Below are 57,671 nucleotides of genomic sequence, written 5' to 3'. Positions count from 1 at the left end.
ATCATTCGTTTTTACACTTGCAATAATTTTAGGCTGACCAGTTGTCACCTCTGACAAAGTTACCAATTTTCCCGGCAAGACACGCGTCTGACTATCTACAACGGTTGCTACAAAACGGAAACCTTGTTGTGCACTTGCTGCCATTACTGGTGTCTCAGCTTTAGCGTTCACAGGTAATTGAGACGTTAATACAATACCTGATAATGCCGCTACAGTTACCAAACCTAATTTGGTATTGAATGATTTATTCATTACTATTTTCCTCCAGAAAAAATATATTTCAAAAAATAATTAACCGGTTAAGTTTTTATTACGTACTATATCTTAGCAGATTAATAATTAGCGGTCAATCATAAAAATAGCTAAAAATGAAAAACATTATCCAGCTATTTATTTTTTAATAGCTAGATAATATAATAATATTAAAATAATTAAGATTCTTCTGTTTTAAAACTAGCTCTCATTCTCACTTTTTGGAAAATTTGTTTAACAAATAGGACGAGAAAACTTAATAGAGTTGTCACTATCAAAAGGTTTAAAAAGGGATTTGTTATTCCTAGTATTGGTGTCTTCATCATAAAGCCATAATTTCCCCCAGTCAAGAGGTTAATAAAAATCAAAGACATATTAATGAGAAGCGTTAGTTGTATAATCAATTTTGGATTTAATTTGTCCAAATTGGACTGTGTCATCAGATGTAGTAAACTAAGGACAAATAAAGCAAAATGTCCAATAAAGAAGAAAATATTAGTCACATGTAGAAACTGGTAAGGGTAAAAGTCTGGGTGAATCATTGCCAATACTCCACCTACTACTCCTAACAATGCGAAATAATCCTTTAATATTCTAGGCCTCGCTAAGAGAACGACAAACATGCCTATTCGACAATGGTAAAGGGGAAGACTTTCAGATAAAGGCAATTTTGCCCAGAAAAACCAAGTATAAATCGTAATTAACTGAAGTCCTAAAAGGATACTCCAAATAGTTTTATACAAAGGCTTATCTCTATTAACCAAAGTCAGCCACATCAGAAAAGGTAAGACAGATAAAATCAAACTATGGATAAGTAAAGGCATCTGCGGAATCTCTGTTCTGATATTAGAAAAGAATTCTATCATTTTAGTATTATCTTTCTATCATTTTTTTACTAGATACTTAGTATATCAAATTATTTGCTATAAGACAAAACTATTTTTCAAAGAAAAAACTCTTTGGTAAAACCAAAGAATTTTAAATTAGATATATACTACACAACTTTAGTTGTTAATTTTCTTAAATATAGAGATAACAATAATCCGAATAAGAATAAAAAACCAAAAACCATTAATGTCAATTGATAGGAATTTCCCCATGAATATGTCTTTGATAACAATAGGGGCCCAAACAGACCTGCTATTGCCCATGCTGTTAAACTATAACCATGTAAAGTAGCTAATTCCTTTGTTCCAAAAATATCACTTAGATAAGCAGGTAATAAGGAAAAACCTGCACCATAACAAGTCATTAAAATAGACATCGCTATTGCAAATACAATAGCATTGAATGACAAAAATAAACTAGAAGTCATAATAAAGTTCACAATAAATAATATTATAAAGGTCAACGGGCGTCCAATGTAGTCAGAGAGACTTGCCCATAACAGACGTCCAAAACCGTTAAATATCCCTAGTACCCCTACTAATAAGGCTGCAGATTCTGCGGAATAGCCTGCTAAATCTTGTGCCATTGGTGAAGCTGCTGATATTAAACCTAAGCCACACGAAATATTAATAAACAAGGTCAACCAAATGATGTAAAAGGTTTTTGATTTTATAGCGACGTTTGCTTTTAATCCAGTGATAATTTGTGAATTCATAGCATTCTTTTTACCATCGTGAGTCAAAATAGTTATTTTTTCCTGAGGTGGTTGTTTAATAAATTGTGAGGCAATCATCATGACAAAAAAATATACTAATCCCAAAATATAAAACGTTTTACCCACACCAATCCTAATCAGTAAGGATTGTGCAAGCGGACTTGTTACTAAAGAAGCAAAGCCAAATCCCATAATAGCGAATCCTGTTGCTAGTCCCCTCCTATCAGGAAACCATTTAATAATAGTCGATACTGGAGTAATATAACCTGAACCAAGTCCGATTCCTCCTAAAATACCGTATGCAACATACAGTAACCATAACTGCTGAGTTTCAATGGCTAAGCCTGTTAACACATTCCCTGCTCCATATAAAATAGCAGAAATCATTCCCATTATCCTAGGACCAAAACGCTCTACTAAGTGTCCCATAAAAGCTGCAGACATTCCTAGACAAAAAATAGCCAAACTAAAAGCGAATGAAACTGATGAAATATCCCAACCAGTCTCTGAGATAATTGGGTTACGAAACACACTCCAAGCATAAGTTGATCCTAGCATTAAATGTAAAACGACTCCAGAAACCGCAACTACATAACGATTTAAATTTTTCAAATAATCCTCCTAAAAACGAACTTAAGTTTTATTTTTAAAAATATAGTTCGCAATAAACAGATTATCAAAAAACTGAATATATCACCAGTTTTCTGCTTAGCATATCTATTTTCCTCAATAAAACTGAATATTATTCGTGATTAAAAAACAAAAAAGTTAGGGTAACTTGTTACCCTAACCCCTCTATTATCCTACTTCAAGAATATCAACTATTTTAGAAAGATTCATTGAGTTAGAACCTTTTAATAATATTTGATCTTTCTCCTTAAGAGTATCTTTTACTTTTGCAAGCAATTGATCAAACTGATCCACTTCTTGATTCTTTTTAAAGAAATACACTTTACCAATTGGGAACATCTGGCTTGCTAATTGAGCTAACCCCTCAATATCCTGGCCATAACAAATCAAAGTATCAATAGAGTCAGGTCTGATACTCATAATCATTTGATTATGTAAATCCACAGATTGTTCTCCCAGTTCTTTCATATCAGCTAAAAGAGCAATCTTCTTTCCACCATCATTATTGGGAATAGCTGAAAAGGTTTCTAGTATCAATCGCATAGCCGTTGGGTTAGCATTGTAAACATCTGATAAAATATCTGCTCCATTGGCTGATTTCTTCCATTCGGTGCGATTACGAGTTAGTTGAAGATTTTCTAGAGCATCCACTATATCTTCTTCTGCTACTGCTAATAATTTTCCAACATAGGCAGCGACCATCGCATTAGTTGCATTGTACTTACCAGGTACTGGTATACGTAATTGGTGCTCCAAAGCATTAGTTTTAAAAGTTAAGGAATGTTTTTCTTCTTTGAGTTCTGTCACTTGCAATTCTTGGTCATGGCCAAAACGAATAGTCATCTGGTTTGCTGGAAGATATGGATCAATAATTGGATCTCCCGGTGCAATTAATATGCCATCTGAACTCATACCATCTGTGATTTGCATTTTCCCTTCTGCAATCTTTTCTCGACTACCAAAAAATTCTAAGTGTGCTTCACCAATCAAAGTAACAACAGCAATACGTGGTTTTGCAATTTCAGATAACACATGGATATCTCCAAGATGATCCTGTCCCATCTCCAAAACAATTTTTTCAGTATCTTCTGGCATGTGTAGCACAGTATATGGTAAGCCAATCTCGTTATTGTAGTTTCCTTGTGTTTTATAAGTCTTATATGTGGTTGATAAGATTGCAGCTATCATATCTTTAGTTGTTGTCTTACCATTTGAGCCAGTTACTGCAATAACATCAACGTTCATCTTTTCAATATAATACTGTGCCAAGACTTGAAATGCTTTAAGTGCATCAGACACTAAAAGATAAGGATGACCCGCTATTTCCTTCTCTGAAATGGTTGCTATTGCTCCATTATCAAAAGCCATCTCTATAAACTCATGTCCATCTCTTGCTCCTTTTAAGGGAAGAAATAAGTCACCTTCACTGATATTACGACTATCAAATTCAATATTTCCCAGGGGAACGTCTTCAAACTCTGATACTTGATTTTTAGCGCCAACTACTTTAGCAACTTCATGCAAACTAAGCTTCATATCATTTCCTTTTCTATTATTTAGCAACAATGTTGTAGATAGTATGCTATCCCTTATAAACGAATATACTCCTAAATTATAACACACTTTCATAACATATCATAGATTTGAAAAAGCTCAACTAAGAAAGACTTAGTTGAACTTTTTTAAATTAAATGACTCTCACGTTTTTCAAACATTTCTTTAGCTAACATAACTAACTTTTCAATCAAATCACTATAAGTTAGCCCCATATTTTCCCAAAGCAGAGGATACATTGACCACTGAGTAAAACCGGGCATTGTATTCAGTTCGTTTAAGAAGATTTGTCCATCTTTCGTCAAAAAGAAATCACAGCGTGATAAACCACAAGCCCCGATTGCTTTAAAAGCTTTACTTGCATATTGACGCATTGCTTCCATAGTTGCTTCATCAACTTTAGCTGGAATATCCATAGTAATTTTATTATCAATATATTTGGCGTCATAGTCATAGAAATCGACGTCTTTAACAACTTCGCCAGGAAAAGTTGTCTTAACATCATTATTGCCTAAAATACCTACTTCAATTTCACGAGCTGTCACGCCTTGTTCAATCAAAATACGGCTATCATACTTGAGAGCTAAGTCAATTGCAGAGCGAAGTGAGGATTCATCTGTCGCTTTTGAAATACCTACTGATGACCCCATATTAGCCGGTTTTACAAAAATTGGGAAACTTAAAGTTTCTAAAGAGAGTTTAATCGCATGTTCCAAATCATCACCCTCAAAATAAGTTTGATATGCAACCTGAGGTACACCTACTGTTGCAAGGACTTGTTTTGTTGTAATTTTATCCATAGCCACGCTTGAAGATAGAATATTAGTCCCAACATAAGGCATCCTTAAAACTTCTAAAAATCCTTGGATAGAACCATCTTCCCCCATTGGTCCATGTAAAACGGGGAAAACAATTGCATTATCATCATAGATATCACTTGGACGAACCATTTTGTCTAAATCAACAGTTTGGTTTGTCATTAACTTTTCATCTGAAGATGGCATTTCATCAAATTCTTGTGTTTTAATAAATTGACCTACTTGCGTGATAAAATAAGTTTTAACAAAAAATTTATCATAATTAATAGCACGCATGACGCTTTCTGCAGACAGTACAGATACTTCACGTTCCGCAGAGCGACCACCGTAAAGCAAGATCAATGTTTCTTTTGACATATTTCTTCTCTTTTCTATCTAATCTAAGATTGACCTTTTAATAATACCATATTTTAACTTAACTTTCAAAAATCAATCCACTTAAAGTTAGTATTGTAAAAGAAAAAGTTAGGAGATTCCCAACCTTTTCTTTATAACAATTATAACTCTGTACGATTTTCGATTGCTCGAAGCAAGGTTACTTCATCTGCATATTCGATATCTGAACCAACAGCTAAACCTCTCGCTAATCGTGTCACTTTGATACCAGCTGGTTTTAAGACTCGTGAAATATACATTGATGTAGCTTCACCATCAGCAGTCGCATTGGTAGCAACAATAACTTCTGTCACCTGACCATCCATCAATCGAGTAATTAAACTTTTCAAATTAATGTCATCAGGGCTAATACCATTCATAGGTGAAATTAAGCCATGTAAGACATGATACAAACCATTATACTCTTGAATTTTTTCCATAGCTGACACATCTTTACTATCTTCAACAACCAAGATAACAGACTGGTCACGCGTCTTATCTGTACAAATTAAGCAAGGATCATCATCAGTCAAATTACCACAAACAGAACAATAGGTTAATTCCCGCTTAGCAGCTAATAAATTCTTAGCAAATTCATTAACATCTTCATCACTCATACCAATGGTGTAAAAAGCTAAACGTGTTGCTGTTTTAGTACCTATACCCGGTAATTTTGAAAAGCTGTCAATCAATTTAGCAATTGGTGTTGGGTAAAGCATTCAAATGTCCTCTCTTATTGTCCTGTGAACTGTGAAATATATTGATCAATCATATCTCGTGCAACTAATTGATGGGATTTTGTTGTATCAGTTGTAACATGCGGATACATTACCGCTACTGCTATTTTACGATTAGTATCGTAGGCAATAGCGTTTAAGTTGTAGGTAGAAACTGTTTGTCCATTTATATTTTTAGCAAATGTTTCAGCGGTACCAGTTTTACCACTAATGGTTGTCACATTCCCCCTCATTGACGTACCAGTTGCATAGCCACTTCCACTATTGACAACGTTATAAAAACCTTCTTGAATAATGGCTAACTCTTGATCTGAGATAGCTATCTTATTTAGTGTTTTAGGAGTGATTGAACGAACCAATTGAGCGAACTTATTAGAATCATTCCCTTCATAGATATCTGAAACCACGTGAGGTGCTAAACGATTCCCATTATTCGCAATAGTTGAGATATACTGACCAAGTTGCATTGGTGTATAGGCATCATACTGACCGAACGATTCCATTAGAGTTGTTCCTAAGCTGTATTTTCCAGGTACATAACCTTCTGATTCAGGTAAATCTAATCCTGTAGAAACCCCTAAACCATATTCGCCGTAAGTTTTCCTTAGTTTAGCCATTGCTTCTTGATAGCCTCGATCAGTTAAAGCATCTCCTGTATTATAGTCTTGTCCCATTAAACGAAGTGCTACTTGAACCATATAAGTATTAGATGAATACTCTAGCGCTTGTGCCGCAGATATTGGAGTCAAACCTCGTGTAAACCATGACCGTATATTAGCAATTTCTTGGTCATAAAGCACTTCATTTCCTCTAAGAACTTTATTTTCCCATCCTGATGATAGCGTCGCACCTTTCACAACAGATCCTGGCGTGAAATTCTTAGCAATAGTGCCTAGGCTGTCATCAACTAAATTCCCATGATCATTTTTCAGCCCAGCCATTGCTAACACTTTACCAGTTGAAGGTTCTATAGCAACTGCATACATCCCTTCGGAAAAACTAGCGCGCCCACTAGATAATTCACTGCCATAGTATTGTTTCAAGATACTTTCTACTTTGTTTTGGTAATTAAGATCAATCGTTAATTTAAGATTTCTTCCTGACTTACCTTCTTGCGTAATATTATCTGAAACAACTTTACCTTTTTTATTAACAACTACTTTGCGAATTTGTCTGATTCCTTGTAAGTCATCTTCATATTGTTTTTCAAGGTAAGAAGTTCCCACTCGGTCATTCAGTGAATAGCCTTTTTTCAAATATTTTTTAACTTCTTCTCTTGGTAAACCTGCCTTTTCTGTAGAAATAGTACCTAATATATCCGATAAAGAAGTTCCTTTTTTACGACGATGCCAATTACTTGTTACAGAAATTCCTAACAGTTCCTTCTTATCAGCATCCAGTTTCTTGATTTGATCATCACTTAATTCACCTGTACTTAATTTCACTGAACCAAACGTTGGTGTCGCATTCATTTGGTTAAATAAGGCAACCACTTTTAACTCATCTTCAGAATAGTTAATAGCGCTCACTGGAACTGCAGCAACTGCATTTGCATATACGGTTGATTCGGCTAGATGGTTACCAAATTTATCGTAACGTTTAGAATCTGGTAAACTTTCAACAACTTTTTTGTAGTTGGCTTTATCTGCTAAATAATAATCTCTCTTTGCTCTATCGCTTGAAGCAACTTCGGTTAAGGTAATGTAATGTGATAATTTATTCGCTAACTCTTTGATAGACTGAGATGAAATATTGTTTCCTCTAGAAAACGCCACAGTAGGACGTTCATCATTTTCAACTAAGACAACTCCCTTAGCATCAAAAATCTGACCTCTCGCTTTTGATTCTTTCACTGTATAACTCGTAAGAGCTGTCAGTTTTTTCATGTAAAATGATTGTTGCCCAATCTGCATTTGCTCTAAACGAAGAATTAGAACAGTAAATAATAAAACAATAATAAAAAATAGAAGATTTAATCGTCTAGGTATGCTAGCATTTTGCTTTTTTACAGTGAGACGATACCTTTTTTTACGATTCAACATTAACTCCTTGCTATAAAAACTCTGACTACTATTGTATCATAAAAATGGTTTTTTACAGACACTCAAAATGTTATAAATAATAAAAAATTCAAGCCAACTTGGCCTGAATTTTTTATATAAAGATTAGATTATTTACCTAAGTAATATTCTGAAACAAGGTTTAATTTTTCATCAAATTCGAAAACAAGTGGTGGGAAGTTAGGAATTTCAACGTCCATGATTTCATCATCTGACAATTGTTTGATATGTTTTACAAGAGCACGGATTGAGTTACCGTGTGCACCAACAAACACATTTTTACCATCTTTAAGAGCAGGAGCAATTTTATCTTCCCAGAAAGGAAGAGCACGCTCTAAAGTAACTTTTAGGTTTTCTGCATCTGGAATAACAGAATCATCTAGTGAAGCATAGCGACGATCAGTATGTGCTGAATGTTCATCATCTTTAGCCATATCTGGAGGCAATACATCATATGAACGACGCCAAATATGAACTTGCTCATCACCAAATTGTTCAGCTGCTTCTGCTTTATTTTTTCCTGTCAATCCACCGTAATGACGTTCGTTCAAGCGCCATGATTTTTCAACTGGTACCCAAAGTTGATCAGCTGCTTCAAGGGCAAGGTTAGTTGTTTTGATGGCACGTTTAAGAACTGATGTAAAAGCAAGGTCGAACTCAATACCTGCTGCTTGAATTAATTTCCCAGCATCAATAGCTTGTTGTGTACCTTTTTCTGAAAGATCTACGTCAGCCCATCCAGTGAAAAGGTTAGCTTTATTCCACTCAGATTCACCGTGGCGTGCGAATACTAATTTTACCATTAGAAAATTTCTCCTTTAATTTTGGCTATACCAATATTTACTTTAACTATTCTACAAAAAATAGCCATAAAAATCTAGTCTGATTACTAGTTCAATAATCAAAAATAGCTTATTATTAACTATCTATAAGAAAAGGCATATCACCTAGAGTGCTATGCCTTTAGATATCATGTGATTTATTTAACAAAATCTAATAAGGCAAGGAAGCTTTCTGCTTCAAGTGAAGCTCCACCTACAAGGGCACCGTCAACGTCTGGGCAAGCCATATATTCTGCAACGTTTTCAGGTTTAACTGAACCACCGTATTGAACGCGAACTTTGTCAGCAACTGCTTGACCGAAGTCTGCTGCAACAACGTCACGAACTGCTTTACACATGTTTTGTGCGTCGTCTTGAGTTGCTGATTTACCAGTACCAATAGCCCAGATTGGTTCGTAAGCGATAACAAGTGATGATACTTGCTCTTCTGACAAACCTGCAAGAGCTGCTGAAACTTGAGCACCTACGAATTCAACCGCTTTACCAGCTTCGTAAGTTTCAAGAGACTCACCGCAACAAATGATTGGAGTCAAACCATTAGCAAAGATAGCTTTTGCTTTTTTGTTGATATCTTGGTCAGTTTCATGGAAATAATCACGACGTTCTGAGTGACCGATAACAACGTAGTCTGTACCCATTTCAGCCAATACTTTAGGGCTGTTTTCACCAGTGAATGCACCTGAATTCTCAAAATAGCTATTTTGAGCAGCGATTTTCAATTCTGAACCTTTAGCTGCTTCAAGAACTGTTGATAAAGTAAGTGCTGGAGCAGCAATCCCTGCTTCAACAAGTTCTGATGATGGTAATTTAGAAGCTACTGCTTCGATGAATGCTTTTGCTTCTTCTGGATTTTTATTCATTTTCCAGTTACCAGCGATAAATGGTTTACGTGACATTACACATACCTCTTCTTTTTTTATTTACTAATCTATCATACCATAAATTATAGTTAATTAAAAGTTTCACGAGTCTAGTAAAACGCTTTAATTATAGATACTAAAAAAGAGTCCCTGAGGACTCTTCACAATTTGAGCTGTCTGACTCTAACTGCCGTTTGGGAACTTAATTAAGTTAAATTAAGCTTCGATTTCTGAAACGATACCTGAACCAACAGTACGTCCACCTTCACGGATTGAGAAAGTAGTACCTTGTTCTACGGCGATTGGGTGAATCAATTCAACTTCGATAGTAACGTTATCACCAGGCATAACCATTTCTGTTCCTGCTGGAAGTTCGATTGAACCTGTTACGTCAGTTGTACGGAAGTAGAATTGTGGACGGTAGTTGTTGAAGAATGGAGTATGACGTCCACCTTCTTCTTTAGAAAGGATGTAAACTTCACCTTTAAATTTAGTGTGTGGGTTGATTGAACCTGGTTTAGCAAGAACTTGACCACGTTCGATTTCATCACGTTGAACACCACGAAGAAGAACACCAACGTTGTCCCCTGCAAGACCTTCGTCAAGTTGTTTACGGAACATTTCAACACCAGTAACAACTGCTTTTTGGATATCTTCTTTAATACCAACGATTTCAACTTCGTCGTTGACACGAACAGTACCACGGTCGATACGTCCTGAAGCAACTGTACCACGTCCAGTGATTGAGAATACATCTTCGACTGGAAGAAGTAAAGGTTTGTCAGTATCACGTTCTGGTTCTGGAATGTACTCATCAACAGTGCTCATCAATTCCATGATGATGTCTTCGTATTTTTCATCGCCTTCAAGTGCTTTAAGAGCTGAACCTTGGATAACTGGAAGGTCATCACCTGGGAAGTCGTATTCTGAAAGAAGGTCACGAATTTCCATTTCAACCAATTCAAGCAATTCTTCATCATCAACAAGGTCAACTTTGTTCATGAATACGATAAGGTGTTTAACACCAACTTGACGTGAAAGAAGGATGTGCTCACGAGTTTGTGGCATTGGTCCATCAGTTGAAGCAACTACAAGGATAGCTCCGTCCATTTGAGCAGCACCAGTAATCATGTTTTTAACGTAGTCCGCGTGTCCTGGAGCGTCGATGTGGGCATAGTGACGTTTTTCAGTTTCGTACTCAACGTGTGCAGTGTTGATTGTGATTCCGCGTTCGCGCTCTTCTGGAGCAGCATCGATAGAAGCGTAATCTTTTGGTTGGTTAACTGAAGTAGGCAAGCGACGTGCCAATACAGTTGTGATAGCTGCTGTTAAAGTAGTTTTACCGTGGTCAACGTGTCCGATTGTACCAATGTTAACGTGTGGTTTACTACGATCGTATTTTTCTTTTGCCATTTTAGGAAAAGCCTCCAATAAAATATATTTTATAGATAGACGGTAGGCAATACAGTCTAACTTTACTTATCTATTTTAACAAAATCCTCTAAAAAAGCAAGTATTTTATGCTTTTTTGCTTATTTCTTTATTTCCTTAAAATTCGGGTAAGATTGATTGAGGCGTTTGTTATCTCTTATATGTATTTTTTAGTAGTTATCATATAATCATATTGTTAAATACATCCTAATTTATAGTATTAGAATATTAATAGACACTTCTTTTCTTCAAATATCTTCTCTCTATTAATTAGAGTTTAAATTTCAAAAAATACAAAAATCGAGATAAAAATCTCGTTTTTTGTTTGGATGATTATTTAAAGGCATCAAGGTTGATTATTTTTTCATTTTTTTCTTGTGGCTTATATTGCTCTTCTGCTTCTTTCATTATGAGTTCCTTTTTCTCGTTAGCATCAATATTAAGCACGAATCCGATAGCTACAGAAAGTACCAAGAGGCTGTTCCCTCCTTGGGATAAGAAAGGAAATGTCACTCCAGTTGAGGGGATTAACCCAGAAATACCACCAATGTTAACAAAAACTTGCATCAATAGCATTGCTCCAATACCAAGAGCGATCATTGAGTTGAAAGGATCTTTAGCCTTTATACCTACGTGCATAATACGTAAAATTAAGAAGAAAACCAAAGCTAAAATAAACCCTGCACCAATAACTCCTAATTCCTCAATAACAATTGAAAAGACAAAGTCTGTTGTTGCTTCTGGTAAGTACCCTAATTTTTCAATAGAATTCCCAAGTCCTCGACCAAACCAGCCACCGTTGCTCATTGCATAATATGAATTAGCCAACTGGTGTCCTGAATCTGTTAAATCTTTAAATGGGTCAAAAAAAGCATTAAATCGCTTAGCTACATAACCAAAGACAGGGACTTTAGCCATTGTCTCAACTCCAACAACTGCAATAGTTCCGATAAATAAAGTTGACCCCACGACGATTAGACCAAGTAAAGCTGAAAACCATCGATAACCAATACCACTAATACAGTACATAATAATGACCGTTAGAACAATTATCGAACCATTTCCTAAATCAGGTTGTGCAATTACCAAACCAATCATAAATAAAGAATAAAATCGCCAATCTTTTAGGTCGCTTAGTGATCTCGGAAGCCATCTCCCTTTTGTCAAAGCTTGATAATCATATATTTCTATCTTTTTTTGCCTTCGAGCAAAAGTAAACGCTAAATACCATACAATGATAACTTTTAAATATTCAGCAGGTTGAAAACTAATAGGACCAATAACAATCCAACCATGTGCTCCATTAACTTCTTGTGTGAAAAAGCGCGCTATTAGTAGCAAAAATACTTCTACCAATACTGCCATAGTCAACACTTTAGAATTTTTCAAAAAATTTAGTTTCAGTTTATAGATAAAGATAATTGCAACCAAACTGACTGCCCAAAAGACACCCTGGTTGATTACTGAACGAAAAGGGTTAGCTCCAAGCTGAATTAGAGTTGCACTAGTTGTCGAATAAATTACAATTAAGCCTAGAATAGACAATATCAAATAGGGAATGAGGATGGAATAATTCAGAAGATGCCTTTTATCAATTTTCATATTGTATTATTTCCTTTAATATATCAAAAAATTACCATTATGCATTATATCATCTTTCGAAGTAAAGTAAAAGGGAGAATAGCAATGATCCTCCCTCTATCAATATTAACCTGAATTTCGTAAACCTGTTGCAATACCATTAATAGTAATATGAATCAACTTCTCATAGTCTTCATCTAGTTGGTTACTACGAAGACGTTTAATCAATTCAATTTGAACATAATTCAAAACATTGAAATATGGCAAACGATAATCTAAACTTGCATGTAACATTGGGTTTTCTTCTAATAAATTATCATGCTGTTCAATAGCTAAAATCATATCTTTAGTTAACTGCCATTCATTAAGGATGATATTAAAAACATCTCGAACTTCTTTACTTCCAGCTAACTGAGCATACTGAAGCGCAATATTCATATTTGATTTTGATAAAACCATATCTACATTAGATAAAAGAGAATTAAAGAATGGCCATTTTTGATACATGGTTTGTAATTTTGCTAAGTTTGCCTCATCTTGTTCAATAAATTGCTTGAAGGCTGACCCAACACCATACCAACCCGGAAACATAATACGATTTTGTGACCATGAAAATACCCATGGAATTGCACGTAAACCTGAAATTTCTGTAATTGTTTTACGTGCTGCTGGCCGAGAACCAATATTTAAACTTGATACCTCTTTAATTGGACTTGCTTCAAAGAAATAGTCATAGAAATAAGGATTATCAAAAACTAAATTTCTATAAACGGCATTACTTTCAGCCACAATACCATCCATTGTCTCACGGAAATTATCAATTTCATTAAGGTTAGTAATCATACGTGTTACCATGCGGTCTATGGAAGCTGAAATAAGCATTTCAAGGTTATAATAGGCTGCATCTTGATTACCATATTTATTCTCAATGATTTCACCTTGCTCTGTTAGGCGAATTCGATCTTTGATTGAACCAAAAGGTTGTGATGTGATAGCTTCATAAGATGGACCACCACCACGACCAACAGTTCCACCACGACCGTGGAAAAATGTGATTTTAATACCGTTTTCTTCACCTATTTTTGTTAGCTCATTTTGAGCTTTATATAGAGTCCAACCAGATGATAAATAGCCACCATCTTTATTACTATCTGAATAACCTAGCATTATTTCTTGATAATTGTTGTTAGTTGTAATCCATTTTTTTACTAATCCATAATGTAGATACTGGGTCATAATATCACGTGAATTATCCAAATCTTCGATGGTTTCAAATAACGGTACAATCTGAATGCGAGCTTGATTGGCATCAATTAGTCCAACTTCTTTTAACATGATAGCTAACTCAAACATATCCGAAACGCTCTCTGTGTGAGAAATGATATGCTGTTTTATAATGTCTTCACCCAATTGATCTTTTAACTCACGTGCTGTTTGGAAAATAGCCAATTCTTTTTGAAGTAACTCGGATTTAGGAGTATGCGTAGAAGATAATGTTCTAGGATCTTCTGTTAATTCTTTTAAGAGAAGTTGACATTTTTCTTCTTCTGAAAGAGAACTGTAATCATCTACAATATTGGCAGACTTCAATAATTCTGCTACACAAGCTTCATTAATACTAGAATCTTGACGCATATCAATAGTAGCTAAATAAAATCCAAAGATATCTACTGCTTGAATAAGACAAGCTAATTCGCCATCGACAAGAGAATCTTGTCCATGTTGAACTAAAGATTGCTTCACAAGTAACAAATCTTGTTTAAACTCCTCAGCAGTAGCGTATGCTGGTAGTTCTTCTGTCTGTATGTCAGAAGCTACTTGAGCGATATGTGATTTTATATACCTTCCTACAATACCAGAAGATTCTTGGCGACTAACAAATTTCTCTTTTGGGTAAGAACCAACTTTTAAATTTAGTAGGGTTTGTACTAGTTTATCTTGGATAAAATTGAAAGCTTTACGATAAGGTTCATTTTCCCTATATACTGAATTATCTTGTGACTGGTTTGCCAACGTAACAAGTTCGGGAGAGACTTCAGTTAGACTTATTGAAAGTGACATATTACGATAAAGTTCATTTAGCTGCTCAATATAATGGTTAATAATCACTTCACTTTGTACCATAGCTGATAATCTTAGTGTCTCAGCAGTTACAAAGGGATTGCCATCTCTATCACCACCAATCCACATCCCCATAGTCAGAGGCTTAGGATTCTCTAAGTGAATACCTTTTTTAGCTGCCAGTGCCTTATATTCTGCTGTTAATTTGGTAACTGCTTTAATAAGAGAACGGTTGTAATATTCCATTACATTGGTTATCTCATTTTTGACTTTCAATTTTTTCTCGCGAATAGTGTCTGTTTGCATGATAATGCCGATGTAACGACGCAAGTCAGCATACCATTTTTCTTGATTCACGATTCCTGCTTTGACATCTCTGTATTTACGTAATAAATCATGAATCTTAGACGTTAATTCGAGCACCGTTTTACGCTGCACCTGAGTAGGATGAGCTGTTAGCACAGGCACAACATTGACGTGTTCAAGAATATCTTTAGCATTTTCATGGCCAGCTACAACATCAATAGTCGTTGATAACTTTCCTAGGTAATCTTGGTTAAGATTATTTTTATAATTAATTTCATATGCTAAATCAACGTCTTCTGAAATATTAATTAAGAGCGGCAAAATAGAGAAGTAACGAGAAACAATAACCATCTCCTCGTTGCTTAAAGCCGAAATAGTTTCCTTCAAACCAGTATAATCGTCAGTTGATGATAATGAAACTATTTTTTCAATCTTGTCAAATGATTCACTACCAATCAATTTTTGCGTTGCTTCATCCAAAAGCTGCTTCAGTAAACCGACCTCTTCGGTAATGATTTCTTTATTGCTACTACTTTCTAATTTCGGGTGGGACAAACCATCACTTCCTCTCTTAAATCTCACTACTATGATACCATTTTAAAGTAAAAAGTAAACCATTCTAGGATTTTTAGATAGAATTTTCAGATTTTTACTTATTTATGACAGTAATCAGTTTTTCTTGTTCGACTTTTTTGATATACTGAGGATAATTGAGATTAACTGATTAATTGTTAATTAACAACTATTATTAAAGGAGTATCGCATGGAACTTAAAAAACGCTCTGAATTCCCTGAAAATGAGCTTTGGGATCTGACTGCTCTCTACAAAGATCGTCAAGATTTTTTACTGGCTATTGAAAAAGCTCTTGAGGATATCAAGGTTTTCAAAAAAAATTACGAGGGAAAACTTAATTGTGTTGAGGATTTTACTAGTGCCCTTATGGAAATCGAGCATATTTATATCCAGATGAGTCACATTGATACCTATGCTTTTATGCCTCAAACTACTGACTTTAGCAACGAAGAGTTTGCACAAATTTCTCAAGCAGGATCAGACTTCGCAACTAAAGCTAATGTACTACTTTCTTTCTTTAATACTGCCCTAGCAAATGCAGATATAAAGATTTTAGATTCTTTAGAAAATAACCCTCATTTCAAAGCAACTATTCGCCAAGCTAAAATTCAAAAGCAACACTTATTAAGTCCAGAAGTCGAAAAAGCTTTGACAAACTTAAATGAAGTCCTAAATACACCATATGATATTTATACTAAAATGCGTGCTGGCGATTTTGATATGGAAGATTTTGAAGTTGACGGAAAAACCTACAAAAATAGTTTTGTAACTTATGAAAATTACTTTCAAAATCACGAAAATGCAGAGATACGTGAAAAATCCTTCCGTTCATTCTCGAAAGGTCTACGTAAGCACCAAAATGCTGCAGCTGCGGCTTATCTTGCAAAAGTCAAATCTGAAAAGTTAATTGCTGATATGCGTGGTTACGATAGTGTTTTTGATTATCTTCTTTCCGAACAAGAAGTTGACCGTTCAATGTTTGACAGACAAATTGATCTTATCATGGATGAATTTGGTCCAGTAGCTCAACGATTCCTCAAACATATCGCCGATGTTAATGGTATTGAAAAGATGACTTTTGCAGATTGGAAATTAGACATTGATAACGAACTTAATCCCGAAGTAAGTATCAATGATGCTTATGACTTAGTAATGAAATCAGTTGCTCCTTTAGGAAAAGAATATTCCCAAGAGGTTGAGCGCTATCAAAAAGAGCGTTGGGTTGATTTTGCAGCTAACGCTAATAAAGATTCTGGAGGATATGCTGCGGATCCTTACAAAGTTCATCCCTATGTACTCATGAGCTGGACGGGGCGTATGAGCGATGTCTACACACTTATTCATGAGATTGGACATTCTGGTCAATTTATCTTCTCAGATAATCACCAAAGTTTTTTCAATACTCACATGTCCACTTACTATGTTGAAGCTCCATCTACTTTTAACGAACTTTTACTTAGTGACTACTTAGAAAACCAATTTGATACAGCACGTCAAAAACGCTTTGCTCTTGCACATCGCTTAACTGATACTTACTTCCACAATTTCATTACTCACTTACTTGAAGCTGCTTTCCAACGTAAAGTTTACACTCTAATTGAGGAGGGAGAAACTTTTGGAGCAGAACAATTAAATGCTATTATGAAGGAAGTATTAACACAATTCTGGGGAGATGCTATTGAAATAGATGACGATGCTGCTTTGACATGGATGAGACAAGCTCATTACTACATGGGGCTCTATAGCTATACTTACTCTGCTGGTTTAGTAATCTCGACAGCCGGCTATCTCAATCTCAAAAATAATCCAAACGGAGCAAAAGAGTGGTTAGCATTCTTGAAATCTGGTGGGAGCTGTACCCCTTTAGAAACAGCCCTATTAATCGGTGCTGATATTTCTACTGATAAGCCTCTACGCGATACTATTAATTTCTTATCTAACACTGTAGATCAAATTATTAATTATAGTAATCTTATTAAACAAGGCTAAACTACAGTCTTTCAAAAACATAAAAACAAGTTGGAGATATCTCCAACTTGTTTTTATCTTATTTTTTGTAAACTTCCTGATAAAATTCAATTTTGTCGTTCTTTTTAACTTTAATTTGGTTTGCTGCCTTAGGAGCTAATTTATTATTGACCTTGAACATCCAATAAAGCCCTTTGGTTTCATCTTGGCTGATGCCATCAATTGAAGTAATGAAACCATCTTTTTCTTTAACTTTATAGTTAGCTTTAAGCACATCCAAAACAGTGTCACCTTTATGGTAAACAACCTTTTCACTTAACACGTTCGTATCTTCTTTAACAACCAATTCAACCTTACCAACTTCTAACGTTGAGCTAGTTGTTGTCTTATTCGATGTAGATGGTTGCCCGCAAGCTACTAAAGTCGTAGCGAATACTGTTAGCAAGAATAATTTAATGTATTTTTTCATTCCTAAATCTCCTTAAAATCGGTAACAAAAGAGGATAAAATAAACAAGTTGATAAAGCGTGTGCCATATTAAAACTAAGTCCTGCTAATACATAAGTCCACCAAGGCATATGATATAACCAAGCAAAACAGGTATCAATAATGACGCCATAAACAACCCCTAACCCTCCTGCAAAGAAAGTTTGAAGTACTACCTCCGTTATTTTACCAAAACATACAGCTTTTGTCAGCGGATATATCAGAAATTTCCACAAGCATAAAATTAAAGTGAAGGAAATGATTTGCAAAAAGACCCATGGCCCAAAGCCCATTAAAAAAGAAGAAACTAGCATTGTTACAGTTACAGTAGCTACACCTTCTTTTAAATCGAATAAGACAACTGTAATCAAAAAAATGGCAGTAATTGGCTGAATGTTAGGCAGAGGCGCAAAAGCATATCTCAACACAACACACAAAGCAGATAATATAGCTACTCTAGTCAATTTAGTTAAAGTTGAATTCTTTATCATGTCTTTAATTATACCTCAAAACTATGACTACCGCTTAAAAGTCTTTTTTATTACAATTTCATTTCTAATGTTACATAAACGACCTCTTTTTTTAAAAGAACGTAAATAAGCCTGTAAACTTTGATTTTTTAAACCTTTTAAGTTACAATATCAATAATGAGAAGAAGAATTAAACCTATTGTTGTTGCGGTTTTTTTCAGTTTATTTGGACTTTTATTAATTATTGGTCATTTACATTCGACAAATACTTTGAAAAAAGAATTAGTTGAAGCTAAAAAGACAATTCCATCCGTAAAAGCTTCAAAAGTACCGCAAAAATCAACATCATCGAAAGATAAAGAGTTTGTTCTTAAACCGATTATCGATGTCTCTGGTTGGCAACTTCCTAAGGAGATTGATTACGATACGCTTTCAAAAAATATTTCAGGTGTTGTTATTCGTATCTTTGGTGGATCAAAGATATCTAAGACTAATAACGCTGCTTATACAACTGGAGTCGATAAATCGTTTAAGACCCATATCAAAGAATTTCAAAAGCGAAATATCCCAGTAGCTGTCTACAGTTATGCACTTGGTTCAAGTGTTAAAGAAATGAAAGAAGAGGCTCAGATATTTTATAAGAATGCAGCTCCTTACAAACCAACTTTTTATTGGATTGACGTAGAAGAGGAGACAATGTCTAACATGAATAAAGGTGTCCAAGCATTCCGAAAAGAGTTAAAAAGACTTGGTGCTAAAAATGTTGGTATCTACATCGGTACTTACTTTATGACTGAGCAAGGTATCTCTGTAAAAGGATTTGACGCTGTTTGGATTCCAACTTATGGTAGCGATTCTGGATACTATGAAGCAGCTCCACAAACTGAACTTAAATACGATTTACACCAATACACCTCTCAAGGTTATCTACCAGGATTCAATCAACCGCTTGATTTAAATCAAATTGCAGTTAATAAAGACAAGAAGAAAACTTATGAGAAACTTTTTGGAAAAGTAAAAGATTAAAAGCTACTGTTAACAGTAGCTTTTTTGATAAACTATTTATTATTTAATTCTTCAATAGAAAGGATTTTTTGAGTTGGTTTTTTCCTAAGCGAAGTAACGATTGCTTCTGCCACTATCACAACCTTAGTTGGAAAGACTTTTTGTACAACAATACCTAAGAAAGGCAAATGACTAAATAATTTTATACACTTGGCTTGGAAAATCGAGAGAGGTCGCTCTTCACCATACATCAAACCTGGTCTTACAAAAAGATAATCCAGACCGCTTGCTTTGATTATCTGCTCTGCCTTCCTTTTACTTTTAATGTAAGCTGAATAGCCGCTATTGGCTGAAATGTAAACTAACTTTGGTATTTGATTTTTGTGACAGAGTGCTACTGCTTTTTGGGTTGCTTTAACGTTAAGCTCATCTAGTTGATTGGGCTTAATCGCTCCAATACAGTCAATTAATATATCAAAATTTCTATGTTCTAAATGAATCTTATCAGCTTCTGTAATATCTCCCTTAATGTAGGTTAATCTAGGATCCTTAAATATATCACCTTTACCTTCATGCCTTGATAAGTAAGCCACCTTATGCCCTTTTGTAAGCGCTGCTTTTATTATCTGCTTCCCTAGAAAACCACTACCACCTGCAATCAGTATTTCCATAGTTCCCTCTCCTTCATTTTGTAAATTTAGTATAGAAATTTTTATATGCCTTGTCAAAGTAATCGTTTAATACCTGACCAGAATATGATTTCAAGTCATTACATTAGGACACTTCATATTTAGCTATTTATAAAACTTCTAATTTAACATTCCAAATATACTGTTGCGATATTTATTATCATTATTCCCTGAAATGGTATTCAAGCTTATTTCTAAGACTCAGTAGAAATTTACTATAATCATCTTTAAATGTTATAATAAATATGAAACAAACTTATTAGTTAAGGGTCATTATGAGTAAAAAGAATAAAATCAAAAAAACTTTAGTTGATCAAATTTTAGATAAAGCAAAAATCGAACATGATAGTCTACAATTGGATGCTTTACAGGGAGATTTACCCAACGGTATTCAAAAACAAGATATCTTTAAGACATTAGCGCTAATCGGTGATAAAACTGGTCCCATAATAGGTATCTTACCTCTCACCGAGCATTTATCCGAAAAAAAGTTAGCTAAAATTTCAGGAAACAAAAAGGTACAAATGATACCTCAAAAAGATCTCCAGAAAATAACAGGTTATATTCACGGAGCAAATAATCCAATTGGAATTCGCCAAAAACATAATTACCCTATTTTTATCGATACTATCGCTTTAGAAAAACAAGAACTCATTGTCTCTGCAGGAGAAATTGGACGTTCTATTCGTATTAATAGTGAGGTTCTTGCAGATTTCGTAAATGCTAAATTTGCCGATATAAAGGAATAATAATTAGGATTGGAGAAAAATATGAAATTTTATCTTGTTAGACACGGAAAAACACAATGGAATTTAGAAGGGCGTTTCCAAGGTGCTAACGGAGACTCACCTCTCCTTGAAGAAGCTATTGAAGAATTAGAAGAACTTGGACAATACCTATCATCTATTCATTTTGATGCTGTTTATTCTAGCGACTTAGGTCGTGCTAGAGATACTGTTAATATCCTCAATGATGCTAATTCATGCCCAAAAGAAATCCACTATACTTCTCAGCTTCGTGAATGGGCATTGGGAACTTTAGAGGGTTGTAAAATTGCAACTATGCAAGCTATCTATCCTCGTCAAATGACCGCATTTTATCAAAATCCCTTACAATTTAAACATGACATGTTCGGTGCAGAATCTCTTTATCAGACAACGCATCGTGTAGAGAGTTTCTTACGTTCTTTAGCTTCAAAAAATTACGACAAGGTCCTTATTGTAGGACATGGAGCAAATCTAACTGCGTCTATTCGTTCCTTACTGGGTTATCAATATGGTAGTTTACACTACAAAGATAAACTTGATAATGCCAGCCTCACAATCATAGAAACTCATGATTTTAAAGACTTCAACTGTCTGACTTGGAACGATAAATCTTATTTAAGGCAAGAGGTCAAAATGACACACTAAAATAATCCACTAGATTCATCTAGTGGATTATTTAATTATCTAGCATACTTCATGCGTAATACTTTTTCCTGTTTTGCAGTTAGGCGCAGTAAAATAACAACTTTGTCAACGCTCATATTACTCTCAAGCAGACGCTCTGATGCCATCATTAAACCATTATTAAGTCCCATTTCAAGGACTGGATTACTTTTATCGTTGATATCAAAAATAAATTTATTATCAGGTAAGTCAAACAACACTTTAACAGCACCGAATAATTGCTCAAAGTTATCAATAGCAACATCATAAACTGGTTTAATTCCCGGTTTTAAAGAACGTCCTCTATGGTTGAACCACATAGAATGCCAACCACCATTAAATGCACCCATAATATCATTATCATATGAATCACCCACATAAAGTGTAGTTGAAGGGTTCATATCAAATTGCTCTGCTGCTAAATTAAAAATCTCCTTTTCAGGCTTTTGAAAACCAGTTGCTTGACTAACTATAACACGTTTTGGATCAACATAGTCATAAAGTCCCAATTTTTTAACTTTTTTCAATTGATGTTCCGTAGGGCCATTTGTAATAATTCCCATTGGTACATTTTTTGATTTCAAAAAGTCAAGTGTCATACGCATCTCATCAAGCATTGTAATATTTTCAAGTTCATGTTCGTATATTTCTTGAAAATAAATACCAGTAGCTTCATCAATTTCACGATAACCAAACTCTAAAAGCGTTTCTTTGCATCGCCAGAAACGAAAATATTCTGTTGTCCATTCACCAGCCATTACTCGTGGAAAGCCAATATCTGAATAATGACGAAAGCGAATATAAGCTTGGTTAATAGCGCTCATATCAAAATCAGGAAAGCATTTCTCCACAGCAATACGGTAAGGTGCTTGTTGATCGTAAATTGTATCATCAACATCAAAAACAATTGAAGTAATCATGATTATCCTTTTCTTTCTGAATTTTCAATTGTTAATTATACCTTTTTCTACCCTTATTTTCAAATGGTGAAAAGTCTATTAAAAATGAGAATAACACCATAAACTCATAAAATAAATTATGAATTATCAGTGTTTTTGTGGTACAATAGGATGAATACTAACTTGGAGGAAATTATGTCTAACCAACATATTGAAGAATTAAATGACCAACAGATTGTTCGTCGTGAAAAAATGGCTGCTTTGACTGAACAAGGCATTGATCCTTTTGGTAAACGATTTGAACGTACAGCAACATCTGGTCAATTAAATGAAAAATACGCTGACAAATCAAAAGAAGACTTGCACGACATTGAAGAAACTGCTACAATCGCTGGTCGTTTAATGACTAAGCGCGGTAAGGGGAAAGTTGGCTTTGCGCATATCCAAGATCGCGAAGGTCAAATTCAAATTTATGTCCGTAAGGATTCTGTTGGCGAAGAAAACTACGAAATCTTTAAAAAAGCTGATTTAGGTGACTTCCTTGGTGTTGAAGGGCAAGTAATGCGTACAGATATGGGAGAACTTTCTATCAAGGCTACTCATATTACTCACCTTTCAAAAGCACTCCGTCCACTTCCTGAAAAATTCCACGGCCTAACTGATATTGAAACAATCTATCGTAAACGTCATCTTGATTTAATCTCAAATCGTGACAGCTTTGACCGTTTTGTAACACGCTCAAAAATCATTTCAGAAATTCGTCGCTTTATGGATAGCAATGGTTTCTTAGAGGTTGAAACACCTGTTCTTCATAATGAAGCTGGTGGTGCTTCTGCTCGCCCATTTATCACACATCACAATGCACAAGACATTGACATGGTTCTTCGTATCGCAACTGAATTGCATCTAAAACGTCTTATTGTAGGTGGTATGGAGCGTGTTTATGAAATCGGACGTATTTTCCGTAATGAAGGGATGGATGCAACCCACAATCCAGAGTTCACATCTATTGAAGCCTACCAAGCCTATGCTGACTACCAGGATATTATGGACTTGACAGAAGGTATTATCCAGCATGTTACAAAAACTGTAAAAGGTGATGGACCAATCAATTATCAAGGCACAGAAATTAAAATTAATGAACCATTCAAACGTGTTCATATGGTTGATGCGGTTAAAGAAATCACTGATATTGACTTCTGGAAAGAAATGACTCTTGAAGAAGCACAAGCTTTGGCACAAGAAAAAAATGTTCCTCTTGAAAAACATTTCACAACAGTTGGTCACATCATTAACGCCTTCTTCGAAGAATTCGTTGAAGACACTTTAATTCAACCAACTTTTGTCTTTGGTCATCCAGTCGAAGTGTCTCCACTTGCTAAGAAAAATGATACAGACCCTCGTTTTACAGACCGTTTCGAACTCTTTATCATGACTAAAGAATATGCTAATGCTTTTACAGAATTAAATGACCCAATTGATCAGCTATCTCGCTTTGAAGCACAAGCATCTGCTAAAGAACTTGGCGATGATGAAGCAACTGGAGTTGATTACGATTATGTTGAAGCACTTGAATATGGTATGCCACCTACTGGTGGACTAGGTATTGGTATCGACCGTCTCTGTATGCTGTTAACTGACACAACAACTATCCGAGACGTCCTACTTTTCCCTACAATGAAATAAGAATATATTAAAACCCACCCTTATTTAAGGTGGGTTTTAATATTACCTCTACTGAACTTTGTTAGGTTTCTGATTTATCGCTCACGCAATTTTTTATCAAGGTTTACCATTTCAATAGCCGAAAGAGCACAATCATAACCTTTATTTCCTGCTTTTGTTCCTGCCCTCTCAATAGCTTGTTCGATATTATCCGTTGTTAGAACACCAAAGATATGAGGGATATCTGACTGGCTATTTAAATGACCAATACCTTTTGTCACCTCATTACAAACATAATCATAATGATCAGTGCTGCCTTTAATGACTACCCCAAGACAGATAATAGCATCATAATCTTTATATAATGCCATTTTTCTAGCCATATAGGGGATTTCAAAAGCACCGGGTACCCATACAATATCTATATCTTCTTCTGAAACACCATGTCTCAACAGTCCATCTACTGCTCCTGATAATAATTTAGATGTAATCAATTCATTGAAACGTGAGACTACGATTCCTATTTTCATTTCGTTTGCCACTAATTGTCCTTCAATAATTGTCATTTTTTCTTCCTCCTTTAATCTAAAAGATGTCCCATTTTTTCTTTTTTAGTTTTTAAATAATTAAGGTCATAAGCTGTTGCTGCCACCTGTAATGGCACTCTGTTTTTGACGCAAATTCCTTCTGCTTCAAGTTGTTGGATTTTATCTGGATTATTGGTTAGTAAGTTTATAGAATTTATACCTAAATCTTTTAAAAGTTGAGCACTAACTCCATAGTCTCTCTCATCTCCTTCAAAACCTAAAGCCAAATTAGCTTCTAAAGTATCTAAGCCTTCTTCTTGCAAATGATAAGCTTTTAACTTATTAATCAAACCAATTCCTCGACCTTCCTGTCTCATATAAAGAAGGACGCCACGACCTTCAGCCTCTATTTGTTGGAGTGCATTAGCCAGTTGTTCCCCACAATCACATCTCAAGGAATGAAAGACATCACCTGTCAAACATTCTGAGTGTAAACGACATAAAACATCTTCACCACTACTAATATCCCCTTTAACAAGGGCAACATGTTCCTTATTTGCCACAACTTCACTATATCCATAAGCCTTAAAATGGCCGAATTGCGTTGGTAGCTGAATCTCAATTTCTCTAACCACCCCTCCCTCTTCTTGACGTCTATAGTCTTGCAATTGTTTTATGGTAGCGATAGCTAAATCGTGCTTTTGAGCAAATGCTAATAACTCATCCTTTCTCATCATACTACCATCTTCAGCCATTATTTCACAACAAAGTCCACATTCCTTTAATCCAGCTAAACGACATAGATCAACGGTTGCTTCAGTATGTCCATTTCTAGCTAAAACACCTCCTTCCTTAGCTAACAAGGGAAATAAGTGCCCAGGACGTCTAAAGTCTTTAGCTTTGCTACTGTCGTTAGCAACCATCTTAGCTGTCAAAGCTCTATCTTCCGCAGAAATCCCAGTACTAGTTGATAGATGATCAATGGATATGGTAAAAGCTGTTTCATGATTATCAGTATTATGGCTAGCCATTTGAGCTAATTCTAACTTTTCAGCATAGTAATTAGACAGAGGTAAGCAAATTAATCCTTTCCCAAATTTAGCCATAAAATTAATCGACTCTTTTGTCACCATTTCAGCCGCACAAATAAGGTCCCCTTCATTCTCTCTATTTTCGTCATCCATCAAAACTACCATTTCCCCTGATTTGATGTCTTGTAAAAGTTTTTTTATTGGACTAAAGGCCATTCGCTTTCTCCTCTCTCTTAGTAGCCATTTTCTGATAAAAAAGACCAATCCATTACTGATGAAGTGTGATTAGTTCTATTAGTCGGTGCTAAAAATTTCTCAGCATATTTGCCTAAAACATCCACTTCGATATTTAATAAATCCCCAACCTTTTTTAAGGATAAATTAGTTTGAGCCATCGTGTGGGGAACGACCGAAACTTCAAAAGAATGCTCTGTAAATGATACCACCGTTAGGCTAATCCCATCTAGAGCCACCGAACCTTTCTCTATAATATAAGACATAATACTGGGCGGAGCATCAATTGAAAATCTGACAGCAATATCATCCTTTTGGATTTTTTCTATTTTTCCAACCCCATCCACATGTCCAAGAACAAAATGCCCCCCTAACCTTGAGTCACTTCTGAGTGCTAATTCTAAGTTAACTTTAGAATGAAGTCGTAAAGCAGCTAAGCTTGTTCGCATCATACTTTCTGGCATGACGTCTGCTATAAAAGCTTTTTCACTTTTGTCAAGGACTGTCAAACAAACACCATTAACAGCTACGCTATCCCCTTTTCTTAATAAAGGGACTAGTTTGGGAACATCAATACTTAATTGTTGGGATTTTATGCCATTCCGAATACGACTGACTTGACCCATTTCCTCAATAATTCCTGTAAACATAATGTTCTACCTTTCCTTCAATAACAACGTCAGAATCCATACGACTAAGTTCAATATCTTTTACTCTGAAAGCTTGGTTAAGCCAATCCAAGCCTTCTCCAGAAATAGCTGTTTTTGCTTTCAGACCTCCTATTATTTTGGGTGCAATAAAAACAATTAGTCTGTTAACAATACCAGCTTCTAAAGCTGAAAAATGTAAACTACTTCCTCCTTCAATAAGAAGGCTATCAATCCCTTCTTGTCCTAAAATAGTCATTAATACTTTCAAATCCAGCTTTCCATCTTTTCTTGGGACCTTAATCAAACGGCAACCCATTTCTTTTAATGTTTGTTGCTGAGCAAGATTATCTGAACATGTTGCAATCCATGTTGGTATTGTTTTAGCGCTCTTAACTAGGTAAGAGTCTAAAGGTATCTTCAACTGACTATCACATACGATCCTCACAAGCGCTTCACCTTTAGGAATACGGCAAGTTAAACGTGGATTATCAGCTAATACAGTATTGATACCGACCATAATAGCACTACATTTTTGCCTCAATTTCTGAACAGATTGTCTTGAGTGCTCATTGGATATCCACTTAGAATCGCCCGTCTTTGTAGCTATCTTCCCATCTAAAGTCATAGCATATTTCAAATAAACAAAAGGCTGCTTATAGGTCATGTGAAAAATAAATCTTTCATTCAGAGCATCGCATTCTTCTCTTAGGATACCAACTTCAACATTTAAACCTTCTTTTCTTAACAAGGCAATCCCTTTTCCTGAAACTAAAGGATTTGGATCTAAACTTCCAACTACTACTTTTTTGATACCAGATTTAATAAGAGCTTCAGTACAAGGTGGTTGCTTACCCACATGACAGCATGGTTCTAAAGTCACGTACAGAGTACTTCCAGAGATATCCTCATCAGCATTTTTAATAGCCTGTCTTTCCGCATGTAAATCTCCAAATCGTTTATGATAACCTTTGGAAATTATACGATCATCTTTAACAATAACAGCACCTACTAATGGGTTGGGAGCAACGAACCCCATACCTTTCTCAGCCTCTTTCAAGGCTAATGCCATGTAGTCTTCTTTTTTCATCATTTCCTTTTTCCTTCTAAAATAAAAACCCTTAGCTTCTAAAATAGAAAACTAAGGGGAGGGATGAGAAGTCGTTGATTATACTAATTAGCATTATATTTTAGGTAGCACAAAAAAACTAAAGACTCCCTATAGAAAACTATAGGGAGTCTCTCATTAATCCAGCACAAATAAACTGCAAGTAGCAGACAATCACTGAATTCTTCTCTCATCCAGACTTTACTGTCGGTACTGGAATCACACCAGTTCATGCTCGAAAGCTCGCGGACTATACCGCCGGTTAGGATTTTCACCTGACCCCGAAGAAATTCTATTTGACAGTTATTTTACTAAACTCATTTTTATTTGTCAATAAAAATAATGTGTTTTTTATTATAAAATAATAATTAAGTAGCTCATCTATTCTTATCTTTAAAAGACAGTATATCTATACCATAAAGCAATCTTTCGAACTAATCAAACAAGAATCGATAGTATTATTGGATTATATTTCTTAAAAAATTCACTACAGATATAGTTTACTCCACTTAAATAACTTAGGTAAATCTACGGAACTAAAAATAATCGATAGAAATCTGTTATTTTGTTATTTCAAATGTAACTGTTAAGAAAATAGTTCTCTAATACTAAACAGCACCTCAATCGATTATTAAGTAGCATTAATTTTTAATTGTTTTTCTATTTTCTATTTGTTATAATGGCTTGAGATTACTAGAAAGTATAGTATTACATGAATCAAAATCATTCCGTCAAAAGATCCTTATCCGAAGTTAATCAGAGCGTTGAGGTTCCTCACAATAGCTCTTTTTGGAACACTTTAAGAGCTTTTCTTGGACCTGGAGCTTTGGTTGCAGTTGGTTATATGGATCCAGGTAACTGGATTACTAGCGTTATTGGTGGAGCTACCTATCGTTACTTACTATTGTTTGTTGTTTTAGTATCTTCTTTGATGGCGATGCAATTACAACAAATGGCTGGCAAGCTTGGTATTGTTACACGACAGGACTTAGCACAAGCAACAGCTTCTCGACTCCCAAAACCGCTTCGTTACCTGCTATTTATTATCATTGAGTTAGCCCTTATCGCTACTGATTTAGCAGAAGTCATTGGCTCTGCCATTGCTCTTCACTTATTATTTGGCTGGCCCCTGTTACTGTCTATCATGATTACTATTTTGGATGTATTCTTACTTTTACTCTTAATGAAGTTAGGCGTCCAAAAAATTGAAGCCTTTGTTTCTGTTCTCATATTGACAATTTTGATAATCTTTACATATTTAGTTGTTTTATCACAACCTGATTTAGATGCTATGTTCAAAGGATTTTTACCACACCATGAGCTTTTTAACATATCACATGAAGGGAAAAATAGTCCTTTAACCCTCGCTCTTGGCATTATCGGCGCAACAGTCATGCCACATAATCTTTATTTACATTCTTCTTTATCTCAGACTAGACGCGTGGATTATCATAATAAATCTTCAATAAAAAAAGCTGTACGTTTCATGACCTTAGATTCTAACATTCAGCTATCACTTGCATTTGTCGTGAATTCGCTACTATTAGTTTTAGGAGCTAGTCTATTTTATGGGCATGCTAATGATATCAGTGCCTTTTCTCAAATGTATCTTGCCTTATCTGATAAAACTATTACTGGTGCAGTAGCCAGTTCTTTCCTTTCTACCCTTTTTGCAGTTGCCCTACTAGCAAGTGGTCAAAATTCAACAATTACAGGTACTTTAACAGGACAAATCGTTATGGAAGGTTTCCTTCACTTCAAATTACCTCAATGGTTAATAAGGCTTTGTACTAGATTATTAACTCTTCTTCCAATTTTTGCTATCGCCCTACTAGTTGGAGGCGAAGAAAATACGTTAGATCAACTAATCGTCTATTCACAAGTTTTTCTTTCCTTAGCTTTACCATTTTCAATCTTTCCATTGATTTATTTCACATCGCAAAAATCAATTATGGGAGAGCATGCTAATACTAAATGGAATACCTATTTAGCATACCTTATCGCTATCATTTTAACATTACTCAATTTGAAATTAATCATGGATTTACTTTAATACAATACAAAAAAGCCCCACTAATGAACTGAACCTCTATCATGAGACATACATCTAATGATAGAGGAAAGTACATAATGATGGAGCTTTTTGTATTTCTTTTAAAGAACCCGTGAGTAAGGACTAGTACGTTTTTGCTTGTACCTCTCCTTGACATTATAATAACCGATGATGAAAAACGATACGCCAAGGATAATTGCTGCAATCAAAGATAAAATTTGGAAACTAAAATATAGGTGTTGAAAATTTCCTTCTAAATGTGCTTTAAAAACCATCAACCAAGCCCAAAAAACGGATAAGATTAAGTAAGCATTTTGTAATACCCTAGCCAGGTAAAGACTTAAAACAGTTATAAAAATCAAGGCAATGATAGCTATATATACCTTTGGTAATGGGTAATTAAAATCAATTTTAACTAAGTAGACCGCTAAATTGACCAATGACGCAACTAGCAACCATCCTGCATGAATTCCAAATGTTATTCTAAGCAGTAATTTTGATTTATTTTTACTTAGTATCTTGATAATGATAACCAGAAGAATACAGTAAGCAAAAATTATTATTGTTGATAGGCCAATCAAATTGCTCGTAAAAAATACAGTCCATATATTATTAACTAATAGAAGACCCAAAAAGTATGGAAAAATGCTAGCAAAGTTATCTTGGTAAGATTGACTCTTACTGAATATAGCTCTTAATATTACTAAAAAGGTCAATAAATAGATGACTGACCAAATTGAAAAGGCTAATGGTGCTGGTGTCAAGAGCGTTTGATAACGATCAGACAGACTCTTTTGACTGTTCCCTGTTAACAAACCTGTTGCGGATAAATAATTCACTATTATTGTTAAGATAAAGACTAACAATAACATCTTACTTTTAAATGAATGTCTAATCATAGAGGACTCCTTTTACCTCCATTATAATTCTTTTAGTTTAAAAATTCTATTTTTTTAATCAACATGTTTACTGAATACTCGCTTGTCTCGACAAAAAAAGTGGTTTTTGAAACCACTTTTTATTTATTTACGAAAAGCATCTAAAATGACTTTAAATTCTTCATTAGATAAAGTGATACCTTTACCCATTTTTGTATGATCTGGACTCCATGTACGCAAATCAAATTTAGCTGGCGCTCCGTTGAAACTAACACGATTCAACTCTTTTGTCCAACCTTTTTCATTTTCAGATAGGACCAATAACTTCTCAACAATTTCAAATGTAAATTCTGACATTTTATACCTCCACTTATACTATTCGTTATTTTTATAGCTTTTTGTTCTATTTAAATGAACTTCTTCTATTTTAACAATTTTTAGTAATATTGACCATGTAAAATGACAAAATAGTTATAAAAGTATCTAAGCTCTTATAGTCTTGCTAGTACCATCATTTTGATAAAGGTTCACTAATCCTTCTTTACAAGCACGAATCATATCCCCTTTTTTTACTGGATTTGGTAATGTTATGGTTAATAATTCCATCGGATTTGGAGCACGGTCTATTTTATTTCCTTCAGCATCGCGCAGACCTTCAATAAAACATTCAAAGTGACGGAAGCCAGGACCATAGAATTCTACGCGATCTCCTTCCATAATAACATTACGCTGACGAATTGTAGCCTCCATTTTAGCATTGTCAAATGAAACCACTTCCCCAACAAATTTGTATTGAGGAATTTTACGACGAGCTCCAAAGAGTTGTTCGTTTTCAGTTGGTGTATGGTAGTAAAAACCTGTTGCTAATTCGCGTTGTGCAACCTTCCAAAGTTCATCAATCAAGTCTTCTTTAATAGCTTCAAAAGCTTCTGGACTTTCCATATAGGCATCTACAGCAGCTTTATAGCAATTAGTTACTGTAGAAACATAATGAATGGATTTCATACGTCCTTCTATTTTTAAACTATCTACGCCATTTTCAATCATATCTGGAATATGCTCAATCATACACATATCCACAGCTGACATTGAGAAAGGTTCTGGAATCTCGCCTTTTAACGATTGACGTTCTTGTCCAAATGGCATATCGTAGAGGTCATATTTCCAACGACATGACTGAGAGCAACCGCCACGATTAGCATCACGATGGCTCATATGGTTTGATAGAACACATCGTCCTGAGTATGAAATACACATCGCGCCATGAACAAATGCTTCTATCTCAACATCTGTCCTCTTCCTGATTTCAGCCAACTCTGCCATAGTAACCTCACGTGCTAATACGACACGAGTAAGCCCCATCTCTTTCCAAAATTCAAAAGTTTCATAGTTCGTGGAAGAGGCTTGAGTTGACAAATGAATTTCTAAACCTGGTGCTTCTGTAGCACAAATAACAATAAGAGCAGGATCTGAAACAATGACTGCATCTAGTCCCATATCACGTAATTCACGAAACCACGGACCTGCCCCAAGCTCATTACCTTCATGAGTAACCATATTAGCCGCTACATAAACTTTAGCATCTCTCGCATGAGCATAGTTTATTCCCTCTTGTAACTCTTCCATAGAAAAGTTACCAGCTCTACTTCGAAGACCATACGCTTGACCTCCAACAAATACAGCATCTGCTCCATAATCAATAGCAACTTTTAATTTTTCTAGTGTTCCTGCAGGTGATAAAACCTCAGGGCGTTTTTTTACATTAGACATCTTATATTTCCTTCTATTTTCAAGATAAAAGAATTATTTTCTATCTTAATTAACATACCAATCGATATGCAGTTCTTAGTGCAATTGGCTACGCTTTGAGATAAAAAACTTTCACGTAGCAAATAAATCTTATTTTACTGTTGATGGGTCAAAATCATAAAATCCAGTATCTAAACCACGTCCTTTAGGGTGCAGTTTTCTAATTCGTTCATCAAACAAGAAAGCCTGATCCTGAGTGAATGTTCCATTTTCAATCAAACGAGCTGTTTCGACAAAAATTTCAGCAATAGCAACAAAATTATCTCCTGGACAATAAATACCATCTAATTTCCAGTGAGTAAAGTGATGTTCAACTAGTTCAGTCACTTTAGTCATCATATTGATATCATTGTTAATAAAAATATGAGTCCCATGCTTATCTTCGTAAATAGAATAGTGACTTTCTGGATCACCTGGTTCTGCTAAAAAAAGACCACGCTCACGTGTTTTTTCATCAGTGATATGAGTAAAATTATAATAGTTTTGCAATAACGGACGCTTAGAGTGATGAATTACAGAAGCCCCATAAACTAAAATCTCAGCAGGAAATTCAAGGTTCTCAGACATCTTAAAAAGTTCTTCAGAAGGTATTTCACGTGCTAAAACCGTTTCTACTGCTCCATGTTGTCCCCAAAAATTAACTTGACGACTTGATGTAACGAATACAGAAGTGTCGTAGATAAGTTTGAAGTTATAACCATCACGCTTGTTGATATAAAATACTCCTGCATCACCAACTACCAAATAATCCACATTAATTTCTTTCATCAACTCCAAAAATGGTTTGATATTATCCATCATTTCTTGATGCATGAGTGCATTACAAGCTACTGTCAATTCTTTACCAGCATCATGTACCAATTTAGCGATTTCACGCAATTCATCGTCTGAAAATGAATGTGGTAAACGAAGACCGTAATTTTCTTCCCCTACGTAGATGCGGTCAATTCCTATTGCTAGCAATTGCTTTACTTGTTCAATAGATTCAGCTGTCGCTGTCAAAATTATTTTTTCCATAATTAGTATTATAACAAACTTTCAGCATTTTTAAGCATATTTCTTGACAAGAATAAATAAAAAATATTCTTTTCGAAAATTATATCACTTTAGAGGTTAAGCACTATCAGATAAGAAAAAAAACATAGTATTGAAATACTATACGAAATTATATCTATTTTTTTCCTTTCCAATTTAAAAAAGTAAGGAAAGTAGTAAAAAATACTTTTAGTATTCTACTACTAATATGGGCAATGTTTTTGTTTTTTTGAGAAAAAACCTTTATTTTAACTCATAGTATCAAAAAACTAGTGACAAACTCTATTATTTGTGATATGATATGCTAGTATCAAAGGAGAAAGCTATGTCATCACCACTTAAGCAAGAGCAAACTCACGAAAGCAAAACAGAGCAAGCTCAACCAAAATTTCAAGTATTTCAAGAATTTGATCACAGTGCTAAGTTGCGTGAGCTAGTCTTTTTTGCTCGTATCGCTCTCTTCAGTATAACCACTGTGCTAATCTCTTTCTTATTACTAGCACTAAGTTTAACACCTGTGTGGAGTTTCTTACTAGCGATGCTGGCAAGTCTAGCAGTTACATCTGCAGTCTCTTCATTCATTTGGTCACTCAGACAATAAAAATCTCATAAAAAAGAAGCTACTTATAGTAGCTTCTTTTTTATTTTTCTTTATCTTCTGTGTTTTCTTTATAATCAATGACAATATCTTCTACTTTTGTTTCAGGAGCCTTATCTTCTTTTTTAGCAGTATCCTCGTCTGAGAATTTTGATTTAGCTTGATTGACAAAATCATTAGCAAAGTCAACTACTTCTCCGCTTTTTTCCTTAACGGCTGAGACGATATCCTCTGTTGTCAATTCACCTGATTCAAATTTACCTTTATAATCTTTAAAAGTATCAACAGCTAAATTTGAATATTCACTTGCTTTATCTTTAGCTATTTGATGATATTCTTCTGGATTTTCTTTATATTCTCCATAGAATTTTTCTGCATTTTTCCTTAGCTCTTTTCCTTTTTTTGTTGTTAAAAAATAAGCAGCTGCTGCACCTGATGCAGCACTGATAACTAAAGTTTTAAATAATTTACTCATTTTTTGTCTCCTTTTTTACGAAAAATTTTTGAAGCCGCTTTTCCAATAGCTAAAGCTGACCCTGCCTTAGTAACACTTGAGGTTGCACTACTTGCCTTTTGTCCAATGTGTCTTGCCTGTAGGTTTAAATCAGATACAGATTCTGATAAGTCAGCAATAGCTACAAAAAGAGGATCAATAGTAGATACTTTACCATTAACATCATCAACTAAAACATTAGCTTTGGCTAAAATTTCATTAGTTTGGTAAAGAGTCACGTTAACATCGCTTGTTAATACTTTAATAGTTTGCTTGGTTTCCTCAATCGTTTCTGATACTTTTTTCAGAACGAAAAGTATTCCTAAAACTAAAACAACAAACGCAATGGCAATAATTAATACAGCAATTTCTATCATAATGCCTCCTCTGTTTAATAATATGAAATATGTTGTTCACGACGATGATAAATAATCATGACAATTCCGATAATAACTAAAATAACTGATAACCATTGTGACACGCGCAAACCCGCCAAATAAAGGCTATCTGTCCTCATCCCTTCAATAATGAACCGTCCACATCCATACCAAACTAAATAAAAACATGCCACTTCACCTTGTTTTAAAGTGCGCGGTCGATGACGAATAGACATGATGATGACAAAACCTAGGAAGTTCCAAAGAGACTCATATAAAAATGTAGGTACTCGGTAAGCTCCATCAATATACATTTGATTTTTTATAAAGTTTGGTAAGTAATTCAGATTTTTTACTGCCCTACCGTATGCTTCTTGATTAATAAAATTCCCCCATCTACCTATGGCTTGGGCAATCATCACTCCTGGAGCAGCAATATCCAGAAAATCAATGGGATTAATCAAGCGACGATATGAAAAAATCACAAGGAGAATGGCTCCGGTAATTAACCCTCCGTAAATAGCAATACCACCGTTCCAAATGGCGATAATCTCTACTGGGTGCTTAGAGTAATAAGCCCATTCGAAGATAACATAATAAATACGAGCTCCAACAATGGATAGTGGAAAAGCCATGAGAATGAAATCTAGAATATCATCCGACTTAATGTTCTTACGAGGGGCCTCTTTCATTGCTAAGTAAACTGCTAACAACATACCAGACACTATGCAAATAGCATACCAGCGAATAGAAAAGGGGCCTAATTGTATTGCTACTGGATTAATCATCATTGACCTCGTTCTGACTAATCAAATGTGTTAAACGATCCTCAAAAGTCTGGGTAGCATCAAACCCCATTTGTTTAGCTCTGTGATTCATAGCCGCTGCTTCAATAACTACTGACACGTTTCGGCCTGTTTTAACAGGAATACGTATCCGAGGAACCTTAACTCCAGATAATTCGATCTCTTCATTGCCATTTCCGAGTCTATCAAAAACTTTTCCAGTTTCAAAGTTTTCAAGGTATATAGCTAATTGCACTTGCGATGAATCTTTAACCGCACTAGCTCCATATAGGCTCATAATATCAATGATTCCCACACCTCTAATTTCAAGTAAATGACGTAATATCTCAGCAGGCTCTCCCCAAAGCGTCTCTTCGTCTTTAGCATAAACATCAACACGGTCATCTGCTACCAAACGATGTCCTCGCTTAACTAGCTCTAGTCCTGTCTCACTCTTACCAATACCGGAATCTCCTTGAATCAGAACACCCATACCATAGATATCCATCAAGACACCATGAACACTTGTCCTCTCAGCTAAGCAAGAATCTAAATACCAAGAAACTTCACCTGATAAACGACTTGTAGGGGCCTTACTTTGAAGAATAGCAATACCGGTATCTTTAGCCGCCTCATACATCTCTTCTGGAATTTCTAAATCACGTGCTACAACAATAGCTGGTGTTTCTTTTTGGAACATCTCACGTAACACTTGATAACGATTATGTCCTGTCATAGCCATTAAATATGACCACTCTTTCATACCAACAAGTTGCAAACGCTCTGGTGCATAATAATCAAAATACCCTGTCATTTCTAGACCAGGACGTGAAATGTCAGCTGTTGTAATCCGCTTAGATAATAGATGTTCATCACCATAGATGACATTTAACTTTAAGCGGTCAACTAACATTTGAACAGTAACTGCCATACTTACTCCTTCTTATAAAAGTGAATATCCCTATTGCTATACCCTACAATTTAAAGTTGAGCAAAGGTACTAAACACTTTCATTAATTTACACCCACATTATATCATACTTTTTACTAAAAGTAAGCGCTAACGCGTTTTTCTGAAAAAAAGAAGATATTTTGAAAAAATGGTCTAAATAAAGCTAAGAAAAAAGGAGATTCGTCTAGCAAATCTCCTTTATATGAATTACCAGAACCAACCGTCATCATCAACAGGTTCAGCATCTTTACGTCTTCTGGGACCTTGTCTTCTTGTTTCAATAATATCTTCTTTATAGGGTAAGAAAACAGCTAATAAAATATATAGCAAAAGACCAAATTTGGTAAAATACAAAATCAGTGCAATCAACACCCGTGAAAGAGCTAAATCCCAGTTATACTTATCAGCTAGACCGGCGACAACACCGCAGACCAACTTACCTTTTCGTTGTTTGTAGAAGCTTGATTTCATACCTATCCTTCTTTCTATCTACTCTATATTTTAATTATAACTACTTTGACAGTAAAATTAAATAGGCCTTACGACTGATTTTAAAAACTCTCTATCAAGCGACCATGACAATAACCACAAGCAAACTTGCGTAAATTAACACGTCTCCTACGTCGGTATACTTGACCACAAGATTGGCAAGAGTAATGATGATAATTCACTTTAACAGCCGTAACTCTAGGGGTATATCGTAAGCCATCGACTTTTTCTAGTAACTCTTTAAAAGCTTTATCCCTATGTCGATATCCTTTACCTTGTATATAGAGATGATAATGGCAAAGCTCATGTCTTACAATCTTACGAAAAATATCAATACCAAACTCACGATAAATTTTGGGATTAAAGTCAAGGTGTCTATCGTTTGGAAAGAAGCGTCCTCCGGTTGTTCTTAAGCGATTATTCCAATGTGCAGTATGTAAAAACTGACATCCAAAATCTTCTATAGACACCTTCTTAACATAATTAGTCAAGTCCGTCTGGCTTGATAAGACTAAGTCCAATTCTGCCACGCTCCGCATCTACCTCTACAACCCAAACAGTTACAATATCACCAACAGAGAGATATTTGCTTGGATGTGGTAAAGGAGGCATTTTTCTAGTTTTTTTATCGCGTTTTCGCTTAATAAGGCGAGACTGGTGGATTAGACCATCTTCATGAACACCAATATCAACAAAAGCACCAAAATCAACGACGTTTCGAACAGTTCCTTGCAATTCCTGTCCAACTTTTAAATCACTGACATCTAAAACATCATGTCTCAAAACAGGCGCTTCAAAATCATCACGCAAATCACGACCTGGTTTCAAAAGATCTTCTATAATGTCTTTTAATGTTTCTTGACCTACCCCAATACTTTCTGCTGTTGCAATTAAGTCAAGGTGTTGTAACTTCTCTTTTGCAAGATCATCTAATTCTTTGATAGTCAGTTGGTCAAGCAACTTTTTAACAGCTTCATAAGACTCAGGGTGAACGCCTGTATTATCCAAGAAATTTTTAGCATTAGGAATACGTAAGAATCCAGCAGCTTGCTCAAAAGCTTTTGCTCCTAATCTGGGTACTTTCTTAATTTCAGCACGTGACTTAATTTGCCCATTCTCTTCACGATATTTAACAATATTTTCAGATATTGTTTTATTTAAACCTGAAACGTGAGCTAACAAGGCTGGACTTGCTGTATTAACATTAACACCTACTTGGTTAACTACAGTTTCAACAACAAAATCAAGATTTTCTGCTAATTTTTTTTGACTAACATCATGTTGATATTGACCCACACCAATAGATTTTGGATCAATTTTGACTAGTTCTGCTAACGGGTCTTGCAGACGTCTTGCAATTGAGATAGCCGAACGTTTTTCAACTGTTAAGTCTGGAAATTCATGACGTGCCAATTCTGAGGCTGAATAAACAGAGGCACCACTTTCGTTAACAATCACATAGGATACGTCTGGAAAATCTTGTAAAACTTCTGCAACAAATGCTTCTGATTCACGACTCGCTGTTCCATTCCCTATAGCAATAATTTCTATATTGAATTCTTTGATAAGTTTTGCTAACTCTATTTTTGATTGTTCGATTTTTGCTTGATTAGCTGGAGGAACTGGATAAATCACTTGTGTTGTCATTAATTTTCCAGTTTGGTCTACTACTGCTAATTTTGCTCCTGTACGAAAGGCAGGGTCAAAACCTAACACCATTTTCCCCTTAAGCGGTGAGACTAACAATAAGTTACGAAGATTCTCTGAAAACAGTGAAATTGCACCATCTTCTGCTCCTTCACTTAGTTCTGTACGGATACGGCGTTCCATAGCTGGAACAATTTTTTTCTTGACAGTCTGTACAATAAGGTCATCTATATATTGGCTAGTTTCTTTAAATCGAACAGCAAAAAAGCGAAACATTTTTTCAAGGTTATGCTCAAAATTAACCTTAAGAACACCCATTTTCTCACCACGATTCAATGCTAAAACTTGATAGCCATGGAGTTTACTTATTTTTTCAGAAAAGTCATAGTAGATTTTGAAGACCTGTTTTTCATCAAGTGACTCATCTTTAACAACTGCAGTGATTGAGCTGTAGTTCCAGATCTCATTATATGTCCATGAACGTAATTTATTATCCTCAGAAAAAGCTTCGATAAGAATATCTACTGCTCCAGAAAGGGCCTTCGTAGTTGTCTCAAAACCATCTGTAAGATAGTTTTGAGCTTCTTCCTCAAGGTTATCCTTATTTTGTAAAATAAGACGTGCTAAAGGAAAAAGACCTGCTTCACGTGCAATCGTAGCTTTCGTACGACGTTTTTCTTTATAAGGTAGGTAGAGTTCCTCAACATCTGCTAGTTTAGTTGCTTCTTCAATAGCCTTTTTGAGTTCTTGAGTCAACTTTCCTTGTTCTTCAATTTTGGCTAAGACCGTAGTTTTACGATCTGAAAGAGCTGTCATACTCTTATCAAGGTCAATAATTGATTTGATTTGAACTTCATCCAAATTACCTGTCATTTCTTTACGATAACGGGCAATAAAAGGAATAGTATTTCCTTCATCTGTTAATTCTAAAACCTTTTCGATTTGTGACGCTTTAATACCTAAATCAATAGCAATTTGTGTAATATTTAAATTTTCCATAACGCTTTTATTATAGCATATTTTTGACTTACGAAGAGTTTTAAAAAGCGATTTCAAGATAGCGTTTTTATAATCTAACAATAAAAAACAGACCAGGTCTGCTTTAATTCTTTTCAAAATATTTTCGAACAATTGGTGCTACTTCCTCACCATAAAGTTTGATGGCATTTAGGACGTCTTTGTGAGGCATAGAGCCAACTGGTAGATGTAACATAAAACGGTCTAACTCAAGCGCTTCAACAAGTCCTATAATTTTATGTGCAACCACTTCAGGACTTCCTACAAAAATAGCACCTTCTGGACCTACTGAACGTAAATACTGCTCTTTAGTCATTTCAGACCAATGAGGGCGTCCCTTAGCAATATTATCGACGGTCTGTTTCGTAGGGAAAAAATAACGGTCAATAGCGGTTTGATTATCCTCTTCAATCCATCCCCAAGAGTGAGCAGCAACTTTTAGTTGTTCTGGTTTGTGTCCATTACGACTACCAACTTCTTTATAAATATGGACCAATTGACGAAAGGCTTTGGGATTCCCACCAATAGTTGCATAAACAATTGGCAAACCTTGTTCTGCAATACGAATTGTAGAATCAACATTTCCTCCTGTTGCCACCCATATTGATAACTGTCTTTGTAATGCTCTTGGATAAATTGGTCGCTCATTAACTGTTTGTGTCAAATGACCTTTCCAATCGAGATTTGTCGCTGAGTTAATTGCTAACAACATATCCATTTTTTCATTAAATAAATCATCATAATCCGCTAAATCGTATCCAAACAATGGAAAAGACTCAATAAAGGAACCACGCCCTGCCATAATTTCTGCTCTACCATTTGAAAGTGCGTCAATCGTTGAAAATTGCTGATAGACGCGAATAGGATCATTGGAAGAGAGAATCGTTACTGCACTAGATAAACGGATATTATTAGTTCTAACCGCTCCTGCTGCTAGGATAATTTCGGGTGCAGAGACCGCAAAATCTTCACGATGGTGCTCTCCAATACCATATACATCTAAACCAACTTGATCAGCTAGTTCAATCTCAGCAACTAATTGGCGAATCCTCTCAGGATGTGAATAGCTTTGGTTTGTTTCTTCAAGGATTGTTGTCTCTCCGAATGTTGTAATACCTAATTCAATCATAATCTTACCTCATCAATCTACTAATAACATTTTATCACTATATAGTATCATTTCCAATCGATTTGTTTTTTTATGTTAAAAATAAGCTAATATAGTATAATAGGTTATTATATAAAGAAAGAGGTGCCATTAATGGCTATTACGCACAAACGTCAAGATGACTTAGAAAGTATGTTCGCTAGTTTTGCTAAAGTACCAAAACCTAAAAAAGTTGATTCTGATTCAAAACCTGAACAGAAAGATGATTCTCAGAAAGATTAAGTTCTATGGATATCTTTAATCAATTACCGGATAGTGTCCTTCAATGGTTTGCCATTTTCATTTCCATTATTATTGAGGCACTTCCTTTTGTTTTGCTTGGAACTATTTTATCAGGAATTATTGAAGTCTTTATAACACCTGATATAGTCAATAAGTTCTTACCGAAAAATAAATTTCTCAGAGTCTTATTTGGAACCTTCGTTGGCTTTGTCTTTCCTTCTTGCGAATGTGGTATCATTCCTATTATTAATCGATTCCTTGAAAAGAAAGTGCCTTCATACACGGCAGTTCCGTTTCTTGCTACTGCTCCTATTATTAATCCTATTGTTTTATTTGCGACCTACTCAGCATTTGGAAATTCTATACGCTTCCTGATATTACGCTTTGTAGGTGCTACCATTGTAGCCATTGCTTTAGGAGTCATGCTTGCCTTTTTAGTAGATGATAATATTCTAAAAGAAGACGCTAAACCTACTCATTTTCATGATTATTCTGATAAGAAGTGGTATCAAAAAATCTTTCTAGCCTTAGCTCATGCCATCGATGAATTTTTTGACACAGGACGCTATCTAGTATTTGGCACTTTAATTGCTTCAGCTATGCAAATTTATTTACCAACTCGAGTTCTTACTACTATCGGACACAGCCCTATCACAGCCATCTTAGTTATGATGTTGCTTGCTTTCATCTTGTCATTGTGTAGTGAAGCTGACGCTTTTATAGGTGCTTCTTTATTATCAACCTTTGGAATCGCGCCAGTGATGGCTTTCCTTTTAATTGGACCCATGATTGATATTAAGAATTTAATGATGATGGTAAATTCTTTTAAAACAAGGTTTATTGTCCAATTCATTAGTGTATCTTCTCTTATTATTATTATCTATTGTTTATTTGTGGGGGTAATATAATGATTCGATTTCTTATTCTTGCTGGTTATTTTGAATTAAGCATGTATTTAAAGTTATCAGGTAAACTAAATCAGTATATTAATACTCATTATACCTATTTGGCCTATATTTCAATGGTCCTATCTTTTATTTTAGCAATTGTACAACTAATTATTTGGGTTAAAAATATGAAAATGCATAGTCACCTACATGGTAAAATAGCTAAATCAACAAGCCCAATGATTTTAGTATTTCCCGTTTTAGTAGGTTTGTTAGTACCTACAGTTAGTTTAGACTCGACCACAGTCTCTGCCAAGGGATATAATTTCCCTCTAGCAGCCGGCTCTACTGGTACTGTCAGTCAAGATGGGACACGCGTTCAATATTTGAAACCAGATACCAGCACTTATTTTACTTCTTCAGCCTATGAAAAAGAAATGCAAAAAGAGCTTAAAAAATATAAAGGCTCTGGTACATTAACCATCACAACTGAAAACTACATGGAAGTTATGGAACTAATTTATCTCTATCCCGAGCAATTCATGGATCGCCAAATACAATATACTGGGTTTGTTTATAACGAACCCAAACACGAAGGATATCAATTTATTTTCCGCTTTGGAATCATTCATTGTATTGCTGATTCAGGAGTTTATGGTCTACTAACAACTGGAAATCAAAAAAGTTATCCGGACAATACTTGGGTAACTGTTAGAGGTACAATTAAATCCGAGTATAATCAATTGTTACAACAAAACTTACCAGTCTTACACATTGAAGAGTCTCGTCAAGTTTCTAAACCTAATAATCCTTATGTTTATCGTGTCTTTTAAATCGAGTAGAGGCTAATCTCTAGCCCCTCTCACACCACCGTACGTGCCGTTCGGCATACGGCGGTTCAACTAACTTTTAACGCATGTCGTTCAAGATAGTAATCTAAGCAACTGACCAGTCCTCGCTTTGCGAGGGCTGGTTTTGATATAGCACGTTTGAGTACCGACTTCTGAGCTACCAACTGATAGTGGTCACCCCATCCAGAAACTTTATCGGCTATCCATCTAGCAACTCCTAGTTTTAAGAGTCCCCATAGGCGCTTTGCTTTCTTCTTCCATTGCTTCCAGATAATCACTCGAATACGGGTTCGCAGACGCTCATCTATTTGTGTCATGATACTCTTCATATTGCCAAGCGAGAAATAGTTTATCCATCCTCGAATGACCCAGTTCAATCGTTCAATGCGAGTTATCAGGTCAATGCTCCATTTCCTCATCGTCAGTTGCTTCAGTTTTCGCTTAAAGCCTGAACGCTGTCTTGGTGAGGACGACACTTCCAACCTTTTGGAGATTTCCAGAAACCAAATCCGAGGTATTTGAGTTTGTTCGGTCTGACAATCTTGGTCTTAGTCATGTTGACTTTCAACCCTAATCGCTTCTCAATATAGCTACTGACCGAATGCATGACCCGCTTAGCAGCTGCTTCGCTTCCGACAGTGATGACACAGTCATCGGCGTAACGGACAAAGCGAAGACCTCGCTTTTCCAACCCTTTGTCTAACTCATTAAGCATAATATTAGATAGGAGGGGTGATAGATTCCCGCCTTGAGGTGTCCCGACTAAAGTCTTATGTCGCTGTCCGTTAATAACAACTCCCGAATGGAAGTACTTACGAATCAGTGACTCCGTATCGCCATCTTGAATGATATTATGAACCAGGGACATCAATCTGTCTTGCGGAACAGTATCGAAGAACTTTTCCAAGTCAATGTCCACAATCCACTCGTAGCCATCGTTTAAATACTCAAGTAGCTGAACAATGGCTGTTTCGCAGGAGCGATTGGGTCTGAACCCATAGCTATACTCTGAAAAATGTTTTTCGCAGAGTGGACTCAAAACTTGAACGATGGCCTGCTGAATCATTCTATCCATAGCCGTCGGGATACCTAGGTTACGAACTCCTCCGTTTGGTTTTGGGATTTCAACCCTGAGAACCGGTTGAGGTTTATAGCTCCTCTCTTTGATGAGTTTCTTGGTTTCTCGCCAATTTTGGTGAAGATAGTCATCCATCTGCTCGATAGTGACCCCATCGATACCAGCAGAACCTTTGTTTGATTTCACTTGCTTGTAAGCTTCGAGCATATTGTTCCGAGATGATATCTTATCTAGCAATTCTGACATGTGCGTATTCCTTTCTTTTTTCGTTGTCTGCATGATATCTTACATTGGTGAACCTTCCTCTAGTCAATACGTAACCGCATCTAGTTCTATCAGACCGTTTGTTTTACAGACACAAGTGAAGTAGGATTACTTCGATTAGTTGTTCACCCCTTCGTTCCATTTCCATTACAGAAACTTCATCACTACTATGGGTTCGGCTGACTTCTTGTCGTTCGTTGTTACTAGGTTTTACCCTTGACAGGACCTCACGGGATAAGTCGGACATCTTTCCTCGTTTACTCTCGTGATTTACGTATATAGGTTACGACTACCTATTTGGACTTTAGAGTTTATAGCCCCCTCATCCGCTATATACGCCTTCATATCACGTTTCTGTTCATAGAGCCATGATTTCGCTATCCCTTCCTCTCCCCGCTACCTCACGATAGTCAAGCTTGGGAGTCGCTATTGGGTTCACCGGTAGCGGGTGCCCACAGAGGACTTGCACCTCAGATGTACGACATGCCCGTCGTACTATAAAAAGAACTTTCTAAATGAAAGTTCTTTTTTCTTATAAAATTCCTTCCAGAAGGCCACGCATGAAATCTTCTGAATTAAATTCACCAATATCATCGATTTTTTCGCCGAAACCAATGAATTTAACAGGAATATCTAGTTCTTGACGAATAGCCAGTACCACACCACCCTTAGCAGTACCATCAATTTTAGTCAGAATAAGGCCAGTTAATGGTGTAATTTTCGAGAACTCTTTAGCTTGACTTAAAGCATTTTGTCCTGTAGATGCATCTAAAGCAAGCAAAGTTTCGTGGGGAGCATCTGGTACGACACGCTTAATAATACGTCCAATTTTTTCCAACTCTGCCATAAGGTTTTCTTTATTTTGCAAACGTCCTGCTGTATCAATTAACAAGACATCAACGCCTTGAGCAACGGCTTTTTCCATGCCATCAAAGACAACGCTAGCCGGATCTGCTTTTTTTTCTCCAGTGACAACTGGTACATCAACACGGCGTCCCCATTCTACTAGTTGAGCCACAGCACCTGCACGGAAAGTATCAGCTGCTACTAACATAACTTTTTTCCCTTGAGACTTGTATTGATGAGCTAACTTACCTATAGATGTCGTTTTTCCAACACCATTAACACCTACAAAAAGCATTACGGTTAAACCTTCTTGGAAATTGATAGCCTCATTATAAATACCATCTTTTTCGTAGATTTCAACTAATTTTTCAACGATAACACGTTTTAAATCCTCTGATTTCTTGGCATTCTCTAATTTTGCTTCATAACGAAGGTCTTCAGTTAACTGTGTTGCAACATTTACCCCAACGTCAGATAAGATTAACATTTCTTCTAATTCTTCAAAGAACTCTTCGTCAACACGACGGAAGTTAGAAAGGAAAGCATTAAGGCGTGCACTAAAACCTGTGCGTGTTTTTTTCAGGCTACGATTATATTTTTCCTCTTGACTCTCAGCTTTTATAGTGTCTGCCTGTGATTGCGATAAAACTTCCTGTGCCTCAGAAAGTTCTGACTCATCTGTTGACAGCGAATTAGACGAGATTTCTTTCTCAATTGCTTTACGTTTAGCATAGTAATCTGCTAAAAAAGCATCAGCCGCAGATGTATCCTCTGACTCTGTTTGTACCTCAGTTTTTCCACTAGACATCTCTTCTTGAAGGGGAGTTTCTGAAAACTGCTCTGAAGCCTGACTATCACTTGATTGCTCCTCATCACTAAAAGATGCCTCAGATTTAGCAGAAACATTGTCAGAAAGAGTCGTGGAATCAGGAACTACATTTCCTACCTCAGAAGTATCTGCCACCTTTGTCTTAGCCCTATCTTCTAGTTCTAAAAAACTATCGTCTTCTTTTACAGGAATTTCAGAGGTATCTTCTGACTCTAAAGGATGAATTTCAGAGGTAACTGGTTGATGTGATTCTGACAATGCTGTATCTCTTTCTAATTCTAAGAAAGAATCATCTTCTGCGACAGGGACTTCAGAGGTTCGATTCAAAGTTGACTCCTTCGAAAAGTTGCTGCTTTCCTCTTTATCAATAACTGAATCTTCATTTTCTAAAACAACAGATTCTGATGCTTCAATTTCTAGTTCTTTATCTTTTTTCTTATGTCCAAATAGGCGGTCAAATAATCCCATTAATTTTCCTCACTTAAAATATATTTCCCAACTGCTTCGGCAACTCCAGACTCATCGTTATTACAAATAGTTGTCGCTTTTGCTGTTGCCTTAGCTTCTGGAATACCATTAGCCATTGCAACTCCTAAGCCTGCCCACTCTAGCATTGATAAATCATTTGCTTCATCTCCCATTGCCATAACTTGACTACTATCTAACCCAAGGTGTTTTGTCAGTAGTTCTAAGCCGACTGCTTTATGAACACCTTTAGGCATCAATTCTAAAATGATATCACGTGATTTAAACATTTCATAGTCAACTTTAAGTCTATCAGGAAGTTTAGCAATTTGTTGATCAAGATATGTAGCATCAATAACACTAACAATTTTATTATAAACTACATCCTTTGGCACTTGCTCTAAATCATCAACTTCTATAAATTCTAAGAGTGGGTTGGCTAAATGATATTGAGAATGGTGTCCCTTGTTAGCAATACTATATACCGTTCCCTCACTTAAGATATCTGTTGGCAAACCCACTTGATACAACTCCTCATGGATATCTTCCACTTCTTGTCGTGTCATTGCAGTTTTAGCTAAGATTTTCCCTGTATTTTGTTGAACTAAACCACCGTTAAAAGTAATGCTGTAATCTTCATCAGATACTAACTCTAGGTCCTCTAACAAATTACCAATTGCTTTTAAAGGACGCCCTGTTGTAATAACAACTTTTATACCTTTTTCTCTAGCTGCTTTTAAGGCCACTTTATTTTCTTCTGAAACTTTCTTATCTGTTGTAAATAAAGTGCCATCTAAATCTAAGGCAAGTATTTTAATATCCAACATTAATCCACCATACTTTCTAAATAAGCCATTACAGCTTGATCATTGTGATGACCTATAATACAATCTGCTATCTCTTTAACTTCTGGTCTAGCATTTTCTGTTGCGATAGCTTTTCCTGACCACTCTAGCATTTCTAAATCATTAATATTGTCACCAAAAGATAAGACTTCTTCTGCTCTAATACCGTATTGTTCACAGAGGTGCTCTAAACCATTTCGTTTATTAACTGAGCTTAGAATAATATCAATGGATTTAAAACCTGTTGTCACTGCTGTGGCATACGGTATAGCTTGATTTACCCACTCCTCAGCTTGTCTAACAGTCTCTTCAGTAAAGTTAGCCGTTACTTTGAAAACAATATCATCAACATCTTCAAAGTGAGAAACTTTTTGCAAATTATCATAATAATGAGTGATGAATTCAATATAATCTGGATTGGCATCACTTAGAATATATGCACCATCCTTGCCAGATAAGACATATTCATTATTCTCCATATAAGGGCTCTTACTCAAATGGTCAATAATATCTAAGTATTGTTCTCGACTCAAGTGCTGTTCATATGCCAAGCGATTAAATAAGACTGCTGCACTTCCGTTTTCTGCTATAAAAGCCATCTGATCACGAAAGTCAGCAAATAATTGTTCAAGTGATAATAAGGAACGCCCACTTGCTGCCGTAAAGACAATTCCTTGTTCTTTAAATTTTTTTAGCACATTTGCTAAACGTTTTTTATCATAGGTACCGTTTTCATCTAAGAATGTACCGTCCATATCGGTTGCTACTAATTTTATCATGGAATCTCCTAACTAAAGGGTTTACATTTACTATTGTAACATAAAATAAGGCTGAAAATCCAAAAAACAGAAGGGATCCCCTTCTGTTTTCTAATTGGTCATTTCTTGAGCTTCTTTTAATTTTACAGAAACAATTTTGGAAACGCCTGATTCCTGCATCGTTACCCCATAGATACTATCAGCAGCAGACATAGTCCCTTTTCGGTGAGTAACAACGATAAATTGACTTGATTTATCAAATCGATTAAGATAATCGCCAAATCGCTTAACATTTGCTTCATCTAAAGCGGCCTCAACTTCATCCAAGATGACAAATGGAATTGTCTTAACACGGATAATGGCAAATAATAATGCTAACGCTGATAATGCTTTTTCACCACCTGACATCAAGTTTAAAGACTGGATTTTTTTACCAGGAGGTTGAACCGAAATATCAACCCCAGCTGATAATAAATCACCTTCTGTCAGAATAAGGTTCGCAGAACCTCCACCAAACATCTGTACAAAGGTTTCTTTGAAACTATGACGAATGGCTTCAAATGTCGATTTAAAACGAGTCTTAACTTCATCATCCATATCTGTAATCGTCTCTAGTAATAAATTTTTGGCATGAACTAAGTCGTCTCGCTGTGTGTTAAGGAAGGTCAATCGTTCATGAACTTCTTCAAATTGAGCAATTGCATCAATATTAACAGGTCCTAAAGCTTTAATTTTAGCTTGTAGAGATTTCAATTGTTCACGCGCCATCAAAATATCTTCCAAGACATTTGCTTTTACCTTCGCTTCATCCAATGTCATCTGATAGTCTTCTGATAATTGACGTGAGAATATCATCAATTGTTGAGATAATTGTTCACATTGTGACTCTAATTGAGCTTGCTGACGAATAAGGCTTTCATTTTTTTGTCCTTCTTTAGCCAGAGAAGCAGCTAAATCATCTAAAGCAGCTTCACAATCCTCCAATTCAAAACGGAGACTCACAAGCTTTTCTTCGTCATTTTCTCTTCTCTTATTTGCTTGTAGCAACTGTTTTTCTATACGTGGAAGCTCTTCTTTGTCTAATTGACTGTCCTGATGGCTTAGTAACGTTTGTAAATTACTAATGTCACGTTTTATTTCAGACAAGGTAATCTCTAGACGTGTACAGTTGGCACGTTCAAATTTCTGCTCGTTTAGCAAATCACGTTCTTCTAGCTGTGCCTCTGACAATAATGTTGTTAGATTATTGACTTTTTCTTGAATTGAATCTTTATCTTCCTTAATTTGAGCAATTGAAGTTGTCAACTCTTCTTTTTTAATAGCAAATTGTTCAAGTTCTTTTTCTAAACGATTTTTTTCATTTTCAGAAGTAGTTTGTTCCAACGCCCCGCTGCTTAATTGCAAGCCATTATATAGTTTATTTAAATCAGCAAGCTTTTCTGATAGTTGTTGATACTCTATATCAGCTCTTTGTTCCTCAAGACGAGCTTGTTCTCCATCATTCTTAAGTTGTGCTAAGGTTTCTTGTTTCTCTTTGAGTTGCTCTAACAATGCGGCAACTTCTTTTTCTTGAATTAACTGTTTACTTTGTGCCTGTTTCAATTCTTTTTTTAGATTATCCAATTCAGGCTTGATAAAAACAGTATTATTTTGACGATTTGCTCCCCCTGAGTACGACCCTCCAGGGCGTAACTCTGTTCCATCTAAGGTTACTAAACGTACTTGATAATTCAATTGTCTTGCAGCTACATTAGCATTATCAACCGTATCAAAAATAGCAGTTAACCCTAAGTTATTTTTAAAAATGTTTGACAAGCGTTGATCATAGGTTACCAATTCACTAGCTATTCCTAAAAACCCTTGAGAACTTTGTAATTTTGAGAGATAATGTTGTGCTAATTCTCTTGGTTTTATTGTAGTTAAAGGCAGAAATGTCGCTCTACCTTGGCGGTTTTTCTTTAAAAAAGCAATTGAACGTTTGGCAGCACTCTCGTCTTCAACAATGATGTGTTGGCTGCTACCTCCCAAAGCTATCTCCAATGCTGTTTGGTAATGTTTGTCAAAGCTAAGATGCTCACTAACAGCACCTATGATACCTCCAAGCTGGTCCTTAGCCTGTAGAACTGACTTCACTCCAGCATAGAAATTACTATGATTTTTCAAAATAGATTCTAAACTCGAAATACGTGCTTGCTTTGATTTGATTTCATCTAAATGATCAAATAAAATTGACTGCTGATTCTTATACTCACCTTCTAGATTTTGCAAGGTTTGACCTAAATCTTGGTAGTGAGATAATAACTGACGAACATTCTTCTTTGCAGCCTCAAATCGTTCCAATGCTACCTTTGCGTTACTTTTTAATACTTCTAAATTTTTGCTAACTTCTTGTATTTCTTGAGATTTAGCTTGAGAAGCTTGTTTTTGATTCTCTATATCAGCTAGTAAAGCTGTTAAAGCGTTTGAAGTGTCGGCTTCTTCTTGCATCAAGGTAACAAAGTCTTCTCGAAGTTTTTCAATAACCTGATCCGGATTAGTTGAAAAACGCTCTAAGGAACTTTCTATACTAACAATTTCTGATCTTATTTGGGCTATTTTTTCCGACAGAGTAGTTAACTCTATATTTTTTTGGGTAATCTGGTCATTACAATCTTTAGCTTTAACTTCTAACTCTGCTAAGCGTTGACCTGCCTCTTCTTTCTTTTCAGCCTTTTGGCTTGACTCTAAACGAATCAGATCAATTTGGCGTTCCAAATCTGACTTTAACTTTGTAACGTCTAAAAGAGCTAACTGTTTAACCTCAATTTCTTCAGATAAATGGTGACGTTTCTGTTTTAACGATTGATTTTCATCTTCAAGGGACTGACGTTGTTGGTAATAAGTTGCTAACTCTTCTCTTACTGTCAATAGCTTTTCCTCAACAGTAGTTAAATCTGATTGATGTTGTAAAATATCTTCAATCAAAATAGATAAGTGGAGTCCTTGTCGTTCCTCATCTAATACTAAAAAACGCTTAGCAATACTTGCTTGTTTTTCTAATGGTTGGACTTGCATGTCCAATTCATAAATAATATCCTCTAAGCGATCTAAGTTCCCTTGAGTTTGTTCTAATTTGGATTGTGTTTCTTTCTTACGTGTTTTGTATTTCAGAACACCAGCGGCTTCTTCAAATATGGCACGGCGCTCTTCTGGTTTACTATTAAAAATAGCTTCAACGCGTCCTTGGGAAATAATAGAAAAAGAATCTCTCCCTAATCCAGTATCCATAAATAAATCATGAATATCACGTAAGCGAACTTTGCGTCCATCTATTAAATATTCACTATCTCCGTTTCGAAAAATACGACGTTCAACTCGAACTTCGTCAGCTATATTTTCGATAAAGTGGTCGCTGTTATCTAAAGTAACACTCACTTGCGCATAATTAAGGGGCTTACGATTTTCTGTACCAGCAAATATGACGTCTGGCATCTTACCTCCTCGTAAACTTTTTGCGCTTGATTCTCCCAATGCCCAACGTAAACTCTCTGTGATATTACTTTTACCTGATCCATTTGGACCTACAACAGCAGTAACTCCTTGATCAAATTCTACCTTAGTTTTATCCGCAAAGGACTTAAAGCCTTGCATTTCAATTTCTTTTAAAAACATGATTTCCTCATTGTAACGTTGCTAAAGCATTTTTGGCAGCGTCTTGTTCAGCAGCTTTCTTTGATCGTCCAATTCCTTGGCTCAAATTTTCTTGGTTGACAGATACAGTCACCTCAAATTCCTTTGCATGTGCTGGACCACTTTCATTAGTAACTTGATAATCTATTTTTACATCCCCATGAGATTGAAGTAATTCTTGCAAGCTTGTCTTGTAATCTTTAACACGCTCATAGGTCCCTTTTTCAACGTGAGGGATCATTACCTTGTTAACAAAGGCATGAACCACTTCAACACCTTTATCCAATAATAAAGCTCCTAAAAAAGCCTCAAATAAATCTCCTAAAATAGTGTCACGATTACGTCCACCAGATTTTTCTTCTCCTTTTCCAAGTTTAATATAGTGATCAAAGCCACATAGACGTGAAAAACCTGCAAGACTTTCCTCACGAACAATCATTGAACGTAATTTTGATAAATCACCTTCTGCCTTTTGAGGGTACTTTGTAAAAAGATACTGTGAAATAAGTAATTGTAGAACAGCGTCTCCTAAAAATTCCAAACGTTCATTATGTGAAATGTTTAGGAGGCGATGCTCATTTGCGTATGATGTATGGGTAAAAGCTGTATCTAATAATTCTTGATTAGCAAAAACAATACCATAGTCTTTTTCCAGCTTTGATCTTAATTCTTTCATTTTTTCTCCTTGATTTCAATCATAGATAAAATATTAAACAAATACCATTATACCACAGTTGACAAATAATCAAACATTTTGGAAGTTAAACTTATCTTCCAAAGAAAACGTTTCCTTAATTACATATTTGAATATTCAACAAAAGACTAGGATACACACCTAGTCTCTTGTTAACTATTCATCAATTTTATCAGGTACTACATAAAAAAGCACATAAGTTCCTACAATAGTTCCAATCAATAATCCCAGTTTGAGCCACATTAGAGGAGCAAAATATATTGAAATCCCCATCAAGATATAAATTTGCCAAATCATTGACTTTTTACGCGCTGGGGCAATACTTCTGCTTTCAACAAAATCTGCAGCGTAGTATTTATAAACTTTAGTTTGACGCAACCAAATATCAAATTTTTCAGAGCTTCTCGAAAAGCAAAAAGCTGAAAGCAATACTAATGGAGTCGTTGGAACTACTGGCAAGACAATACCTGCAATGCCTATCCCTAAACTAATAAATCCTAAACTAATGTAAAAAATCTTTTTCAATCTTAAATCCTCGTCAGTGGGGTAGCTGAATCAGGTGAAGTATCGTGAACAGAAAAATCTGTGCCCACACCAAAGTCAGCTCTCATTAAATTGTTTTCCATAGTCATGTGAGCAAGTTCCTTAATATTATTTTCCTTACTCAAGTGTCCTAAATAGATGTGTTTAGTACGGTTACCTATAGTGCGAATCATGGTTTCTGAACCATCTTCATTAGATAAATGTCCTTTATCTGATAAAATACGTTGCTTAAGTGTCCAAGGATAAGAACCCGAACGTAGAATCTCAATGTCGTGATTTGACTCGATCAAATAACCATCTGCATTCTCAATCAAGCTTGCCATTCGGTCGCTAACATATCCTGTATCTGTCAACATCACAAAGCTCTTATCATCTTTCATCATACGGTAAAATTGGGGATCCACAGCATCATGACTTACACCAAAGCTCTCAATATCTAAATCCCCGAAAGTTAAGGTTTTACCGCGTCCAAAAACATGCTTTTGACTAACATCAACTTTGCCTAACATGTTACGCTCATCCATAACTTTCCACGTCTGCTCATTGGCATAAATATCAAGGTGATATTTCCTAGCCAATACGCCAACACCTTTAATGTGGTCAGAATGTTCATGGGTAACTAGTATAGCATCTAAATCTTCTGGTTTACGATTAATTTCTGCAAGAAGGCTAGTCACTTTCTTGCCTGTTAAACCAGCGTCAATTAAAAGACGTTTTTGGGGTGTCTCAATATAAAAACAATTTCCAGTTGAACCTGAAGCTAAGATACTATATTTAAATCCTATTTCTGACATGTTTTAATCTTCAACGTCCTCCCATTCTTCATAAGTTACAGCATCTTTATCATAAGGCAAGACGATTGTAAAAGTAGACCCTTTACCATACTCACTCTTAGCCCAAATAAATCCCTTATGCTGCTTAACAATTTCTTTTGCAATTGACAAACCAAGTCCAGTCCCACCCTGTTGACGACTTCTCGCCTTATCAACACGATAAAAACGATCAAAAATGAGAGGTAAATCTTTTTTGGGAATACCTAAGCCTTGGTCTGATATTGATAAAATCATCTGCGTTTTAGTTGTGCGTAGATTAACTGTAATCTTACCACCATCTGGTGAATACTTGACTGCATTATTTAAAATGTTATCAATCACTTGAGTCATCTTATCTGTATCAATTTCCACCCAAATTGACTTAAGAGGATAATCTCTGACAATTTCATAAACTTTTCCTGTGACTGTTTTTTGATTTCTAATCTGATCAAATCGATTCAAAATTGAGGTCATGAAAGCTGTAAAATTCGTCATTTCAACATCTAAATGCGTTACTTCATTATCAATGCGCGATAAACTTAATAAATCTGATATCATACGCATCATACGATTTGTTTCATCTAGAGATACCTTAATGAAGCTTGGAGCAACTTCTTCATTGAGCGCTCCCTCATCTAAAGCTTCTAAATAAGATTTTACAGATGTCAAAGGTGTACGAAGTTCATGAGAAACATTAGATACAAAAAGTCTTCTTTCACGCTCTTCTTTCTCTTGCTCAGTAGCATCGTGTGATACTGCAACTAAACCGGAAATAAAACCACTTTCACGACGGTTCAAAGCAAATCGAATCCGTAAGGTAACAAATTCACCATTTTCATCACGTCTATTAAGAACTACCTCTGGCGTCTTAGAGACTAAATCTTGGAACGAATATGGACTTCCCGACCCTAACATATCAACAATATTCATTGATAAAGCTTCATCATATGCTAGATTGAACTGCTGTTGGGCTGTCTCATTAATCATAACGATTTTTCCTGAACGATCTGTAGCCAGCACACCGTCAGTCATATAAGTTAAGATACTCGCTAAGCGATTCTTTTCTTGTTCTAAGTTATCATGTGCCATTCGGAAGACATCAGATAAATCATTTAGACTTTCCCCTAATTCTACCAAATCTGCATCACCTTGAATTAGAATACTATCTGAATAATTTCCTGCTATCAAATCTCTGACTTTCCAATTCAAAAGCCGGATATCTTTAGACATTTTAAAATCTCTAACCGCTAGATAAACAAAATAGACAGCAACAAAAACTAGTAAAAAAAGTAAGGCTAGCTCAAACGACCTAATATTTGCAGCACTATTATTCATAAGACTTCATGTAATAACCTACACCACGTCGAGTCAAAATATATTCTGGACGACCAGGAGTATCTTCAATCTTTTCACGTAAACGTCTCACCGTCACATCAACTGTACGGACATCTCCAAAATAATCATATCCCCAAACCGTTTCCAATAAATGTTCGCGTGTCATGACTTGTCCTATATGTGTCGCTAAATGGTGAAGTAATTCAAATTCTCGGTGCGTTAATTCAATTTCTTCGCCACGTTTCTTAGCAATAAAGGCGTCTGGTAAAATTTGCAACTCACCAATAGTAATATCTGAAGAAGCATTTTGAGCACTTTCTTCTGCTACAGCTGTTTCAATATTTTCAGTACGTCGTAAATGTGCTTTGACCCGTGCCAAAAGTTCACGATTTGAAAAAGGTTTAGTAACATAATCATCTGCACCGATTTCTAAACCAATGACTTTGTCAAACTCACTGTCTTTTGCGGAAAGCATAATAATAGGAATATGGCTGGTTTTACGAACTTCCTTAGCCACTTCTAAACCATCTAGTTCAGGGAGCATTAAATCCAAAATGATTAAATCTGGTTGAAATTCTGCATATTGTACTAAAGCTTCACGGCCATCGAAAGCTGTCGCCGTTTCATATCCTTCTTTGGTTAAATTAAATTTGATAATATCTGAAATTGGTTTTTCATCATCAACGATAAGTATTTTTTTCATATTTTACCTCTATTACTTTCTGGTCTCCCACTTCCATCCATAAACTGAAAAATAAAAGTGACCGAAAATATGATAATATGGGCCTAAAGCACCACTATTATCACTAATTATAACAGATTTCCTAGTTAATTGGAAACTTTCAATACATCCTATTAAACTGAAAAATAAATGATACGAGAACGTAATATTTTTACTAGAAATACCGCTCTAAAAATAGCAATGTTTAAATCAATCCTACTCTTTAATATTCTGAATTTATTGACAAGCTCACAAACAGGTGATACACTTATCTATAATGTTAGGTAACCTAACAATAAACTGTTATTTTAGGAGGTTCTTATGTCACTCATATCTTATAAGAATGTTAACAAGTATTATGGAGATTATCACGCCCTTCGTCAGATTAATTTGGAAATAGAGCCAGGGCAAGTGGTTGTTCTATTAGGACCTTCTGGATCAGGTAAATCAACACTCATTAGAACAATGAACGCTCTCGAATCTATTGACGATGGTAGTTTGGTCGTGAATGGACATGAATTAGCAAATATTTCATCTAAAGAATTGGTCAACCTCCGTAAAGAAGTTGGTATGGTTTTTCAACATTTTAACCTTTATCCCCACAAAACCGTGTTAGAAAATATTACATTAGCTCCTATTAAAGTATTAAAACAATCTAAAAAAGAAGCTATGGAAATTGCTGAAAAATATTTAAAATTTGTCAATATGTGGGAAAGAAAAGATTCCTACCCATCTATGCTATCAGGTGGTCAAAAACAAAGAATTGCTATTGCTAGAGGGCTTGCCATGCATCCAAAACTCCTCCTCTTTGATGAGCCTACCTCTGCCCTTGATCCCGAAACCATCGGAGACGTTCTTTCAGTGATGCAAAAATTGGCAAATGACGGAATGAATATGGTCGTTGTAACTCATGAAATGGGATTCGCACGAGAAGTTGCTGATCGTATTATTTTTATGGCTGACGGGGAAATTTTAGTAGATACTACGGATGTGCAAGACTTTTTTGATAATCCCACAGAACCACGTGCCAAACAATTTTTAAGAAACATTATCAACCATACCAGTACTGACCTTTAGGAGGACGAAATATGCTGAGACGAAAAAGATTAACGCTCTATCTATTATCCTGTATTTTCATTTTCCTGTTATTTTATCCCAACTCAACGTCAGCTAATCAATTATCAGAAATCAAAAAATCGGGTGTCCTTAAAGTTGGAGTCAAGCAAGATGTGCCTAACTTTGGTTATTATAATGCTGAGACGAATCAATACGAAGGAATGGAAATTGATATTGCCAAAAAAATTGCCAAATCCTTAGGCGTCAAACCAGTTTTTGTACCGACAACTGCACAAACCAGAGAGCCTCTGATGGACAATGGGCAAATTGATATTCTAATCGCAACATACACTATCACGCCCGAAAGAAAAGCTAACTATAATATTTCTAAAGCTTATTATCACGATGAAATTGGATTTTTGGTGCGTAAAAATAGTCATATCAAAACTATAAAAGAATTGGATGGTAAACACATTGGTGTGGCTCAAGGTGCCACTACAAAAGTCAATTTAGAAAAATATGCTAAAGAACACAAGCTAAAATTTAGCTATGCTCAATTAGGGAGTTTCCCAGAATTAGCGATATCGCTGTACGCTAATCGTATTGATGCTTTTTCAGTTGATAAATCTATCCTTAGCGGCTACCTTAGCCCT

At 35.5% G+C, this 57,671-nt stretch carries 52 protein-coding genes, 2 pseudogenes and 1 riboswitch (2 of these 55 cut by a window edge); of the genes and pseudogenes, 12 read left to right on the top strand and 42 right to left on the bottom strand.

What is annotated here, in order from left to right; translation table 11 throughout:
- The 12 genes and pseudogenes from A6J68_RS05455 to ppc form a co-directional block, all read right to left on the bottom strand.
- A pseudogene (locus A6J68_RS05455) lies at positions 1 to 252 on the bottom strand (LPXTG cell wall anchor domain-containing protein); it reaches 1,286 nt to the left of the window's first position.
- 179 nt (positions 253 to 431) lie between these two features.
- Complete coding sequence (locus A6J68_RS05450; protein ID WP_000569012.1) at positions 432 to 1,118, bottom strand: YwaF family protein; 687 nt, start codon at positions 1,116 to 1,118, stop codon at positions 432 to 434.
- Positions 1,119 to 1,246: 128 nt separating this feature from the next.
- Complete coding sequence (locus A6J68_RS05445; protein ID WP_000793475.1) at positions 1,247 to 2,467, bottom strand: OFA family MFS transporter; 1,221 nt, start codon at positions 2,465 to 2,467, stop codon at positions 1,247 to 1,249.
- 186 nt (positions 2,468 to 2,653) lie between these two features.
- Positions 2,654 to 4,021 carry a UDP-N-acetylmuramoyl-tripeptide--D-alanyl-D-alanine ligase gene (locus A6J68_RS05440; RefSeq protein ID WP_000777511.1) on the bottom strand — a complete coding sequence of 456 codons (1,368 nt, stop codon included), beginning with the start codon at positions 4,019 to 4,021 and terminating at the stop codon, positions 2,654 to 2,656.
- Positions 4,022 to 4,167: 146 nt separating this feature from the next.
- Positions 4,168 to 5,214 (bottom strand): D-alanine--D-alanine ligase, encoded by a 1,047-nt coding sequence (locus tag A6J68_RS05435; protein ID WP_000032513.1) that lies wholly within the window; start codon positions 5,212 to 5,214, stop codon positions 4,168 to 4,170.
- A 140-nt stretch (positions 5,215 to 5,354) separates the two neighbouring features.
- Positions 5,355 to 5,951, bottom strand: coding sequence for a recombination mediator RecR (gene recR / locus A6J68_RS05430; protein WP_000966735.1), 597 nt, complete (start codon positions 5,949 to 5,951; stop codon positions 5,355 to 5,357).
- Between the two features lie 14 nt (positions 5,952 to 5,965).
- On the bottom strand, positions 5,966 to 8,011 hold the full coding sequence (gene pbp2b, locus A6J68_RS05425; RefSeq protein ID WP_000934664.1) for a penicillin-binding protein PBP2B: 2,046 nt from the start codon (positions 8,009 to 8,011) through the stop codon (positions 5,966 to 5,968).
- Positions 8,012 to 8,139: 128 nt separating this feature from the next.
- Positions 8,140 to 8,832, bottom strand: a complete 693-nt coding sequence (locus A6J68_RS05420; RefSeq protein ID WP_000240135.1) for a phosphoglycerate mutase — start codon at positions 8,830 to 8,832, stop codon at positions 8,140 to 8,142.
- A gap of 176 nt (positions 8,833 to 9,008) precedes the next feature.
- Positions 9,009 to 9,767 (bottom strand): triose-phosphate isomerase, encoded by a 759-nt coding sequence (gene tpiA / locus A6J68_RS05415; protein WP_000087883.1) that lies wholly within the window; start codon positions 9,765 to 9,767, stop codon positions 9,009 to 9,011.
- A 180-nt stretch (positions 9,768 to 9,947) separates the two neighbouring features.
- Complete coding sequence (gene tuf / locus A6J68_RS05410; RefSeq protein WP_001040730.1) at positions 9,948 to 11,144, bottom strand: elongation factor Tu; 1,197 nt, start codon at positions 11,142 to 11,144, stop codon at positions 9,948 to 9,950.
- Positions 11,145 to 11,495: 351 nt separating this feature from the next.
- Positions 11,496 to 12,764 (bottom strand): cell division peptidoglycan polymerase FtsW, encoded by a 1,269-nt coding sequence (gene ftsW / locus A6J68_RS05405; RefSeq protein WP_000687014.1) that lies wholly within the window; start codon positions 12,762 to 12,764, stop codon positions 11,496 to 11,498.
- Positions 12,765 to 12,869: 105 nt separating this feature from the next.
- Complete coding sequence (gene ppc, locus A6J68_RS05400) at positions 12,870 to 15,665, bottom strand: phosphoenolpyruvate carboxylase (RefSeq protein WP_000019275.1); 2,796 nt, start codon at positions 15,663 to 15,665, stop codon at positions 12,870 to 12,872.
- 208 nt (positions 15,666 to 15,873) lie between these two features.
- On the opposite strand from ppc, the gene pepF reads away from it, so the two are divergent.
- The gene (pepF, locus tag A6J68_RS05395; RefSeq protein WP_000421047.1) at positions 15,874 to 17,673 is read left to right on the top strand and encodes an oligoendopeptidase F; all 1,800 of its coding nucleotides are present in this window, start codon (positions 15,874 to 15,876) and stop codon (positions 17,671 to 17,673) included.
- A 58-nt stretch (positions 17,674 to 17,731) separates the two neighbouring features.
- On the opposite strand, the gene A6J68_RS05390 is transcribed toward pepF, so the two are convergent.
- Positions 17,732 to 18,121, bottom strand: coding sequence for a DUF4430 domain-containing protein (locus tag A6J68_RS05390; protein ID WP_000759944.1), 390 nt, complete (start codon positions 18,119 to 18,121; stop codon positions 17,732 to 17,734).
- Complete coding sequence (locus A6J68_RS05385) at positions 18,105 to 18,629, bottom strand: ECF transporter S component (RefSeq protein ID WP_000594807.1); 525 nt, start codon at positions 18,627 to 18,629, stop codon at positions 18,105 to 18,107. The genes A6J68_RS05390 and A6J68_RS05385 overlap by 17 nt, the downstream gene beginning before the upstream one ends.
- Before the next feature lie 156 nt (positions 18,630 to 18,785).
- On the opposite strand from A6J68_RS05385, the gene A6J68_RS05380 reads away from it, so the two are divergent.
- Complete coding sequence (locus A6J68_RS05380; protein WP_017644950.1) at positions 18,786 to 19,634, top strand: glycoside hydrolase family 25 protein; 849 nt, start codon at positions 18,786 to 18,788, stop codon at positions 19,632 to 19,634.
- Between the two features lie 32 nt (positions 19,635 to 19,666).
- On the opposite strand, the gene A6J68_RS05375 is transcribed toward A6J68_RS05380, so the two are convergent.
- A complete protein-coding gene (locus A6J68_RS05375; protein ID WP_000404303.1) occupies positions 19,667 to 20,284 on the bottom strand; it encodes an SDR family oxidoreductase in 618 nt (205 codons plus the stop codon).
- A gap of 293 nt (positions 20,285 to 20,577) precedes the next feature.
- On the opposite strand from A6J68_RS05375, the gene A6J68_RS05370 reads away from it, so the two are divergent.
- Both A6J68_RS05370 and A6J68_RS05365 read left to right on the top strand, forming a co-directional pair.
- Positions 20,578 to 21,051 (top strand): aminoacyl-tRNA deacylase, encoded by a 474-nt coding sequence (locus A6J68_RS05370; protein ID WP_000038843.1) that lies wholly within the window; start codon positions 20,578 to 20,580, stop codon positions 21,049 to 21,051.
- Positions 21,052 to 21,072: 21 nt separating this feature from the next.
- Positions 21,073 to 21,714, top strand: coding sequence for a histidine phosphatase family protein (locus A6J68_RS05365; protein WP_000675286.1), 642 nt, complete (start codon positions 21,073 to 21,075; stop codon positions 21,712 to 21,714).
- A gap of 35 nt (positions 21,715 to 21,749) precedes the next feature.
- Here A6J68_RS05365 and A6J68_RS05360 read toward each other — a convergent pair whose 3' ends face one another.
- Positions 21,750 to 22,652 carry an HAD family hydrolase gene (locus A6J68_RS05360; protein ID WP_000633103.1) on the bottom strand — a complete coding sequence of 301 codons (903 nt, stop codon included), beginning with the start codon at positions 22,650 to 22,652 and terminating at the stop codon, positions 21,750 to 21,752.
- 174 nt (positions 22,653 to 22,826) lie between these two features.
- On the opposite strand from A6J68_RS05360, the gene lysS reads away from it, so the two are divergent.
- A complete protein-coding gene (gene lysS / locus A6J68_RS05355; protein ID WP_000070706.1) occupies positions 22,827 to 24,317 on the top strand; it encodes a lysine--tRNA ligase in 1,491 nt (496 codons plus the stop codon).
- Between the two features lie 74 nt (positions 24,318 to 24,391).
- Here lysS and ribE read toward each other — a convergent pair whose 3' ends face one another.
- The 4 genes from ribE to ribD are packed head-to-tail and all read right to left on the bottom strand — an operon-like array spanning position 24,392 to position 27,828.
- Positions 24,392 to 24,862: a 6,7-dimethyl-8-ribityllumazine synthase gene (gene ribE, locus A6J68_RS05350; RefSeq protein WP_000152414.1), complete on the bottom strand. Its 471-nt coding sequence runs from the start codon at positions 24,860 to 24,862 to the stop codon at positions 24,392 to 24,394.
- 14 nt (positions 24,863 to 24,876) lie between these two features.
- On the bottom strand, positions 24,877 to 26,070 hold the full coding sequence (locus A6J68_RS05345) for a bifunctional 3,4-dihydroxy-2-butanone-4-phosphate synthase/GTP cyclohydrolase II (RefSeq protein ID WP_000885813.1): 1,194 nt from the start codon (positions 26,068 to 26,070) through the stop codon (positions 24,877 to 24,879).
- 17 nt (positions 26,071 to 26,087) lie between these two features.
- Positions 26,088 to 26,738, bottom strand: a complete 651-nt coding sequence (locus tag A6J68_RS05340) for a riboflavin synthase (protein ID WP_000493863.1) — start codon at positions 26,736 to 26,738, stop codon at positions 26,088 to 26,090.
- Positions 26,719 to 27,828 carry a bifunctional diaminohydroxyphosphoribosylaminopyrimidine deaminase/5-amino-6-(5-phosphoribosylamino)uracil reductase RibD gene (gene ribD, locus A6J68_RS05335; protein ID WP_000975997.1) on the bottom strand — a complete coding sequence of 370 codons (1,110 nt, stop codon included), beginning with the start codon at positions 27,826 to 27,828 and terminating at the stop codon, positions 26,719 to 26,721. The genes A6J68_RS05340 and ribD overlap by 20 nt, the downstream gene beginning before the upstream one ends.
- Before the next feature lie 193 nt (positions 27,829 to 28,021).
- Positions 28,022 to 28,136: riboswitch (FMN riboswitch) on the bottom strand.
- A gap of 419 nt (positions 28,137 to 28,555) precedes the next feature.
- Here ribD and A6J68_RS05330 point away from each other — a divergent pair.
- A complete protein-coding gene (locus A6J68_RS05330) occupies positions 28,556 to 29,896 on the top strand; it encodes an Nramp family divalent metal transporter (protein ID WP_001073012.1) in 1,341 nt (446 codons plus the stop codon).
- A 101-nt stretch (positions 29,897 to 29,997) separates the two neighbouring features.
- Here A6J68_RS05330 and A6J68_RS05325 read toward each other — a convergent pair whose 3' ends face one another.
- The 4 genes from A6J68_RS05325 to A6J68_RS05310 all read right to left on the bottom strand — a co-directional run bounded on the left by A6J68_RS05325 (position 29,998) and on the right by A6J68_RS05310 (position 33,600).
- Positions 29,998 to 30,795, bottom strand: coding sequence for a tryptophan-rich sensory protein (locus A6J68_RS05325; protein WP_000618020.1), 798 nt, complete (start codon positions 30,793 to 30,795; stop codon positions 29,998 to 30,000).
- A gap of 123 nt (positions 30,796 to 30,918) precedes the next feature.
- Positions 30,919 to 31,131 (bottom strand): YdbC family protein, encoded by a 213-nt coding sequence (locus A6J68_RS05320; RefSeq protein ID WP_001288869.1) that lies wholly within the window; start codon positions 31,129 to 31,131, stop codon positions 30,919 to 30,921.
- A gap of 126 nt (positions 31,132 to 31,257) precedes the next feature.
- Positions 31,258 to 32,544, bottom strand: coding sequence for a peptidase U32 family protein (locus A6J68_RS05315; protein ID WP_000073158.1), 1,287 nt, complete (start codon positions 32,542 to 32,544; stop codon positions 31,258 to 31,260).
- Between the two features lie 129 nt (positions 32,545 to 32,673).
- Complete coding sequence (locus A6J68_RS05310; protein ID WP_000411251.1) at positions 32,674 to 33,600, bottom strand: peptidase U32 family protein; 927 nt, start codon at positions 33,598 to 33,600, stop codon at positions 32,674 to 32,676.
- Positions 33,601 to 33,943: 343 nt separating this feature from the next.
- Here A6J68_RS05310 and A6J68_RS05305 point away from each other — a divergent pair, with 343 nt between their 5' ends.
- Complete coding sequence (locus tag A6J68_RS05305) at positions 33,944 to 34,219, top strand: DUF3270 domain-containing protein (RefSeq protein WP_000097985.1); 276 nt, start codon at positions 33,944 to 33,946, stop codon at positions 34,217 to 34,219.
- A 40-nt stretch (positions 34,220 to 34,259) separates the two neighbouring features.
- On the opposite strand, the gene A6J68_RS05300 is transcribed toward A6J68_RS05305, so the two are convergent.
- From A6J68_RS05300 to A6J68_RS05260, 8 genes are all read right to left on the bottom strand, one after another.
- Entirely contained in the window at positions 34,260 to 34,691 is a 432-nt protein-coding gene (locus A6J68_RS05300; protein WP_000039971.1) for a YtxH domain-containing protein, read from the bottom strand.
- Positions 34,688 to 35,086: a DUF948 domain-containing protein gene (locus A6J68_RS05295; protein ID WP_000569599.1), complete on the bottom strand. Its 399-nt coding sequence runs from the start codon at positions 35,084 to 35,086 to the stop codon at positions 34,688 to 34,690. The genes A6J68_RS05300 and A6J68_RS05295 overlap by 4 nt, the downstream gene beginning before the upstream one ends.
- Before the next feature lie 14 nt (positions 35,087 to 35,100).
- The gene (lgt, locus tag A6J68_RS05290) at positions 35,101 to 35,874 is read right to left on the bottom strand and encodes a prolipoprotein diacylglyceryl transferase (protein WP_000609726.1); all 774 of its coding nucleotides are present in this window, start codon (positions 35,872 to 35,874) and stop codon (positions 35,101 to 35,103) included.
- Positions 35,867 to 36,802 (bottom strand): HPr(Ser) kinase/phosphatase, encoded by a 936-nt coding sequence (hprK, locus tag A6J68_RS05285; RefSeq protein WP_000301753.1) that lies wholly within the window; start codon positions 36,800 to 36,802, stop codon positions 35,867 to 35,869. The genes lgt and hprK overlap by 8 nt, the downstream gene beginning before the upstream one ends.
- Before the next feature lie 227 nt (positions 36,803 to 37,029).
- Positions 37,030 to 37,293, bottom strand: coding sequence for a PspC domain-containing protein (locus A6J68_RS05275; RefSeq protein ID WP_000842478.1), 264 nt, complete (start codon positions 37,291 to 37,293; stop codon positions 37,030 to 37,032).
- A gap of 80 nt (positions 37,294 to 37,373) precedes the next feature.
- Positions 37,374 to 37,832: a SprT family protein gene (locus A6J68_RS05270; RefSeq protein WP_000366647.1), complete on the bottom strand. Its 459-nt coding sequence runs from the start codon at positions 37,830 to 37,832 to the stop codon at positions 37,374 to 37,376.
- A complete protein-coding gene (locus A6J68_RS05265; RefSeq protein ID WP_000429380.1) occupies positions 37,795 to 39,957 on the bottom strand; it encodes a Tex family protein in 2,163 nt (720 codons plus the stop codon). Before A6J68_RS05265 ends, A6J68_RS05270 begins: the two co-directional genes overlap by 38 nt.
- Positions 39,958 to 40,060: 103 nt before the next feature.
- The gene (locus A6J68_RS05260; RefSeq protein ID WP_000571055.1) at positions 40,061 to 41,104 is read right to left on the bottom strand and encodes an LLM class flavin-dependent oxidoreductase; all 1,044 of its coding nucleotides are present in this window, start codon (positions 41,102 to 41,104) and stop codon (positions 40,061 to 40,063) included.
- Positions 41,105 to 41,236: 132 nt separating this feature from the next.
- Here A6J68_RS05260 and A6J68_RS05255 point away from each other — a divergent pair, with 132 nt between their 5' ends.
- From A6J68_RS05255 to A6J68_RS05245, 3 genes are read left to right on the top strand one after another with little or no spacing between them, the layout of a single operon-like run.
- Positions 41,237 to 41,365: an SPJ_0845 family protein gene (locus A6J68_RS05255; RefSeq protein ID WP_001018624.1), complete on the top strand. Its 129-nt coding sequence runs from the start codon at positions 41,237 to 41,239 to the stop codon at positions 41,363 to 41,365.
- Positions 41,366 to 41,370: 5 nt separating this feature from the next.
- Positions 41,371 to 42,273 (top strand): permease, encoded by a 903-nt coding sequence (locus tag A6J68_RS05250; RefSeq protein WP_000350891.1) that lies wholly within the window; start codon positions 41,371 to 41,373, stop codon positions 42,271 to 42,273.
- Positions 42,273 to 43,085 carry a TIGR03943 family putative permease subunit gene (locus tag A6J68_RS05245; protein WP_000617815.1) on the top strand — a complete coding sequence of 271 codons (813 nt, stop codon included), beginning with the start codon at positions 42,273 to 42,275 and terminating at the stop codon, positions 43,083 to 43,085. The genes A6J68_RS05250 and A6J68_RS05245 overlap by 1 nt, the downstream gene beginning before the upstream one ends.
- Before the next feature lie 65 nt (positions 43,086 to 43,150).
- Here the strand turns inward: A6J68_RS05245 and ltrA are convergent.
- From ltrA to yycF, 10 genes and pseudogenes are all read right to left on the bottom strand, one after another.
- A pseudogene (gene ltrA / locus A6J68_RS05240) lies at positions 43,151 to 44,427 on the bottom strand (group II intron reverse transcriptase/maturase).
- 550 nt (positions 44,428 to 44,977) lie between these two features.
- A complete protein-coding gene (gene ftsY, locus A6J68_RS05235) occupies positions 44,978 to 46,588 on the bottom strand; it encodes a signal recognition particle-docking protein FtsY (protein WP_000522260.1) in 1,611 nt (536 codons plus the stop codon).
- A complete protein-coding gene (locus A6J68_RS05230) occupies positions 46,588 to 47,412 on the bottom strand; it encodes a Cof-type HAD-IIB family hydrolase (RefSeq protein ID WP_000884197.1) in 825 nt (274 codons plus the stop codon). The genes ftsY and A6J68_RS05230 overlap by 1 nt, the downstream gene beginning before the upstream one ends.
- A complete protein-coding gene (locus A6J68_RS05225) occupies positions 47,412 to 48,209 on the bottom strand; it encodes a Cof-type HAD-IIB family hydrolase (RefSeq protein ID WP_000594103.1) in 798 nt (265 codons plus the stop codon). The genes A6J68_RS05230 and A6J68_RS05225 overlap by 1 nt, the downstream gene beginning before the upstream one ends.
- Before the next feature lie 90 nt (positions 48,210 to 48,299).
- On the bottom strand, positions 48,300 to 51,839 hold the full coding sequence (smc, locus tag A6J68_RS05220; RefSeq protein WP_000478786.1) for a chromosome segregation protein SMC: 3,540 nt from the start codon (positions 51,837 to 51,839) through the stop codon (positions 48,300 to 48,302).
- Positions 51,840 to 51,846: 7 nt separating this feature from the next.
- Positions 51,847 to 52,533, bottom strand: a complete 687-nt coding sequence (gene rnc, locus A6J68_RS05215) for a ribonuclease III (RefSeq protein ID WP_000661526.1) — start codon at positions 52,531 to 52,533, stop codon at positions 51,847 to 51,849.
- Positions 52,534 to 52,707: 174 nt separating this feature from the next.
- A complete protein-coding gene (locus tag A6J68_RS05210; protein WP_000719384.1) occupies positions 52,708 to 53,076 on the bottom strand; it encodes a YbaN family protein in 369 nt (122 codons plus the stop codon).
- A gap of 2 nt (positions 53,077 to 53,078) precedes the next feature.
- On the bottom strand, positions 53,079 to 53,888 hold the full coding sequence (locus A6J68_RS05205) for an MBL fold metallo-hydrolase (protein ID WP_001289498.1): 810 nt from the start codon (positions 53,886 to 53,888) through the stop codon (positions 53,079 to 53,081).
- 3 nt (positions 53,889 to 53,891) lie between these two features.
- Entirely contained in the window at positions 53,892 to 55,241 is a 1,350-nt protein-coding gene (vicK, locus tag A6J68_RS05200; RefSeq protein ID WP_001065465.1) for a cell wall metabolism sensor histidine kinase VicK, read from the bottom strand.
- Positions 55,234 to 55,944, bottom strand: a complete 711-nt coding sequence (yycF, locus tag A6J68_RS05195) for a response regulator YycF (RefSeq protein ID WP_000722052.1) — start codon at positions 55,942 to 55,944, stop codon at positions 55,234 to 55,236. Before yycF ends, vicK begins: the two co-directional genes overlap by 8 nt.
- A gap of 339 nt (positions 55,945 to 56,283) precedes the next feature.
- On the opposite strand from yycF, the gene A6J68_RS05190 reads away from it, so the two are divergent.
- Both A6J68_RS05190 and A6J68_RS05185 read left to right on the top strand, forming a co-directional pair.
- Positions 56,284 to 57,039 carry an amino acid ABC transporter ATP-binding protein gene (locus A6J68_RS05190; RefSeq protein WP_000053146.1) on the top strand — a complete coding sequence of 252 codons (756 nt, stop codon included), beginning with the start codon at positions 56,284 to 56,286 and terminating at the stop codon, positions 57,037 to 57,039.
- 11 nt (positions 57,040 to 57,050) lie between these two features.
- Positions 57,051 to 57,671 carry the 5' portion of a transporter substrate-binding domain-containing protein gene (locus A6J68_RS05185; protein ID WP_000946173.1) on the top strand. 180 nt of this gene lie beyond the right edge of the window, so only the first 621 of its 801 coding nucleotides appear in the window; its start codon is at positions 57,051 to 57,053; its stop codon lies off the right edge, out of view.

Source organism: Streptococcus sp. 'group B' (assembly GCF_002073795.1).
GTDB classification, from domain to species: domain Bacteria; phylum Bacillota; class Bacilli; order Lactobacillales; family Streptococcaceae; genus Streptococcus; species Streptococcus agalactiae.
Note: the sequence above shows the minus strand (reverse complement) of the source record. Positions and strands in the feature narration are given on the sequence as shown.

What these genes read in the sequence shown, in the direction of transcription:
- A6J68_RS05450 (WP_000569012.1), bottom strand. Translation starts at nt 1,118, where the DNA reads ATGATAGAATTCTTTTCTAATATCAGAACAGAGATTCCGCAGATGCCT.
- A6J68_RS05440 (WP_000777511.1), bottom strand. Translation starts at nt 4,021, where the DNA reads ATGAAGCTTAGTTTGCATGAAGTTGCTAAAGTAGTTGGCGCTAAAAAT.
- A6J68_RS05435 (WP_000032513.1), bottom strand. Translation starts at nt 5,214, where the DNA reads ATGTCAAAAGAAACATTGATCTTGCTTTACGGTGGTCGCTCTGCGGAA.
- recR (WP_000966735.1), bottom strand. Translation starts at nt 5,951, where the DNA reads ATGCTTTACCCAACACCAATTGCTAAATTGATTGACAGCTTTTCAAAA.
- pbp2b (WP_000934664.1), bottom strand. Translation starts at nt 8,011, where the DNA reads ATGTTGAATCGTAAAAAAAGGTATCGTCTCACTGTAAAAAAGCAAAAT.
- A6J68_RS05420 (WP_000240135.1), bottom strand. Translation starts at nt 8,832, where the DNA reads ATGGTAAAATTAGTATTCGCACGCCACGGTGAATCTGAGTGGAATAAA.
- tpiA (WP_000087883.1), bottom strand. Translation starts at nt 9,767, where the DNA reads ATGTCACGTAAACCATTTATCGCTGGTAACTGGAAAATGAATAAAAAT.
- tuf (WP_001040730.1), bottom strand. Translation starts at nt 11,144, where the DNA reads ATGGCAAAAGAAAAATACGATCGTAGTAAACCACACGTTAACATTGGT.
- ftsW (WP_000687014.1), bottom strand. Translation starts at nt 12,764, where the DNA reads ATGAAAATTGATAAAAGGCATCTTCTGAATTATTCCATCCTCATTCCC.
- pepF (WP_000421047.1), top strand. Translation starts at nt 15,874, where the DNA reads ATGGAACTTAAAAAACGCTCTGAATTCCCTGAAAATGAGCTTTGGGAT.
- A6J68_RS05390 (WP_000759944.1), bottom strand. Translation starts at nt 18,121, where the DNA reads ATGAAAAAATACATTAAATTATTCTTGCTAACAGTATTCGCTACGACT.
- A6J68_RS05385 (WP_000594807.1), bottom strand. Translation starts at nt 18,629, where the DNA reads ATGATAAAGAATTCAACTTTAACTAAATTGACTAGAGTAGCTATATTA.
- A6J68_RS05380 (WP_017644950.1), top strand. Translation starts at nt 18,786, where the DNA reads ATGAGAAGAAGAATTAAACCTATTGTTGTTGCGGTTTTTTTCAGTTTA.
- A6J68_RS05375 (WP_000404303.1), bottom strand. Translation starts at nt 20,284, where the DNA reads ATGGAAATACTGATTGCAGGTGGTAGTGGTTTTCTAGGGAAGCAGATA.
- A6J68_RS05370 (WP_000038843.1), top strand. Translation starts at nt 20,578, where the DNA reads ATGAGTAAAAAGAATAAAATCAAAAAAACTTTAGTTGATCAAATTTTA.
- A6J68_RS05365 (WP_000675286.1), top strand. Translation starts at nt 21,073, where the DNA reads ATGAAATTTTATCTTGTTAGACACGGAAAAACACAATGGAATTTAGAA.
- A6J68_RS05360 (WP_000633103.1), bottom strand. Translation starts at nt 22,652, where the DNA reads ATGATTACTTCAATTGTTTTTGATGTTGATGATACAATTTACGATCAA.
- lysS (WP_000070706.1), top strand. Translation starts at nt 22,827, where the DNA reads ATGTCTAACCAACATATTGAAGAATTAAATGACCAACAGATTGTTCGT.
- ribE (WP_000152414.1), bottom strand. Translation starts at nt 24,862, where the DNA reads ATGACAATTATTGAAGGACAATTAGTGGCAAACGAAATGAAAATAGGA.
- A6J68_RS05345 (WP_000885813.1), bottom strand. Translation starts at nt 26,070, where the DNA reads ATGGCCTTTAGTCCAATAAAAAAACTTTTACAAGACATCAAATCAGGG.
- A6J68_RS05340 (WP_000493863.1), bottom strand. Translation starts at nt 26,738, where the DNA reads ATGTTTACAGGAATTATTGAGGAAATGGGTCAAGTCAGTCGTATTCGG.
- ribD (WP_000975997.1), bottom strand. Translation starts at nt 27,828, where the DNA reads ATGATGAAAAAAGAAGACTACATGGCATTAGCCTTGAAAGAGGCTGAG.
- A6J68_RS05330 (WP_001073012.1), top strand. Translation starts at nt 28,556, where the DNA reads ATGAATCAAAATCATTCCGTCAAAAGATCCTTATCCGAAGTTAATCAG.
- A6J68_RS05325 (WP_000618020.1), bottom strand. Translation starts at nt 30,795, where the DNA reads ATGATTAGACATTCATTTAAAAGTAAGATGTTATTGTTAGTCTTTATC.
- A6J68_RS05320 (WP_001288869.1), bottom strand. Translation starts at nt 31,131, where the DNA reads ATGTCAGAATTTACATTTGAAATTGTTGAGAAGTTATTGGTCCTATCT.
- A6J68_RS05315 (WP_000073158.1), bottom strand. Translation starts at nt 32,544, where the DNA reads ATGTCTAATGTAAAAAAACGCCCTGAGGTTTTATCACCTGCAGGAACA.
- A6J68_RS05310 (WP_000411251.1), bottom strand. Translation starts at nt 33,600, where the DNA reads ATGGAAAAAATAATTTTGACAGCGACAGCTGAATCTATTGAACAAGTA.
- A6J68_RS05305 (WP_000097985.1), top strand. Translation starts at nt 33,944, where the DNA reads ATGTCATCACCACTTAAGCAAGAGCAAACTCACGAAAGCAAAACAGAG.
- A6J68_RS05300 (WP_000039971.1), bottom strand. Translation starts at nt 34,691, where the DNA reads ATGAGTAAATTATTTAAAACTTTAGTTATCAGTGCTGCATCAGGTGCA.
- A6J68_RS05295 (WP_000569599.1), bottom strand. Translation starts at nt 35,086, where the DNA reads ATGATAGAAATTGCTGTATTAATTATTGCCATTGCGTTTGTTGTTTTA.
- lgt (WP_000609726.1), bottom strand. Translation starts at nt 35,874, where the DNA reads ATGATTAATCCAGTAGCAATACAATTAGGCCCCTTTTCTATTCGCTGG.
- hprK (WP_000301753.1), bottom strand. Translation starts at nt 36,802, where the DNA reads ATGGCAGTTACTGTTCAAATGTTAGTTGACCGCTTAAAGTTAAATGTC.
- A6J68_RS05275 (WP_000842478.1), bottom strand. Translation starts at nt 37,293, where the DNA reads ATGAAATCAAGCTTCTACAAACAACGAAAAGGTAAGTTGGTCTGCGGT.
- A6J68_RS05265 (WP_000429380.1), bottom strand. Translation starts at nt 39,957, where the DNA reads ATGGAAAATTTAAATATTACACAAATTGCTATTGATTTAGGTATTAAA.
- A6J68_RS05260 (WP_000571055.1), bottom strand. Translation starts at nt 41,104, where the DNA reads ATGATTGAATTAGGTATTACAACATTCGGAGAGACAACAATCCTTGAA.
- A6J68_RS05255 (WP_001018624.1), top strand. Translation starts at nt 41,237, where the DNA reads ATGGCTATTACGCACAAACGTCAAGATGACTTAGAAAGTATGTTCGCT.
- A6J68_RS05250 (WP_000350891.1), top strand. Translation starts at nt 41,371, where the DNA reads ATGGATATCTTTAATCAATTACCGGATAGTGTCCTTCAATGGTTTGCC.
- A6J68_RS05245 (WP_000617815.1), top strand. Translation starts at nt 42,273, where the DNA reads ATGATTCGATTTCTTATTCTTGCTGGTTATTTTGAATTAAGCATGTAT.
- ftsY (WP_000522260.1), bottom strand. Translation starts at nt 46,588, where the DNA reads ATGGGATTATTTGACCGCCTATTTGGACATAAGAAAAAAGATAAAGAA.
- A6J68_RS05230 (WP_000884197.1), bottom strand. Translation starts at nt 47,412, where the DNA reads ATGTTGGATATTAAAATACTTGCCTTAGATTTAGATGGCACTTTATTT.
- A6J68_RS05225 (WP_000594103.1), bottom strand. Translation starts at nt 48,209, where the DNA reads ATGATAAAATTAGTAGCAACCGATATGGACGGTACATTCTTAGATGAA.
- smc (WP_000478786.1), bottom strand. Translation starts at nt 51,839, where the DNA reads ATGTTTTTAAAAGAAATTGAAATGCAAGGCTTTAAGTCCTTTGCGGAT.
- rnc (WP_000661526.1), bottom strand. Translation starts at nt 52,533, where the DNA reads ATGAAAGAATTAAGATCAAAGCTGGAAAAAGACTATGGTATTGTTTTT.
- A6J68_RS05205 (WP_001289498.1), bottom strand. Translation starts at nt 53,888, where the DNA reads ATGTCAGAAATAGGATTTAAATATAGTATCTTAGCTTCAGGTTCAACT.
- vicK (WP_001065465.1), bottom strand. Translation starts at nt 55,241, where the DNA reads ATGAATAATAGTGCTGCAAATATTAGGTCGTTTGAGCTAGCCTTACTT.
- yycF (WP_000722052.1), bottom strand. Translation starts at nt 55,944, where the DNA reads ATGAAAAAAATACTTATCGTTGATGATGAAAAACCAATTTCAGATATT.
- A6J68_RS05190 (WP_000053146.1), top strand. Translation starts at nt 56,284, where the DNA reads ATGTCACTCATATCTTATAAGAATGTTAACAAGTATTATGGAGATTAT.